At 69.9% G+C, this 54,891-nt stretch carries 56 protein-coding genes, 2 tRNA genes and 4 pseudogenes (2 of these 62 cut by a window edge); 30 read left to right on the top strand and 32 right to left on the bottom strand.

Annotated features, from left to right (window positions below):
- Both AB0A95_RS21730 and AB0A95_RS21725 read right to left on the bottom strand, forming a co-directional pair.
- A protein-coding gene (locus tag AB0A95_RS21730; protein ID WP_357557570.1) for an Rrf2 family transcriptional regulator crosses the window boundary here: on the bottom strand, positions 1–70 show its 5' portion. 386 nt of this gene lie to the left of the window's left edge; 70 of the gene's 456 nt are visible here — the first part of the coding sequence; its start codon is at positions 68–70; its stop codon lies beyond the left edge, outside the window.
- Positions 71–77: 7 nt separating this feature from the next.
- Complete coding sequence (locus tag AB0A95_RS21725) at positions 78–1,064, bottom strand: AraC family transcriptional regulator (protein WP_357557569.1); 987 nt, start codon at positions 1,062–1,064, stop codon at positions 78–80.
- Between the two features lie 184 nt (positions 1,065–1,248).
- Between AB0A95_RS21725 and AB0A95_RS21720 the strand changes: the two genes are divergently transcribed.
- A complete protein-coding gene (locus tag AB0A95_RS21720; RefSeq protein WP_357557568.1) occupies positions 1,249–2,025 on the top strand; it encodes a glucose 1-dehydrogenase in 777 nt (258 codons plus the stop codon).
- A gap of 117 nt (positions 2,026–2,142) precedes the next feature.
- On the opposite strand, the gene AB0A95_RS21715 is transcribed toward AB0A95_RS21720, so the two are convergent.
- Complete coding sequence (locus AB0A95_RS21715) at positions 2,143–2,574, bottom strand: SsgA family sporulation/cell division regulator (protein WP_007457244.1); 432 nt, start codon at positions 2,572–2,574, stop codon at positions 2,143–2,145.
- Between the two features lie 273 nt (positions 2,575–2,847).
- On the opposite strand from AB0A95_RS21715, the gene AB0A95_RS21710 reads away from it, so the two are divergent.
- Both AB0A95_RS21710 and AB0A95_RS21705 read left to right on the top strand, forming a co-directional pair.
- Complete coding sequence (locus AB0A95_RS21710; protein ID WP_357557567.1) at positions 2,848–3,426, top strand: PGPGW domain-containing protein; 579 nt, start codon at positions 2,848–2,850, stop codon at positions 3,424–3,426.
- A gap of 50 nt (positions 3,427–3,476) precedes the next feature.
- A tRNA-Val gene (locus tag AB0A95_RS21705) sits at positions 3,477–3,548 on the top strand.
- An 81-nt stretch (positions 3,549–3,629) separates the two neighbouring features.
- Here AB0A95_RS21705 and AB0A95_RS21700 read toward each other — a convergent pair.
- The gene (locus AB0A95_RS21700) at positions 3,630–4,541 is read right to left on the bottom strand and encodes a site-specific integrase (RefSeq protein WP_357557566.1); all 912 of its coding nucleotides are present in this window, start codon (positions 4,539–4,541) and stop codon (positions 3,630–3,632) included.
- A 126-nt stretch (positions 4,542–4,667) separates the two neighbouring features.
- Positions 4,668–5,207: an RNA 2'-phosphotransferase gene (locus AB0A95_RS21695; protein WP_357557565.1), complete on the bottom strand. Its 540-nt coding sequence runs from the start codon at positions 5,205–5,207 to the stop codon at positions 4,668–4,670.
- Between the two features lie 284 nt (positions 5,208–5,491).
- Here AB0A95_RS21695 and AB0A95_RS21690 point away from each other — a divergent pair, with 284 nt between their 5' ends.
- Positions 5,492–5,737 (top strand): BTAD domain-containing putative transcriptional regulator, encoded by a 246-nt coding sequence (locus tag AB0A95_RS21690; RefSeq protein WP_357557564.1) that lies wholly within the window; start codon positions 5,492–5,494, stop codon positions 5,735–5,737.
- Between the two features lie 8 nt (positions 5,738–5,745).
- Here the strand turns inward: AB0A95_RS21690 and AB0A95_RS21685 are convergent, their stop codons facing one another.
- Positions 5,746–6,387 carry a helix-turn-helix domain-containing protein gene (locus AB0A95_RS21685; RefSeq protein ID WP_357557563.1) on the bottom strand — a complete coding sequence of 214 codons (642 nt, stop codon included), beginning with the start codon at positions 6,385–6,387 and terminating at the stop codon, positions 5,746–5,748.
- A 220-nt stretch (positions 6,388–6,607) separates the two neighbouring features.
- Between AB0A95_RS21685 and AB0A95_RS21680 the strand changes: the two genes are divergently transcribed.
- The 3 genes and pseudogenes from AB0A95_RS21680 to AB0A95_RS21670 all read left to right on the top strand — a co-directional run.
- Positions 6,608–7,549 (top strand): DMT family transporter, encoded by a 942-nt coding sequence (locus AB0A95_RS21680; protein WP_357557562.1) that lies wholly within the window; start codon positions 6,608–6,610, stop codon positions 7,547–7,549.
- Between the two features lie 253 nt (positions 7,550–7,802).
- Positions 7,803–7,904 (top strand): annotated as a pseudogene (locus AB0A95_RS21675) (disulfide bond formation protein DsbA); the annotation flags it as partial.
- A 104-nt stretch (positions 7,905–8,008) separates the two neighbouring features.
- A pseudogene (locus tag AB0A95_RS21670) lies at positions 8,009–8,337 on the top strand (vitamin K epoxide reductase family protein); the annotation flags it as partial.
- 77 nt (positions 8,338–8,414) lie between these two features.
- Here AB0A95_RS21670 and AB0A95_RS21665 read toward each other — a convergent pair.
- The 5 genes from AB0A95_RS21665 to AB0A95_RS21645 form a co-directional block, all read right to left on the bottom strand.
- Positions 8,415–9,131: a cation transporter gene (locus tag AB0A95_RS21665; RefSeq protein WP_357557561.1), complete on the bottom strand. Its 717-nt coding sequence runs from the start codon at positions 9,129–9,131 to the stop codon at positions 8,415–8,417.
- Positions 9,131–9,475 (bottom strand): metalloregulator ArsR/SmtB family transcription factor, encoded by a 345-nt coding sequence (locus tag AB0A95_RS21660; RefSeq protein WP_357557577.1) that lies wholly within the window; start codon positions 9,473–9,475, stop codon positions 9,131–9,133. Before AB0A95_RS21660 ends, AB0A95_RS21665 begins: the two co-directional genes overlap by 1 nt.
- 623 nt (positions 9,476–10,098) lie before the next feature.
- Complete coding sequence (locus AB0A95_RS21655; protein ID WP_357557578.1) at positions 10,099–10,248, bottom strand: hypothetical protein; 150 nt, start codon at positions 10,246–10,248, stop codon at positions 10,099–10,101.
- The gene (locus AB0A95_RS21650; RefSeq protein ID WP_357557560.1) at positions 10,233–10,481 is read right to left on the bottom strand and encodes an FAD-dependent oxidoreductase; all 249 of its coding nucleotides are present in this window, start codon (positions 10,479–10,481) and stop codon (positions 10,233–10,235) included. The genes AB0A95_RS21655 and AB0A95_RS21650 overlap by 16 nt, the downstream gene beginning before the upstream one ends.
- 904 nt (positions 10,482–11,385) lie before the next feature.
- On the bottom strand, positions 11,386–13,086 hold the full coding sequence (locus AB0A95_RS21645; RefSeq protein ID WP_357557559.1) for a hypothetical protein: 1,701 nt from the start codon (positions 13,084–13,086) through the stop codon (positions 11,386–11,388).
- Positions 13,087–13,245: 159 nt separating this feature from the next.
- Here AB0A95_RS21645 and AB0A95_RS21640 point away from each other — a divergent pair, with 159 nt between their 5' ends.
- The 3 genes from AB0A95_RS21640 to AB0A95_RS21630 all read left to right on the top strand — a co-directional run bounded on the left by AB0A95_RS21640 (position 13,246) and on the right by AB0A95_RS21630 (position 15,736).
- Positions 13,246–13,641 (top strand): DUF2690 domain-containing protein, encoded by a 396-nt coding sequence (locus AB0A95_RS21640; RefSeq protein ID WP_357557558.1) that lies wholly within the window; start codon positions 13,246–13,248, stop codon positions 13,639–13,641.
- A 273-nt stretch (positions 13,642–13,914) separates the two neighbouring features.
- On the top strand, positions 13,915–14,250 hold the full coding sequence (locus AB0A95_RS21635) for a hypothetical protein (protein WP_357557557.1): 336 nt from the start codon (positions 13,915–13,917) through the stop codon (positions 14,248–14,250).
- Between the two features lie 961 nt (positions 14,251–15,211).
- The gene (locus AB0A95_RS21630) at positions 15,212–15,736 is read left to right on the top strand and encodes an alpha/beta hydrolase (RefSeq protein WP_357557556.1); all 525 of its coding nucleotides are present in this window, start codon (positions 15,212–15,214) and stop codon (positions 15,734–15,736) included.
- Between the two features lie 120 nt (positions 15,737–15,856).
- Here the strand turns inward: AB0A95_RS21630 and AB0A95_RS21625 are convergent, their stop codons facing one another.
- The 4 genes from AB0A95_RS21625 to AB0A95_RS21610 all read right to left on the bottom strand — a co-directional run bounded on the left by AB0A95_RS21625 (position 15,857) and on the right by AB0A95_RS21610 (position 19,928).
- Positions 15,857–16,789, bottom strand: coding sequence for an AEC family transporter (locus AB0A95_RS21625; protein WP_357557555.1), 933 nt, complete (start codon positions 16,787–16,789; stop codon positions 15,857–15,859).
- Between the two features lie 357 nt (positions 16,790–17,146).
- Positions 17,147–17,698 carry a kinase gene (locus AB0A95_RS21620; protein WP_357557554.1) on the bottom strand — a complete coding sequence of 184 codons (552 nt, stop codon included), beginning with the start codon at positions 17,696–17,698 and terminating at the stop codon, positions 17,147–17,149.
- On the bottom strand, positions 17,695–18,936 hold the full coding sequence (gene fxlM / locus AB0A95_RS21615; protein ID WP_357557553.1) for a methyltransferase, FxLD system: 1,242 nt from the start codon (positions 18,934–18,936) through the stop codon (positions 17,695–17,697). Before fxlM ends, AB0A95_RS21620 begins: the two co-directional genes overlap by 4 nt.
- Positions 18,937–19,358: 422 nt before the next feature.
- Positions 19,359–19,928 carry a helix-turn-helix domain-containing protein gene (locus AB0A95_RS21610; RefSeq protein ID WP_357557552.1) on the bottom strand — a complete coding sequence of 190 codons (570 nt, stop codon included), beginning with the start codon at positions 19,926–19,928 and terminating at the stop codon, positions 19,359–19,361.
- A 78-nt stretch (positions 19,929–20,006) separates the two neighbouring features.
- Between AB0A95_RS21610 and AB0A95_RS21605 the strand changes: the two genes are divergently transcribed.
- Both AB0A95_RS21605 and AB0A95_RS21600 read left to right on the top strand, forming a co-directional pair.
- Complete coding sequence (locus AB0A95_RS21605; protein WP_357557551.1) at positions 20,007–20,936, top strand: alpha/beta fold hydrolase; 930 nt, start codon at positions 20,007–20,009, stop codon at positions 20,934–20,936.
- A 71-nt stretch (positions 20,937–21,007) separates the two neighbouring features.
- Positions 21,008–21,859: a type II CAAX endopeptidase family protein gene (locus AB0A95_RS21600; RefSeq protein ID WP_357557550.1), complete on the top strand. Its 852-nt coding sequence runs from the start codon at positions 21,008–21,010 to the stop codon at positions 21,857–21,859.
- Positions 21,860–22,023: 164 nt separating this feature from the next.
- On the opposite strand, the gene AB0A95_RS21595 is transcribed toward AB0A95_RS21600, so the two are convergent.
- Positions 22,024–22,614, bottom strand: a complete 591-nt coding sequence (locus AB0A95_RS21595; protein ID WP_357557549.1) for a TetR/AcrR family transcriptional regulator — start codon at positions 22,612–22,614, stop codon at positions 22,024–22,026.
- Between the two features lie 71 nt (positions 22,615–22,685).
- Between AB0A95_RS21595 and AB0A95_RS21590 the strand changes: the two genes are divergently transcribed.
- The 4 genes and pseudogenes from AB0A95_RS21590 (at position 22,686) to AB0A95_RS21575 (ending at position 24,208) form a co-directional block, all read left to right on the top strand.
- A complete protein-coding gene (locus tag AB0A95_RS21590) occupies positions 22,686–23,183 on the top strand; it encodes a GNAT family N-acetyltransferase (RefSeq protein WP_357557548.1) in 498 nt (165 codons plus the stop codon).
- Positions 23,184–23,398: 215 nt separating this feature from the next.
- Positions 23,399–23,560, top strand: a pseudogene (locus AB0A95_RS21585) (DUF397 domain-containing protein); the annotation flags it as partial.
- A 55-nt stretch (positions 23,561–23,615) separates the two neighbouring features.
- Positions 23,616–23,933 carry a hypothetical protein gene (locus AB0A95_RS21580; protein ID WP_357557547.1) on the top strand — a complete coding sequence of 106 codons (318 nt, stop codon included), beginning with the start codon at positions 23,616–23,618 and terminating at the stop codon, positions 23,931–23,933.
- 68 nt (positions 23,934–24,001) lie between these two features.
- The gene (locus AB0A95_RS21575) at positions 24,002–24,208 is read left to right on the top strand and encodes a hypothetical protein (protein WP_357557546.1); all 207 of its coding nucleotides are present in this window, start codon (positions 24,002–24,004) and stop codon (positions 24,206–24,208) included.
- 144 nt (positions 24,209–24,352) lie between these two features.
- Here AB0A95_RS21575 and AB0A95_RS21570 read toward each other — a convergent pair whose 3' ends face one another.
- A complete protein-coding gene (locus tag AB0A95_RS21570; protein ID WP_357557545.1) occupies positions 24,353–24,841 on the bottom strand; it encodes a hypothetical protein in 489 nt (162 codons plus the stop codon).
- A gap of 347 nt (positions 24,842–25,188) precedes the next feature.
- Between AB0A95_RS21570 and AB0A95_RS21565 the strand changes: the two genes are divergently transcribed.
- Positions 25,189–26,256 (top strand): hypothetical protein, encoded by a 1,068-nt coding sequence (locus AB0A95_RS21565; protein WP_357557544.1) that lies wholly within the window; start codon positions 25,189–25,191, stop codon positions 26,254–26,256.
- A gap of 151 nt (positions 26,257–26,407) precedes the next feature.
- A complete protein-coding gene (locus tag AB0A95_RS21560) occupies positions 26,408–26,815 on the top strand; it encodes a nitroreductase family deazaflavin-dependent oxidoreductase (RefSeq protein WP_357557543.1) in 408 nt (135 codons plus the stop codon).
- A gap of 148 nt (positions 26,816–26,963) precedes the next feature.
- Here AB0A95_RS21560 and AB0A95_RS21555 read toward each other — a convergent pair whose 3' ends face one another.
- The 3 genes from AB0A95_RS21555 to AB0A95_RS21545 form a co-directional block, all read right to left on the bottom strand.
- Entirely contained in the window at positions 26,964–28,163 is a 1,200-nt protein-coding gene (locus tag AB0A95_RS21555) for a hypothetical protein (protein WP_357557542.1), read from the bottom strand.
- Positions 28,164–28,529: 366 nt separating this feature from the next.
- A complete protein-coding gene (locus tag AB0A95_RS21550) occupies positions 28,530–29,561 on the bottom strand; it encodes an alpha/beta fold hydrolase (RefSeq protein ID WP_357557541.1) in 1,032 nt (343 codons plus the stop codon).
- Positions 29,562–29,620: 59 nt separating this feature from the next.
- The gene (locus AB0A95_RS21545) at positions 29,621–31,519 is read right to left on the bottom strand and encodes a penicillin-binding transpeptidase domain-containing protein (RefSeq protein ID WP_357557540.1); all 1,899 of its coding nucleotides are present in this window, start codon (positions 31,517–31,519) and stop codon (positions 29,621–29,623) included.
- Positions 31,520–31,912: 393 nt separating this feature from the next.
- Between AB0A95_RS21545 and ilvC the strand changes: the two genes are divergently transcribed.
- From ilvC to AB0A95_RS21525, 4 genes are all read left to right on the top strand, one after another.
- A complete protein-coding gene (gene ilvC, locus AB0A95_RS21540) occupies positions 31,913–32,926 on the top strand; it encodes a ketol-acid reductoisomerase (RefSeq protein ID WP_357557539.1) in 1,014 nt (337 codons plus the stop codon).
- A 367-nt stretch (positions 32,927–33,293) separates the two neighbouring features.
- Positions 33,294–34,277 carry a hypothetical protein gene (locus AB0A95_RS21535; RefSeq protein ID WP_357557538.1) on the top strand — a complete coding sequence of 328 codons (984 nt, stop codon included), beginning with the start codon at positions 33,294–33,296 and terminating at the stop codon, positions 34,275–34,277.
- Positions 34,274–34,948 (top strand): hypothetical protein, encoded by a 675-nt coding sequence (locus tag AB0A95_RS21530; RefSeq protein ID WP_357557537.1) that lies wholly within the window; start codon positions 34,274–34,276, stop codon positions 34,946–34,948. The genes AB0A95_RS21535 and AB0A95_RS21530 overlap by 4 nt, the downstream gene beginning before the upstream one ends.
- A 5-nt stretch (positions 34,949–34,953) precedes the next feature.
- Positions 34,954–35,736 (top strand): ATP-binding cassette domain-containing protein, encoded by a 783-nt coding sequence (locus AB0A95_RS21525; protein WP_357557536.1) that lies wholly within the window; start codon positions 34,954–34,956, stop codon positions 35,734–35,736.
- A 111-nt stretch (positions 35,737–35,847) separates the two neighbouring features.
- On the opposite strand, the gene AB0A95_RS21520 is transcribed toward AB0A95_RS21525, so the two are convergent.
- Together AB0A95_RS21520 and AB0A95_RS21515 are read right to left on the bottom strand one after the other, a co-directional pair.
- Positions 35,848–36,408 carry a hypothetical protein gene (locus AB0A95_RS21520; protein WP_357557535.1) on the bottom strand — a complete coding sequence of 187 codons (561 nt, stop codon included), beginning with the start codon at positions 36,406–36,408 and terminating at the stop codon, positions 35,848–35,850.
- A 28-nt stretch (positions 36,409–36,436) separates the two neighbouring features.
- Positions 36,437–37,609: a S1 family peptidase gene (locus AB0A95_RS21515; RefSeq protein WP_357557534.1), complete on the bottom strand. Its 1,173-nt coding sequence runs from the start codon at positions 37,607–37,609 to the stop codon at positions 36,437–36,439.
- 557 nt (positions 37,610–38,166) lie between these two features.
- On the opposite strand from AB0A95_RS21515, the pseudogene AB0A95_RS21510 reads away from it, so the two are divergent.
- Positions 38,167–38,325, top strand: a pseudogene (locus tag AB0A95_RS21510) (hypothetical protein); the annotation flags it as partial.
- A gap of 58 nt (positions 38,326–38,383) precedes the next feature.
- Positions 38,384–38,536: an ATP-grasp domain-containing protein gene (locus AB0A95_RS21505; RefSeq protein ID WP_357557576.1), complete on the top strand. Its 153-nt coding sequence runs from the start codon at positions 38,384–38,386 to the stop codon at positions 38,534–38,536.
- Between the two features lie 213 nt (positions 38,537–38,749).
- On the opposite strand, the gene AB0A95_RS21500 is transcribed toward AB0A95_RS21505, so the two are convergent.
- The 4 genes from AB0A95_RS21500 to AB0A95_RS21485 all read right to left on the bottom strand — a co-directional run bounded on the left by AB0A95_RS21500 (position 38,750) and on the right by AB0A95_RS21485 (position 43,961).
- On the bottom strand, positions 38,750–41,221 hold the full coding sequence (locus tag AB0A95_RS21500; protein WP_357557533.1) for an FtsX-like permease family protein: 2,472 nt from the start codon (positions 41,219–41,221) through the stop codon (positions 38,750–38,752).
- Positions 41,218–41,979: an ABC transporter ATP-binding protein gene (locus tag AB0A95_RS21495; protein ID WP_357557532.1), complete on the bottom strand. Its 762-nt coding sequence runs from the start codon at positions 41,977–41,979 to the stop codon at positions 41,218–41,220. The genes AB0A95_RS21500 and AB0A95_RS21495 overlap by 4 nt, the downstream gene beginning before the upstream one ends.
- A gap of 111 nt (positions 41,980–42,090) precedes the next feature.
- Positions 42,091–42,747 carry a response regulator transcription factor gene (locus AB0A95_RS21490; RefSeq protein ID WP_357557531.1) on the bottom strand — a complete coding sequence of 219 codons (657 nt, stop codon included), beginning with the start codon at positions 42,745–42,747 and terminating at the stop codon, positions 42,091–42,093.
- A complete protein-coding gene (locus AB0A95_RS21485) occupies positions 42,735–43,961 on the bottom strand; it encodes a sensor domain-containing protein (protein WP_357557530.1) in 1,227 nt (408 codons plus the stop codon). The genes AB0A95_RS21490 and AB0A95_RS21485 overlap by 13 nt, the downstream gene beginning before the upstream one ends.
- A 170-nt stretch (positions 43,962–44,131) precedes the next feature.
- Here AB0A95_RS21485 and AB0A95_RS21480 point away from each other — a divergent pair, with 170 nt between their 5' ends.
- Positions 44,132–44,362, top strand: coding sequence for a hypothetical protein (locus AB0A95_RS21480; RefSeq protein ID WP_357557529.1), 231 nt, complete (start codon positions 44,132–44,134; stop codon positions 44,360–44,362).
- 23 nt (positions 44,363–44,385) lie between these two features.
- Here the strand turns inward: AB0A95_RS21480 and AB0A95_RS21475 are convergent, their stop codons facing one another.
- Positions 44,386–45,009 carry a TetR/AcrR family transcriptional regulator gene (locus AB0A95_RS21475; RefSeq protein ID WP_357557528.1) on the bottom strand — a complete coding sequence of 208 codons (624 nt, stop codon included), beginning with the start codon at positions 45,007–45,009 and terminating at the stop codon, positions 44,386–44,388.
- 76 nt (positions 45,010–45,085) lie between these two features.
- On the opposite strand from AB0A95_RS21475, the gene AB0A95_RS21470 reads away from it, so the two are divergent.
- On the top strand, positions 45,086–45,748 hold the full coding sequence (locus AB0A95_RS21470; RefSeq protein ID WP_357557527.1) for a class I SAM-dependent methyltransferase: 663 nt from the start codon (positions 45,086–45,088) through the stop codon (positions 45,746–45,748).
- Positions 45,749–45,863: 115 nt separating this feature from the next.
- Here the strand turns inward: AB0A95_RS21470 and AB0A95_RS21465 are convergent, their stop codons facing one another.
- Positions 45,864–48,140 carry a glycoside hydrolase family 44 protein gene (locus AB0A95_RS21465; RefSeq protein ID WP_357557526.1) on the bottom strand — a complete coding sequence of 759 codons (2,277 nt, stop codon included), beginning with the start codon at positions 48,138–48,140 and terminating at the stop codon, positions 45,864–45,866.
- A gap of 494 nt (positions 48,141–48,634) precedes the next feature.
- Here AB0A95_RS21465 and AB0A95_RS21460 point away from each other — a divergent pair, with 494 nt between their 5' ends.
- The 4 genes from AB0A95_RS21460 to AB0A95_RS21445 all read left to right on the top strand — a co-directional run bounded on the left by AB0A95_RS21460 (position 48,635) and on the right by AB0A95_RS21445 (position 52,263).
- Positions 48,635–50,029 (top strand): endo-1,4-beta-xylanase, encoded by a 1,395-nt coding sequence (locus AB0A95_RS21460; protein ID WP_357557525.1) that lies wholly within the window; start codon positions 48,635–48,637, stop codon positions 50,027–50,029.
- A 267-nt stretch (positions 50,030–50,296) separates the two neighbouring features.
- Positions 50,297–50,369: transfer RNA gene (locus AB0A95_RS21455), tRNA-Trp, on the top strand.
- A gap of 440 nt (positions 50,370–50,809) precedes the next feature.
- Positions 50,810–52,039 (top strand): cytochrome P450, encoded by a 1,230-nt coding sequence (locus AB0A95_RS21450; RefSeq protein WP_357557524.1) that lies wholly within the window; start codon positions 50,810–50,812, stop codon positions 52,037–52,039.
- Positions 52,036–52,263, top strand: coding sequence for a ferredoxin (locus tag AB0A95_RS21445; protein ID WP_357557523.1), 228 nt, complete (start codon positions 52,036–52,038; stop codon positions 52,261–52,263). Before AB0A95_RS21450 ends, AB0A95_RS21445 begins: the two co-directional genes overlap by 4 nt.
- Positions 52,264–52,346: 83 nt before the next feature.
- Here AB0A95_RS21445 and AB0A95_RS21440 read toward each other — a convergent pair whose 3' ends face one another.
- From AB0A95_RS21440 to AB0A95_RS21425, 4 genes are all read right to left on the bottom strand, one after another.
- The gene (locus AB0A95_RS21440; protein WP_357557522.1) at positions 52,347–52,802 is read right to left on the bottom strand and encodes an NUDIX domain-containing protein; all 456 of its coding nucleotides are present in this window, start codon (positions 52,800–52,802) and stop codon (positions 52,347–52,349) included.
- Positions 52,803–52,967: 165 nt separating this feature from the next.
- Complete coding sequence (locus tag AB0A95_RS21435) at positions 52,968–53,807, bottom strand: hypothetical protein (protein ID WP_357557521.1); 840 nt, start codon at positions 53,805–53,807, stop codon at positions 52,968–52,970.
- 419 nt (positions 53,808–54,226) lie between these two features.
- Entirely contained in the window at positions 54,227–54,520 is a 294-nt protein-coding gene (locus tag AB0A95_RS21430) for a hypothetical protein (protein ID WP_357557520.1), read from the bottom strand.
- A 322-nt stretch (positions 54,521–54,842) separates the two neighbouring features.
- On the bottom strand, positions 54,843–54,891 hold the end of the coding sequence (locus tag AB0A95_RS21425) for an MFS transporter (protein ID WP_357557519.1). 1,169 nt of this gene lie beyond the right edge of the window; the window shows 49 of its 1,218 coding nt (coding positions 1,170–1,218); its start codon lies beyond the right edge, outside the window; its stop codon occupies positions 54,843–54,845.

The following is a 54,891-nucleotide window of genomic DNA, read 5'->3' as shown; positions in this document are numbered from 1 at the left end:
GCGAAGGGTACGCGGTGGCCAGGCTCAGCGCCGCCCGTACCGCGTAGTCGCCGCGCGCGGAGATCTGCACCCTGTCATCATGCCCGGCCGGTGCCGCGGGTCGGTCCGGTGGGCGACCCGGACCGTTCGGCGTGGCCGCCGTTGGCCGATTCGGTGAGAGGGCGGAACCGGCCACCGTTGGCGCCGGTCGGCTCGGCCGGCGCTCGCGGGCGGACCACCCGGCTGGCCGCCGGCTGGTCCCGGGCGGCCCGAAACGCGCCGGGGCTCACCCCGACCTCGCGGGTGAAGAAACGGCCGAAGTTCGTCGGCTCGGAGAAGCCGAGCTGCCGGCCGATCTGGGCGATCGGCTGGTCGGTCGCGGCGAGTAGCCGGCTGGCCTGCAACGCGACCCGCTCGTCGATGACCTGCTTGGCGCTGCGGCCGGTGACGGCCAGGCAAGCCCGGGTCAGGGTACGCACCGAGCAGCGCAGCCCGGCGGCGTAGTCCTCCACCCGACGGCTGTGCGGGTAGCCGCGCTCCACCTCCTGACAGAACCTGTGGAACGTCTCGTCCTCGGGCCGGGGCGCCGAGCGGTCGGCGCTGGCCAGGGTCAGCCGCAGCAGCAACACGACCAGTTGGTGACGAAGCAGCGCGCGGGCGGTGCGGTTGTCGGGGTGCCGCTGACAGTCCACCGCCAACTGGCTCACCTCGCTGATCACCGCGTCCTCGTCCTCGCCGGCCAACTGCCGCCACGTCACGGGCGTGCCCAGGTCGACGTCGAAGCCGCGTAACGCCTCGGGATCCCAGGCGACCACAGTGGCGTCGAACTGCGGACCGGCGCAGCGCAGCGCCTGGCCGGCTCGGACCCGCAACAGCGTGCCGGGCCGGCAGGGCAGGAGGTGGAAGTCGAGCTCCGCGTCGCCGTGCCCCCGTGTGGTGAGGATCAGCAGCTCCTGCTCGACGAGCACCGGCCGACGCCAGCCCGGATCGCCGGCGAGGTCGGCCAGCGCGAACGTGGCGATCTCGTCGGGCGCGGGTGGAGCCGAACCGATCGGTGGCGCGGGGGTGGGACCGGTGGAGACCATCGCCTGCGACGGTAGCCCGAACCGCAGGTCACCGCATCCCAATCGACGCGGGTGGCGGAATCGGCGTCACACACCGGGCTTGTCGCGATCCCGGCGGCCGGGCTACGTTACCCGGCGGTAGCGCCGTCCGGGCCACGGTCCGCCCAACCGGACGGCGGCCCCGCCGACTCGCGATGGGATGGGCATGACGCAGCTGTTCTCGGTCGAAGGTAAGACGGTCCTGGTCACCGGCGGGTCGCGGGGGATCGGCCTGATGATCGCCCAGGGCTTCGTACGGGCCGGCGCACACGTGATCATCTCGTCCCGGAAGGCCGACGTCTGTGCGGCGGTCGCCAAGGAGCTCTCCGCCGAGGGGCGCTGCGGGGCCATCCCCGCCGACCTGGGCGACGACGCCGGGGCCGAGGCGCTGGCCGCCGCCGTGCGCGAGCGCTTCGACCGCCTCGACGTGCTTGTCAACAACGCCGGCGCGACCTGGGGCGCCCCGCTGGAAAACTACCCGGAGGCCGCGTTCGACAAGCTCTGGGCCGTCAACGTCAAGGCCGTCTTCCGGCTCACCACCGCGCTGTTGCCGGCGCTGCGCGTCGCCGCCAGCGCCGACGACCCGGCCCGCGTGATCAACATCGGGTCGATCGACGGCATCCGGGTGCCGATGATGGAGGTGTACGCGTACTCGGCCACCAAGGCGGCAGTGCACATGCTCACCCGCGGCCTGGCCCACCAGCTGGCCGGTGAGCAGATCACCGTCAACGCGATCGCACCGGGCCCGTTCGAGAGCAAGATGATGGCGTTCGCGCTGGACGACCCCGCCAGCCGGGCCGCCATCGAACAGCAGGTGCCGCTGGGCCGCATCGGACGCCCGGAGGACATGGCCGGGACTGCCATCTACCTCTCGTCGCGCGCCGGCGCGTACCTCACCGGCGCGGTCATCCCCGTCGACGGCGGCATCACCACGCACGGCTGAGCACCGGCTGACCCGGGGCGGGCTGTCCGCGTACCCCCTCCGGGTGTGCCGGGGCCGCGCGGACTCGGCAGATCCGCGCGGCCCCGGGTTGGCCGGTGTTGCCCGTTCGGGCGGTGGTCAGCGACCGGCGAGCAGCCGGTTCACCGCCGTGTCGACGTCCAGGTGCTCGGCCTCACGACCGCGCGGGACGACGACGTAGGTCCGTCGAAGGAAACGCACCAGAACGCTGCGCGGCACCTCGAAGAGGGCGTTGCCGTCCGGTGACGAGAGGGCCAGCGCGACGAAGTCGCCGCGCGGTGTGGCCCAGGGCCAGACCCGCACATCACCGATGCCGGCTGGCTCGTCCAGGCCGGTGACCAGCAGTTCGCGGGCGAAGGACCAGCTCACCGCCTCGCCACCGGCAGATTCGGCATGGAACAGGACATGGACCGCATACGGGTCAGCAGGGTCGTAACGCAGACTGGCACGCACCGGCAAGGCCGTGGCGTCAGGTGCGACGAGCCTTAGTGACGTCTCGACCTCTACGGTCGTCGGTCGAATGACACTCATGGACGTTCTCCCCCCGGCACCGCTGCGGAACGCGCGTGTCCCGCTTTTCCCATACTCAGGTGCTACTCCTGGCTACGCTCCGCCATACGCTGACTTCACCCAGTGGTGGGAAGGGGGACGGAAAGGTCGCGTGAATGCGAGCATTCATGTAGGATTTCCGGTTCTGCCCAGTGCGTGATCCCGCCCGGCATCGGGTGGTTCAGTCGTCGACTTACTCCGGTAACGTCCAGTCGACCGTTGCAGTGACGGGCGTGAGCGACACTGGGGGGTGAAATGGTGACGAAGAAATCCTCAGTGGATCCGCCTGCGGCGCCCGGCCCGCCGAAGGTTGCGGTCCGAGCAGCCGAAAAGCGGGGGTACGGAGTGCCGATGGAGCAGCCCGAACGCGCCGATCGGCCGACGCCCGACGCCGATCGGCCCGGTGGTGTCCTGGTCGTCGGAGACCCGCCGCGCCGCCCCCGCTGGCGGGAGCGGATCTCGCTGACTCTCGACCTCATCCGGGCCAACCCCACCGGCCGGATCGCCCTCAAGATCTTCATTGCGATCGCGGGCGCGATCGTGGTGACAGTCGGCATCGCACTCATCCCGCTGCCCGGGCCGGGGTGGCTGCTGGTGATCGCCGGGTTGGGCATCTGGGCGGTGGAGTACCACTGGGCGCGCCGGCTGCTCGGCTTCACCCGCCGGCACGTCTACGGCTGGACGCGCTGGGTGACGCGACAGTCACTGCTGGTGCGAGTCGTGCTCGGGTCCGTCGGCCTGGTCTTCGTGGCCACCGTGGTCTGGCTGTCGCTCAAGTTCAGCCTCGGCATCGACCTGGTCGCCACGGCGATGCACTACCTCGCGACGCACTGACCCCGGATTTCCGGTCCGGTTCCACGATCGGGTAGAGTCAGTGGCGCTGAGGGCGATTAGCTCAGTGGGAGAGCGCTTCGTTCACACCGAAGAGGTCGCTGGTTCGATACCAGCATCGCCCACCCTCTATATCAGCAGGAAAGGCACCCTCGATGAGGGTGCCTTTCCTGCTGACCGGCCTGCTGGCCATGGTCATGAGTCAGCTATGAGTCAGCAAACGCGTCGCGGACGCGCTGATCTCGTCCCTCGGACCGGTGGGTGTAGAGGTTGAGCGTGGTCGACGGCCGCTCGTGTCCCATGACGCCCTGCACGTCGGTGACCGGCACGCCACGCGACACCAGCTCGGTCGCGAACGAGTGGCGCAGGTCGTGAAAGCGCAGGCCACCGGACGCCATCTTGGCAACGTGCGCGATGGACTCTCGCTCCGTGGTGAATTCCGCCGTCCACTCAATACCCTCCGAGTCGTTCCAAGCGGCACGCCACTTGAAGTGGCCCATCTTGTCGACTCGTCCGAGCAACCCCGCACGCACCAGCGACGGACGCCATACCCGAGCGCGAAATAGCGTGCGGCGAAGCGGGCCGGCGCTGGAATTGGTGAACACCTCGCCGCGTGGACCGGCAGGAAAAGCCTCGCGGTGCGCGGTGAGCAGCTCCGTCGCGAAGTCGGGGACCGGGACCGTGCGTCGCCCGGCCCTCGACTTTGGGTAGGGCTTCATGGTGACCGTGCCTGCCACCTCCACGGCTACGCGCACGACCGTGACGGCTGCTGCGTTCAGGTCCAGAGAGTCCCACCGGAGTCCGATGCACTCACCCCACCGAAGTCCGGTGCCGCCAGCAAGCGCGACTAGCGCTCGGTACCGATCCGGGACGGCCGGCAAGAGCCGGCTTACGAGGTCTGCTCGCGGCAACACCTGTTCGTCAGCGTCCTTCTTTCGGCGAGCCGGCACCTTCACCCCGTCGCACGGGTTGGCGCCGATCAGCCGATCCCGGCAAGCGGCCCGCATGATGCTCGACAGGAGGCGGAAGCACTCCGCGACGGTGGCCGGAGAGCGCCGGGTGCCAAGGTCGGATACCCAGCTTTGAACCGAGAGAAAGTCGATCCGAGACAGCGGCACGTCGGCCCAGCGGGGAAGAACGTGAGTCCGCAGGATCGATGCGTCTCTCGCCGGATGTCTGGTGCCGCATCCCGTTCGAGGCCGCCCGCATCCCGCCGGAAACAGCGGTGCGGGCCGGGGCGGGGTTCAGTCGAGCAGATAGCTGGCAGGGACGGCGTTGGTGAGCCAGACGCCGTTGGCGCTGCGGTGGAACACGTGCCCGTCGGCGGCCATCGCCGCCGCGTCGATGGTGAGGATCACGACCCGACCGGCTCGTCGGGTGCCGACCCGGTGGGCGGTCTCGGTGTCGGCGGAGAGATGGACGTGGTGCCGGCCACCGCGGTGCAGGCCGGTGGCCCGGATCGACTCCAGCGCACCGGCGCTGGTGCCGTGATAGAGCCGGTCCGGTGGGGCCACCGGGGGAAGCCCGAGGTCCACCGGGACCGAGTGACCCTGGTTGGCCCGGATCCGCAGCACCCCGTCGGTGCCGCGCTCGACAGCGAACCGCTGCTTGTCGTTGCCGACGACGACCGCGTCCAGCTCGGCCCGCTCGATCCGTAGGGCCGCGAGCAGAGCGTCGACGGGAGTCCAACCGGCCGGGTCGAGCACCAGGCCGACCCGGTCGGGATCGTGTCGGAGTGCCTTCGACATCCGTTTGCTCAACTTCACCAGGTGCTCGCGTTCCACAGTGGCATTGTGGTCGATCCCCGTCGCTCGAATCGAAGGGTTTTCTTGCGACGCCGAAGACGGATCTTCCGCCGGTCGGCTTGTCGGGTACGGCCCGCCGGCTCGAACCATCTATTGAAAGGCGGGCCACCCGGAGATCATCGCGTCCCGGACCCTCATGGAGGCCGACTTCGCTGCCCGGGTGATCGGCGGGAACCTGGCCGACGAGGTCGCGCTCAGGCCGAAGGTAGTGCGTCCACCGTCAGCGGTGGTACTGGACCAGGCAGTATTGCTGCGGGCCATCCGTGGAGCAGAGCCGGCTGAGCGTGCTGCGCCATCGGATCGAGTGCGACTTGCGGTGTGGCCGGCACCAGCAGGCCGCCGACGAGCTGACCGACCTGGTCGGCCGGCACCCCGGGTGCGAGACGTTCCGCCGCCAGCTCACGATGGCCCGCAACGGACCGGTGCGGAGCACCCACCCGGACGACCCGTCGTGGTCCGCGAGTCGGCTCGGGCGGGACCCCCGTGGGCTGAGCCGGGTCGGTCGGTGACCCCGACCTCAGCCGGGCGAGGTGGGCCGGTGGGTGCCGTCGGAGTGGTGGCGGCCGTTGGTGTGGTGGCCGCCGTCCGGGGTGACCCGGGCGAGCGCCGCACGGGCCAGCCCGTCGAGCGAGCGGGTGATCCGCTCCGGGGTGAGGCCGCGTTCCCGTCGTTGGTGCTGGTAGAGCTCGGGTGCCAGTGGTGCCAGCAGGGCGTCCGCCAGGGTTTCCGGGTCGGGTGCTCCGGCCGCGACCAGCAGGACGCGGACGTGCAGGTGCCAGAAGTTGTAGGCACCGGTGCGGAACCGGGCGGCGCCGGCCTCGCCGCCCAGGGCCAGCGGAAGGTGCTCCTCCAGCAGCTCGACCATGGCGGCGTAGAAGGCGCAGAGCCGCTGCTCCGGCGGGGCGCCGGGCCCGAGTGGCGGCTCGCCCCGGATGAGTCGTTCCTGGAGTCGACGCTCGTGCTCGTCGAGTAGGGCCACGGCGACCGCTGCCGGGTCACGGTAGCGCCGGTAGAGGGTCGCCCTACCCACCCCGGCGGCACGGGCCAGGTCCTCCATGGTCACGGTGCGCGGATCGCGCTCCCGGAACAGGCGTCGGGCCGACTGCAGGACGCGCTCCCGGTTGCGGACGGCGTCGGCGCGCTCCCTGGTGCGGGGCATGGGCGCACCCGAGGCATCCAGGTCTGCCAACAGCCGGTGGGGTCTGGGGGAAGCTGGCTGGTCGATCTGACGACCCGACACACCGGGACCGTCCGTCGCTGAACCCGCCATGGCGTCACCCTACCTGGTCACGAACGATACGGACGAGAGTCCCAATTTCAATAAAGCTTCGTCTATGCTAACCGGGCATGTTGTCCGTTTAGCTGCCCAAGGTGGTTTCATGCATTACCTACTTCTCGCGTCAGCCCTGCTGGTGGGCTGCCTGCTGGCCGTGCAGGCCTCGGTCAACCTGCAGCTCAACAAGGCGGTCGGCACGCCGTACGGCGCGTCGACCGTGCAGCTCAGTGTGGCCGCGGTCCTGTTGCTGATCATCGGCACCGTGTTCGGCGCGCTCGGCGCGCTCGGCAAGCTTCCCGACGCCACCTGGTGGCATCTCCTCGGCGGTCTGGCCAGCCCGCTCTACATCACCAGCGGCATCCTGCTCTTTCCTCGGCTCGGTGCGCTGCTGGCGGTCGGCCTCTTCGTGACCGGGCAGATGTTCGCCTCGCTGGGGCTCGACCTCTTCGGCCTGCTCGGGGTGCCGAAGAAGCCGCTGTCGGTGGTGATCGTGCTGGGCGCGCTCGCGGTGCTCGCCGGCATCACCGCCATCGTGCGGGGCCAGAAGGCAGCGGCGCCGCAGGCCGGATCGGGCGCCCCGCCGGCCCTGGCCCGGACGGGATGGCTGCTGCTCGGTCTCGTCGCCGGTGCGGTCCTGCCGATCCAGGGGGCGGTCAACGCCAAGCTCCGGGCCGACCTCCACGAGCCGCTCGCCGTGGGCGCGGTCAGTTTCACCGTCGCCACCCTGACCATCCTGATCGTGCTGCTGGTGCTGCTGGCCGCCCACCGGACGCCCCGCCCCGACCTGGGCAACCTGCGGACGGTGCCCTGGTGGGGCTGGCTCGGTGGCGCCTGCGCCGCCGCCTACGTGGTGGCCACGTTCATGTTGATCCCCGAGATCGGCGCGGCCACCACTGTCGCCCTCACCGTCACCGGCCAGCAGCTCGCCTCCGCCCTGATCGACCAGTACGGCGTCTTCCGGCTGCCCCGCCGGCCGCTCACCGCGGTCCGGTTGACCGGTCTGGCCCTGCTGGTGCTGGGGTGCCTCCTGGTCCAGCTCGGATAGCCCCGCCGGCCGCAGCCGGGCCGTCCCCGCCCGATCCGCGGCCGGTCCGGACCGCCCTGCCCAACTCGCAGAAGATTGGACCCCTCACGATGCGCCCGTCCTACCGGGTCGGCCGTCAACCGTCCCGACCCAGCCGTCTGCTGCGACCACTGAGGCTGGCGCGATGGAATCGACGGTGCTTCAAGCAAGTCCTGGCGACGTATCAGGGCCGCATCACCTTTGTGGTCAGGTATAGCCGATGGTGCAGCCGCCGGTGCAGGGCACTCCGACGTTCTTCCTCAACGGCCGGAAACTGACCGACCTGCGCGGCCAGGACGACCTTGTCGCCGCGATCGGCGCCGCGCTGGCCGAGTGAGCGCCGCCACCGTCGATCCGGCCGCCGACTCGACCTCACCCGAACAGGAAACCCCTGTCCCGGACCACCGCCCGGATCTGCGCCGTCGGTCGGCGTCGTCCTACTTGGCGGGTGTGCGACTGCCCTGCTGGTTCTGGCTGGGACTGTAGACCGGTGTGACGTTCGGCGTAATCTTCGTGCGCTGGTTGATCTATCAGAGCCTCTACGTCATCGGCGCGCTGTGCCCGTACTGCATGCTGGTTTTGGCTGTCGCCATTCCGATCTTTGTGTACTTCACGCTGCGCGATCACGGTGCCGCGCTTCCCGGGTCTGTGCAGCGGGTCGCCGACACTGCTGCCAGCTACCACAGCCTCATCCTCACCGCCTGGTATGCGATCATCCTGATCGCGATCCTGAGCCGCTTCTGGGGGAGTACTGGGTCACGCTGATCTAGCTCGTCCGCTGCGTCTGGGCTCGCCGCATGGCGGCTGCGGCGGTGGTCGAAGGAGCCTCCTGCGTCAGCAGGCTCGCTCAGCGGTTGTCGGTGGTGCAGCAGCCGTCCGTGCATTCGCTGGTGTCGCTGCCTACGGCGGGGGAGCGCAGCGCCGCAGCCGGGGCGCAGCAGGTGTCGCCGCGCCAGGCTTCGCGGCCTTCCTTGACCGCGACCGCGGCGATGACCAACGCGGCGGCGGGGTCGGCCCACCACCAGCCGAACAGCGAGTTGACCGCGAGCCCGACCAGCAGCACCGCCGAGAGGTACGTGCACAGCAGGGTCTGTTTGGAGTCCGCGACGGCCGACGCCGAGCCGAGCCCGCGTCCCGCGTGGCGTTGTGCGGCAGACAGGACCGGCATCACCGCCAGGGACACCGCGGCCAGGACCAGGCCGATCGTGGAGTGCTCCGCGCGGCCCGCGCCGACGAGCGCGCGCACCGATTCGACGGACACGTACGCGGCGAGGGCGAAGAACGACAACGCGATGACGCGCAGCGCGGCGCGCTCGCGGCGTTCGTGGTCGGGTCCGGAGAACTGCCAGGCGACGGCGGCGGCGGAGGCCACCTCGATGACGGAGTCGAGCCCGAACCCGATCAGCGCGGTCGAGGAGGCCATCCTCCCGGCGCTGATGGCGATGACCGCCTCGATGACGTTGTAGGTGATCGTCGCGGCGACGAACAGGCGCACCCGCCGGATCAGGACCGAGCGGCGGGCCGGCGATGGGCCGACCGACACCAGCGGAAGTGGCGCGTTCATCAGCAGCACCCCTCGGACTCGGCGGCCGGGCAGGCGGCCGGATCGACGGCCAGGACCAGGCCGAGGAGGTCTCCGAGGGCGTGCGCGAGTCGGGCGTCGGCCAGTTCGTAGCGGCTACGCCGGCCCTCTGGCACGGCGACGACGAGGCCACAGCCCCGCAGGCACGCCAGGTGGTTGGACAGGTTCTGCCGGCTGGTGCCCAGCAGGTCGGCGAGGTCCGCCGGGTAGCCGGGCCCCTCGCGCAGAGCGAGCAGGAGCCGGGCGCGGACCGGGTCGGACAGGGCGTGACCGAAGCGGGCCAGGACCTGTCCGTGCGTCAGAGTCTCCACCAGCCGACAGTACATCATGTGGTGAATAAACAAGATGCTGAACTATTTGGTCGTGAGTCTTGACGCGGCGCGGATCGATCATCTTGGTATGCGTATGTGAGCATGATTTTCGATCTGATCGGCCAGGGCGACGGTGCCGGCACGGCGAGCACGGTGAAGGAGACCCACTGATGGGCCACGACCACGGCCACCAGGTGACGGCGACCGGGCAGCAAGGGCCGTGAGCACATCACCGACGTCGATCACGTTCGTGGCGTGCACGACCTGCACGTACACACAGTGACCTCGGGACTGCCCGTCCTCACCGCGCCTCGTCCGGCGCGCCGCCAGGCGTAGGACAGCAGGAATAGCTCAACGGTGGCATGGCCTCGGCGAGTACGGGTTCGATGCCTGAATGGTCCCCAGCAGCGTCGCCGTGCCCACCAGTAGCCGGACCGATCTGGCGGCCCAGCTAGAGGGTCCGGGGTGTTGACCGCAACGGGATGAGGCGCGGGGAACGCCGTTCGCGTTCGTTGGAATCCAGGCTGGCGAACGTCCTGCTGACTGCGGCCAATCAAACGTCGATCGCCATCAGCGGACTCACATGCCGACGGCGCAGGAGGCCTCGGGCGCATCCCGAGGCCTGCTGCTTGTCCGGGCTAGTTGAGGGCGGTGGGCTCTCTGTCTACGTCCCTGGGCGCGGCTGGCTCGGCGGCGGTGCTCGGCGCGGTCCGTCCTGGCATGAAGATGAGCGTCAGGGCGGCTCCGACCACGGTGATGGCGGCGCACACGATCAGGATGAGTTGCATGCCCTCGATGTAGGCGCTCTGGGCGCTGCTGGCCGTCCGGGAAACGGCATGCCCGGCAGCCCGCTGTAAGCGGCCGGTGTGAAGAGCCGCAGCGAATCCCAACGGGACCGCCACGCAGCGCCCGAACGGTCGGCCTCCTCGAGGACCACCACGTTCACACCCGCACCTCGCAGAGCGTGCGCCATGGCCAGGCCAGCCTGCCCCCCACCAACCACCGCGACATCAGCGTCCATCAGCGGTCCCCGATCACCCGAGAGCCAGCGCAACCATCCCACTCGCCATTCACCAACACAGTACGGTCTTCGCTGAATTAATACGGAATAGTCGTGGGTACGCGGGAGATCCCGTGGCCGCTGAACAACCCACCGCCGTGAACCGCCACGCTGGCACCGGTTCCGGCGATCACTGCGGCGCCGTCTTCCTGCCGCGACGTGCGCTACCTACCTCGACAGGTTCCCGGCTCCGGCAGGACCGCCCTCGACGTGCGGCCGGGGAGCGGTGTCGCCTGCTCGAGCCCAAGCGGCTGCGGCAAGCCCGTCCCCTCCAGCTCCTCGACGCCCAAGCATCGAGGCGGCGATCCGCCACTTTGCATCCGGGCTGGAAATCGTCGGACGCGGGCTGAGGGTTCGTCGCCAAGCCCACGAAGGGCTTCATGCGGGTCTTGATGGAGTAGCCACGATCCGAAGGTGGTCCGTCGCGGACCCCAGGACCGAGGGAGCGGGCTGGACGGCTGTCCCGTCTGCCGTGTATCCCCCGTTGACGTCGACGCGCATCTCATTCACGTAGCTCTTGAAGCGGTGCGTCTGCACCCTGGTGCCGTCGACAGTGGCGGAGCCGTCCGCCCACTGTTCCCACACGTCGTAACCCTGACCACACGGGGCCAGCTTCAGTCGCACACCGAAATTGCCGTTTGGCTGGACCAAACACGGTGAGGCGTTGTAGTCGTACCGGAGTCGATAACGCGATACGTCCCCGTCATATCCGACGCACTCCGTGCGGAACTTCTGCCGGCTGTCATTGTTGTCCGCCCGACAGCTACTTGCGCGTGTCCTCCCCAGTAGCCCGAGCTTCGCCGTACACCGCTTGTTGTGTCCGTCGGCGCTCTGAGGACGTGCGGTTCAGGCGGCGGGCGTGGGTTCACCGGTTGGCACCCTCATACACCACTGTCGGCAGGTTGAGCCACCAGGTGGCAGCGGCGCGCACCCGCTCGGGCATCCGGTCGTCGGTCCGCAGTCGGTGCAGCACGGCCCGATTGCGGGTCATGCCCACGCCGTAGGTCAGGCCGCTCAGCGCCGCCGCGTGTGCCGGCCGGTGAGTACGCTGCCACAGCCCTGCGTGATAGGTGATCGCCTGACTCCAGAAGCGGTCCTCGCTGCGCCCGCCGACGTGCCCGATGGCCTGTGCCGCGGCGACGGTGACCCGAGCGGGCACGCCACTGGCGGTGATGAGTTGCTCGATCACCGCGCGCTGCTCTGCCCCGCCGAGCACCCGCAGCGCCTCGATCATGGCGGGCGCCACCGGTGCTCCCAGCACCGTCGCCCCGGACAACTCCGCGGCGAGCCCGGCGGCGAGCGGCCGGCGGTACGGGGTGCCGCCGACAGTGATGGCCGCGAGCAGCCGGATGTCGAACACCGGGTTGAACAACATTTCGTCCAGCAGGACCGGCAGCACTTCGTCGCGGAAGCGCGGGACGTCGCGTGGCATCAGCGCCACCACCATGCCGGCGAGCCGGGCGACCAGCCGCTGGCTCGCCTCCTGATCGGCCAGCCTGCCTGCGCGCAACACCTGCTTGAGGGTCGGATCGGCAGCCAACGTCCCCAGCCTGGTGCGGCTCGCTGCCGAGATCGTGTCCGGCAGGCGGCGCAGCAGCTCGGCCGCCAGGGGCTGGATGTCGTCCCGCCGGGTCGAGTCGAACGTCAGCTCTTGGACGATCGCCGCCAGACCGGGCATCTCGGCGTCGGTGAAGTGGCCGAAACGCAGCTTGCGAACGCTGGCGAGCAGGGCTCCGTACTGAGCCCGCTCGTTGGTGGGATGGACGAGCTGTTCGAGGACGTACCGGTTCGCGTCGGGGTGGTCACTGGCGTCTAGCACGCCCACCGTCTCGACGAACACCTGGTTCGTAGGGTCCGCTGCGAGGCTCGTGCACGCGCTGACCGCCGCCTGCTGGCCGACGGGATGCGCCAGGAGCCGACTCAGCGCCTCGTACCGCTGCATCCAGGCGATCCCGTCCGCGACGATTGTCTCACCGAGCAGCCGCTCGGCGATTGTCCCCCAGGCTCGGTGAGGGGTGATCACCACGGTCGGCGTGGCAGCCAACCGTCGTGTCAGCTCGTCCCATTCGACGCCGGTCAGCAGAGCCGTCGACGATGCCGCCCGGTCCACGAGCTCATCGAGACGGTCCGACGCGGCGAGCCGGTCCGGCGCCCGCACCAGTTCCGGCATGACGCTGTGGGTGGATGCGGCGTACCGATGGATCGTGTCCACGAGGGCGACGAGATGGTGCGACGGTAGGCCGAGCAACTCCTCGTACCGGCGGACGGCCAGATACGGGGCGCACACCGCCGCCGTCTCCCAACGGGATATCTGGTAGATGCTGGTGAGCTCAGCCCAGCAGCCGCCCTGGAACGCGCCGGCGAAGGCTGCCGACCTCAGCCACCGATCGCTCGGCCCGTACAGCCGGTTGACCCGCAGCAGCCAGCCCACTCGGTACTGGTGTGCGGGCAGGCTCGGTCGCTTGGCCGGTCCGACAACCGTCCGGTAGGGGCGGCCGCGGCGGCCCGTCGCGCTTCCTCCGGCTCCCATGCGGCCATTTATTGCACTGAGGATCACTGTGCGCAACGCGTCCGCTGCTACCGGACAGGATCGCGGATCCTGTCGGCAGCCCCGATCCGAGGGGCGGACCGTCATCGATTCGCAGGGCTGGAGCACACGATGAACCTCTCGCAAGTAACCCGCAGAGTCGCGTCGGCACTGGCGGCGCTGGTGCTGGGAACGGTCGTGACCATCACGACGCAGCAGCCGGCCTACGCCGCCGGCTGCCAACCGGGCCAGTGCAACGACAAGGATCCGCAGGTCACCGGCTGTGCCGACGATGCCCGCAACCTGGAGTCCTTCCGATACCAGGGATCGAGTCCCTGGCTGCAGAACACGCTCCTCGAACTGCGGTACTCGCCGACATGTGACACCGCGTGGGTGCGTACGACCGGCGGCGACTGCTTCGACGTCTGGCGGCCCTGCGTGGCGGTGCTCCAGGTCTCCGGCGGCCCGGAGTTGCAGGGCGGTCCAACGGGCGGGCAGAAATGGACCAACATGTGGTCGTTCCGTTACACACTGCGTGGCTGCTTCCGTAGCGGCAACGACCTGCATCTGGACGGGTGCACCCGCTGGCGCTGACCCGTTCCGGGCGCCGCCGCGGTCTCTCCCGGCGGCGCCCGGCGTTGCCGGCCGACCACCCGCCCTGCGCATTGAGCGAGAAGGAGCAGCGATGTCCGCGACCAGCCACAGGCGTGCAACCTGGGCACCGTACGTCGCCGAGGAACACCGGGGGCACGCCGCCGCGAACCCGCAGCGCAGCGCCAACCCCAACTGGAACCCCATCGGCGGGGTCTTCATCCACCACCGTGGCGGATCCAACCCCCTGGGCAACGACTACGAGACAGAAGTCGCGTGCCGGCAGGACATCGCCGACATCTACGAGAGTCACCGGGAAACGACAAGGATTTCGACGGCGACATCGGCTACAACTTCCTCGTCTGCCGGCACGGCAACATCTACGAAGGCCGCGGCTACGAACGCGGCGAGGCGAACGTCGCCGGCTATCTCGACGACGACCCTGACCTGGGCCGGAACGCCGGTCCCGACGACAGGACCCTGGCCCGCGTCGCTGCCCGTCTGGACGCCCACAGCCAGCGGCGGTCCCGCTTCCAGACCGCCGGGGCCGTCGCCGACCCGGCAGCGCCCGCACGGCGGGCGCTGGCACGCAACCTCTCACGCCCAGGCTAGGAACTCCTGACGAAAGGATGTCGGGCATCCAGTGGACGTGCGGCTCGCGTCCCTGGCCAGGGCCGAAGTCTCCTGGATCGATCGGGCAGCCCGGCGAAGGCTTCCAGCGGCGAACTCACGTCGGCGAGTGTGGCACCACCCGCGCGACGGCAAGACCCTGCGCGGCTCCCGCAACACCGAGACCGCCGCCCGGCACAGTCAGCCCAGGATCGCTCGGATGACCGCGGTGTCCCCGTCCAGTTCCAGCAGGTGTACGACCCACCCTCCCGGTTCGGGCCCGGCTGCGGGTTGGTCGCATCCGACTCGCCCGCCGCCGTCGGCGTGTATCGCCACAGTGCACCCGGGACGCGCCATGAAGCCGCCACCGCCGCCCCTGCCATTGGCGTCGGTCAGTCGCACCCTGACACCGCCATTCTCCACGGAGGACGACGCCGTCCAGCTGCCGAGTGGGAATTTGACCGAACCGGAGAAGGACACTTTGCAGTCGCCATCGGCACACGCCGTGTACTTGGCGCCGCCCCCGCTCGGCGCCTCCGTCCTCTGTGCCGCTTTGGACTCCCGTACCGCCTCGGTCTCCCGTGATTCGGCCGCGGTGGGGGAGGAAGATGCGGAAGGTTCGGCGTCACGGGAACTTGGGGGCGAAGCAGCGCGGGAGGCGCTCGCGGTGGCGGCGGTGTCAGGGCTCGACCACGTGGCGTCGGAGGACGATTCCGCCCTGGAGTTGCAGCCGGCCACGGCCAAGACCAGCAGTGACGCCCCGATCGCTGTGCGCTTGGCGGAGGAAAGTCGGCAATGCTGCATGCGCGGAGTCTAGTGGCCCGACTTCGCCGGGCGCCCTGCTGCGACACTGCCCGCGGGTCTGCGACCCCACCTGCACGGGTACGCGAACTTCTGCCTGCCGCGCGGTCGGAGTCCGGTGCACCGGGGCCATGCCCATCGCTGGACCCGTACTGTCGGTGGGGTGACGCGACACCTGCTGGTGCCGGGGCGGGGAATCGCCCGCGCAGAGCATTGGCTGCGGCGATGGGCCGAGACTCATCCGGAGTACCGCTGGGCGCCGGAGCCGCCCGGTCCGCCGCTGATCCTGAGAGATCGCGTGGCAGCGCTGCACACCGCGGTCGGCGAGTCCGACGAGCCGGCTGTCCTCATTGCACACAGCGCCGGGTGCATCACCGTGGCCCTCTGGGCGGCTACGCACAGCGGTCCGGTGCGTGCCGCGATGCTCGTCACGCCCCCGCGCATCACTGGAGCCGAGCCGGACGACCCTTCGGACATCCCCTGGGTGGTGCCCCGGGCCAGGTTGCCGTTCCGCACCATCGTGGTCGCCAGCCGCTCTGACCCGTATACCACCTTCGCGCAATTCGAACAGTTTGCCGAGGACTGGGGCGCCGAGCTGGTTGATGCGGGTGACGTCGGTCATCTCGACACGGCCAGTGGCTTCGGCCCTTGGCCGGAGGGTGAGCGGCTGGTCAGCGAACTCGGGTGAGTCCGCGCTACCTCGTAGCAGGCGGTCGAATACGAGGAGCAGATCGACACCGCGGCCCGCGAGGCCCACAAGGCGAAGATCGAGTGCGCAGCCTTCCGCGTGCTGCCGCAGCTGACGGACCTACCCGAGCAGCGCCACCGCCGCGGCCAGGGTGGCCAGCGACAGTGTCGTGGTCACCACCACCGCCCGGTTGGCCACCGCCTCGCCGACGCCGTACTCCTGGCCGAAGATGAACGTGTTCTGCGCTGTCGGCAGGCCCGCGCACACCACCACGGCGAGCAACTGCGGCGCGGACAGGTGCAGGGCCAGGCCGGCCGCGTACGCGATGACCGGCTGTGCGACGAGCTTCAGCGTGGTGATCACGGCCAGCTCGGCCAGGTTGGCCAGACCGGCCGGCTCGGCCCGTGACGGTGCCGTGCCGTGCAGCGACGCGCCGAGCGCGACCAGGGCGGCCGGAACCGCCGCGCCCGACAGCAGGGTGAGCGACGCGCCGGCCGTCGACGGCAGATGCAGGCCGGCGGCCGAGCACGCGACACCGAGCAGCGAGGCCAGGATCACCGGGTTGCGTACCGGCAGGGAGGCGATGCGGCGGACCCGTACCCGCCCGGCCGGGTCGCTGTGCCGGTCCAGGGCGACCAGGATTACGGGTGTCACCACCAACACCTGTAGCAGCACCACCTTCGCCAGGAACGACACGTCGCCGAGAACCTGCGTTGCGACCGGGATGCCGAGGTTCGCCGAATTCACGTACCCGGCGGCCATGCCCCAGATCGGCCGTTCGCCGGGTACGCGATTGAACAGCCAGCTCGCGGCGACCCACCCGAACCCGACGACAGCGGCGGTGCTCACCCCGAAGGCGAGCAGCGAGCGGTCGGCGAACCCGGACAGCGGCATTCGGGACAGGGCCAGGAACAGGGCGGACGGCATCGCGAGGTGGAACACGAATCGGCCGAGCACCGACGCCGCCGCCTCGCCCAGCAGGCCCCAACGACAGGCCGCGTAGCCCACCGCGGTGAGGATCCAGATCGGTGCGAACGCCGACACCAAGCTCATACGGGCGGCACCGGCGGGCGGGCATCGCACCGGCTCAGGGCCGGCGCGTACGAGTCGAGAAACGCGGCGACAATCTCCACCTGCGCAGGGTGAGCCCGGTTCCCTAACACTCCACCGCGCTTTCGCCGGTCTTCAAGTCACGCGTTCTGGGTCGCGTCCCGTCCGGACCGGACAATATCCCGTTCATCCCCAACAGCCTCACGATCACCGGGTGGCCGTCGCTCTGGACGTTGGCGACGACGGCCCTGTAGGTGCGGTGCACGACCCGGCCGGTGCCCACCCGGCGATCAGCGCCGCGAATACGTCATCCGTCCCGTCCACCACGCGACCGGTCCGGGATTGCGCGGGGTGGTGGGGTCATGGGATGGCCGGGAGCAGGTCGTCGTCGCGGCCGGTCAACGGCAGGCCGGCGGTGGTGGCGATGCGCTCGATCGCCTGCTCCAGGGTGGTGGTCTCCGGCAGGACGAGTTCGTCGGGCCAGCCGAGGACGTCGCGCGGGGTGTACACGGCGAGCATCGTGTCGGCGGTGAACTCCTGCGCCTCGGGCCGGGTCTGGTGTCGGCGCAGCGTCTCCGGCCACGACACGTCGAGGTACACGAACAGAGTTCGGCCTCGGTGCGTGTCGCGCAGTTCGGTGAGCATGCTCCGGTACCGGGCGGTGTGCATGATTCCTTCGAGGATCACGTGGTAGCCGTGGTCGAGGCAGAAGCGGACGTTCTGCGCGATGAGCGTGGGTGCGAGGCCACCTGGCTTGTCACGTTCCCGCAGCAGGATCCGCCTCATATGATCTTGGCCGACGAGGGCGCAGCCGCGGCCGTGCCGATACCGCAGCTCACGGGCGATGGTGCTCTTGCCGGAGCCGGAGTTCCCCCGCAGGCAGATCAGGATCGGCGACTCGGTGTTGCTCATCGGTCTGTCTCCGGCCAGGTGAGCGCGGTCAGCGTGTGGCGGCGGGGCACGAGCAGCCGCAATCGTTCGGTGTCGGGCAGTCGCGTGCCGGCCGGGTGCACTGTGATGTCCGGGCCGGCGCCGGCCCGGAACCGCTGATCCCAGGCGACTGTCAGGTCCATCAGATCGCTTGTCAGTCTGGTGGCGTGTGGACCGAAGCCGTGCCCGCCGAGCTGCCACGTCGTCGTGTCGTGGCGGCGCATTGTCAGGTAGGCGAGGCTGTCGTTGGTCAGCAGGGTGGGGCAGAAGAAGCGGTCCTGTGGGTCCAGCAGGCCGGCGGTGCGGTCCCGATCGACCCTCAGTGCGCCATACGGGCGAGGTTGACTGGCCAGCCACAGGTGCAGGCTCTCGAAGTAGGTGCCCATGCTCATGTCCACGGTCACCGGGAAGCACACCTCGACCCGTGGCCCGTCAAGGGCAGCGCGGAGAGCCTCGGCGTTGGTGCTGGTGGTGTGGTCGTCCAGGGTGAGAACGGCGTCGTCGCCGCGCAGCGGCACCCGGCGGGCCGGGTCCCGGCCGTGGCCCTGCATCGCGACGAAGCCGCACTGCACGGACGCTGTCGCGGCCAGGTGATCACCGTCAGGCTGCAGGGTGAGGCAGCGGGTGTTGCCGCGCATCCGCAGAGGCACCACCAGCCTGCCGGCGGGGGAGAGCTGGTCGGTCCACGCGGGTGGGAGGTCACTGGCCTCGACAGTGACGAGCACCGCGTCCCACAACCCGTCGGCGGGATGGCCGTGGACGCCATCGGCGTGGACCACCTCGACCTGCGGGTAGCCGGCCCGCGCCAGCGCCGCTTGCGCGTGGGTGACGACCCGCACGTCGATGTCGACGCTGACGACCGTGCCGGCCGGGCCGACGACCTCGGCGAGCAGCGCCGCGTTGTACCCTCCTGAGCCGATTTCCAGGACCCGGGCGCCGGGCCTCAGCGCGGCGGTCTCCAGCATGTACGCCTGCAACCAGGGCGCGGAGATCGAACTGGTCGCCTTTCCGTCCGAGCCGCGTCGGGTGACGACAACATCATTCGCGTACGCGCTCTCGATGCTGGTGCCGGCCGGCGCGAACAGGTGCCGCGGCACCGCGGTGAACGCCGCCGCCACCTCCGGTCGGGTGATCCAACCCTGACCGCGCAACTGGTCGACCAGCCGCAGGCGAGCGTCCCGCGCCGTCAACGTCTCGGTCGTCCTGCTCTCAGGTGCCACGAGGACATCTCCTCCCTCGAACGGATATCAGGTGAGCGGCCCGCCGACCGCGACGAGCATCGGCCCGTTGCTGGCGTGCGGCAGGTCGAGATCAGGAGACGGGTACGCCGTCTTCGAGGTAGCGGGTCGACACGCGCCTGGAGGCATTCGCTGACGCGGCGGGCCAGCGGTGACTTCCTGGGGGTCGGAGGGCATGCGGGCACCGTAGAACTTCAGGCAGCCGACACGCCCGCAGCGCCACGCACCCACGATGTCGGCACATCCCGACACCGGCTGTCGGCCCGACAGGGGACCGCCCCATCGTCTTGCGGCTGTTGCTTGTCGTTGCCGTAGCCCCGTACACCAAGATCTGCGACCGGCGGGGCCTGAGTTGGTACCGCAGCCGTTGGCCGGGTGATCCGGCCTGGTCGAGCGATGTCGCGTTACTCCGTCGGGGACCGGGTGGCTGTGGCCGGTCCAGGTGGCGTCGATGGCGTGTCCGGTACGACGACGAGGCTGACGACGCGGCGGGTCCGGCCGTCGGGGGTGTTGCCGGTCCGACTGACGACGGCGTGTTCGATCTCGGCGACCATCGTGGCGAACTCTTCGTCGGTGAGCCAGACGGCGGCCTGTCGGTAGACCACGCCGTCGCGGTGGGGGTCGGCGTGTTCGTGGGCGAGGTAGCGGTCGAAGTCGCCAAGCAGTGACGCCGTAAACGTGGTGTAGGCGCGTCGGTGGTCGTCGCGGGTCATCGCGGCCCGGGCGGCGGGACTGATCGTGCCCTGGTCTTGGCGTACCCGGTAGCTGCGCTCCACAGTGCCGCGTACTCGCCGCTCGTCGACCACCTCCAGCACGCCCGCCTCGGCCAACACGGCGATGTGCCGGTACATCGTCGCTGGAGGGATGTCGGGTAGGCGGTCGCGGAGCTGTGTGGTGGTCAGCGGGTCGGTGTCGAACAGCGTTTGCAGGATGCGCATCCGGACGGGGTGCAGGAGAAGGTCTGCGGTTGCCATGAACCCATCTTCCCACATACGATAATGATCCCAGATCTGATAATGTTCGCGGTCCCTGAGAATAATCGGAGGTGGCGCATGCGCGAGGTCGACATGACGGCTGTCGCAGACGACGGACTTCCCCTGGTCGGCACGCTGACCCTGCCCGTCGGCCCCGGACCGCACCCGGCCGTCCTGCTACTGCACGGCTCCGGGCGACTGGATCGCGACTCCAACACCGCGCGCCTCCGGATGGAACTCGGACCACCACTGGCCAAACGTCTGGCAGACGCCGGGATCGCCACGATGCGTTACGACCGGCGCGGTGTCGGTGCGACGGGCGGCGATTGGCTTGCGACCGGATTCGCCGCCGGTCGGCACGACGCCGCCGCCGTGCTCCGCGCTCTCGCTGTGCGACCCGATATCCGGGCGGACGCCGTTGCCGTGCTCGGGCACAGCGAGGGTGCCGTTCACGCCATGTCCCTCGGGGCGCGCCCCGAGGTGGCGGCGGTGGTGCTGCTGGCCGGGTTCGCCCGCCCAGGGGAGGACGCCCTGCGCTGGCAGGCCGCAATGATCGCCCGCGACCTCCCCGCTCCCGTACGACCGCTGCTACCGATCCTGCGAGCCCTGGCCAACCGGCAACTCGCCCGAATCAAGACCACCAGCACGGACGTGGTGCGCATCCTCGGCAGGCCGACCAACGCCCGGTGGCTGCGGGAGCTGCTCGACCACGACCCGCGCTCCGACCTGGCGAACATCAAGGCTCCCGTCCTGGCCATCACTGGCGACAAGGACATCCAGGTCGACCCGGCGGACCTGGACGAGATCCGCCGGCTGGTGCCCGGCGACACCACGGTCCACCGGATTCCCGACCTCACCCATGTGCTGCGTCGCGACCTCGGCCGTCCGTCGGTGCGCTCCTACCGGCGGCTGCTCCGCCAGCCGGTCGACCCCGACCTGCTCGCGCAGGTGGCCGGCTGGCTCGCCCGCCGACTACACGGGACGCCCGAAACGGTCCGTGCCGGGTAACCGATGGCTCACCCCCACACACAGAGCCAACCCCGACAACCCCTGCTCCTCACCCCGCGAAGGGAAATGGCGTGACCACCGCAACCCCTGCTCGCCAGCATGACGGCCTCACCACCTTCTGGATCGTCACGTTCGCATGGACCTTCGCCTTCTGGCTCTTCGGGAGCACACTCGATGGACCGGCGATGACGTCTCCCACCCTCGTTCCGTACCTTCTCGGTGGGTTCGGCCCGGCGATCGGCGCGATCGCCGTCCGGATACGGCGCCAACGCCGTCGTCAACCGATCCCCGCCCACACGGTGCGACTTCGGCTGCGGCCACGGCTGTTCTGGGCGCTGCCGCTGCTGGCCCTGGCATCGGGGACCGTGCTGGCAGCCGCGCTGCTCGCGGAGTTCCTGGGCGGCCCCGCGACGAGCCTGACCGAAGGGCGCGAGTTGATCGCGACGGCGGGCGGAACCGTACCGTTCCTGATCAGCATGCTCATCGGCGGTCCGTTGGCCGAGGAGCCCGGTTGGCGTGGCACGGCCTACCCACGCCTGCGCGCGTCGATGAGCCGCCTGCGCGCCGGTCTGCTGCTGGGCGCCGCCTGGGCGGTGTGGCACCTGCCGCTGTTCTTCATCGACGGGACGCTTCAGTCCGAATTCGGCCTGGTCAGCTGGAGTGGCCTGTTGTTCACGCTCAGCGTCTTTCCGATGGCACTGCTCACCGGCTACGCCTACGAACTCGCCGGGGTCGCGGCATCGGTCGCGGTCCACTTCGGCGTGAACACCACCATCGCGCTGCTCACCATCAAGGCACCCGCCGCCCAGGCGCTCGTCCTGGTGGTACAGATCATCGTGGCGGCCGCGCTGCTCGCCTCACCACGCAACCGTGGGCAGGACCGACCGGCGCTGAACCATCGCGAAATGGCTGATCTGCGGTGAACGGGTTGCTGATCGCGGGTGACGCCCAGCGGAAGGACGGGCCGTGGGCGGTGCGGTGCTGGTGCAACGACCTGGGGGCGCTGTTGCCCCTGGTCCTCGCGGCCGGAACCGTCACCACCAGGTTCAGTACCTCAACCTCCAACTTCAGCTCTGATCACGAAGGGTCAGCAGTCCAGGCCGTAGGCCACTAGGGCGGCGTCGAGCATGCGTTCCTGCTGATCCGCCGGGTAGACAGCGGGATCCGCGGCGGCGAGAGCCGCGACACCCTCGGTCATCGCGATCAGCCCCAGGGCGACCGCGCCGACCCGGTCGACCGACCAGTCTGGGGCAGCCGCGGCGACCAGCCGCTCGACCCGTTGCCGCCAGGCTCGGTTGTTGCGGCGGTGCATGTCGATCAGTTCGGCGTCCGCCACCGCCGCGGCCAGGAAGCCCAACCAGACGATGCTCCAGTTGGTCGTCTCCGGATCGGTCGCCATGCCCTGGCGGAGGACCGCGCGCAGCGCTGCCCGCGGCGAGGTGGCCGCGGCCTCGAGTGCCTCAACCCGCTGCCGGGTGGTGTCGTGCAGCAGTTGCCGGGCGTGCAGCAGCAGCGCGCGACGGTTCGGGAAGCGGTGCATGACCAGGCCCGTCGTGCAGCCGGCCGCCGCGGCGACCGCGCGCACTGTCAGCTTTTCCAGGCCCTGCTGCGCGAGCACGTCCCAGACCGCACGCGACAGCGCCTCGCCCTGGGCCGCTCGGTCTGCAGGCAGTGACACGATTCTCACCTCTTCATCGTCGTAACGAATGTTACCGTAACGTTTGTTACCGAGCTTTGGTGAGGAGCGGCATGACCTGGATCATCACGCGGCGGCCGTGGACCGACCCGGAGGGCGAGGCGTTACGTGTGGCGCAGAGAGCCGAACTCGACCTCCGCTACGGTACCGACGACCATGAGCCCGGCACGCCGCCGACGGCCGAGAACATCGACCTGTTCCTGGTCGCGGTCGACGAAGCCACCGGCCAACCGCTCGGCTGCGCCGCGCTGCGCCGCCTCGACCCGGTCACCGTCGAGGTGAAGCGGATGTACGTGGTACCGAAGAGCCGCGGCTCGGGGGTGGCGACCGACTTGCTCCGAGCGCTGGAGGAGGCCGCGCAGGAGCGCGGTTGGACGACCATCCGGCTGGAGACCGGCCGGGGCCAGCCGGACGCCATGCGCTTCTACGAGCGCGAGGGCTACCGCGAGATCCCCCTGTTCGGCGCGTATGTGGGCTCCGACGACTCGGTCTGCTACGAACGCGTCCTACCTGACCGAGCGCCCGGGCCGCAGCCCACAGCGCGGCTCTGATCATGCGGTGGCCGCCCCTGCATCCACCGGCCCTGACTTGGATTCCAAGCGGCGGCTACCGTACTAGTCCGATCACCGCCAGCCAGAGGGCCTTGCCCGCACGAGACTCGGTGCTGGGCCCCAGCACAGTCCAGAGGCACAGATGCCGCTGTTGGACCCAAACCAGCGCCTGCACTCCGTGAACCGCAGGGCCCGCCAGCACCTTCGTTCGCCCGAACCGGTGCGACAACTCCGGCCCGAACTGCGTCGAGGTCGCCATCGACGCCAACCTCAACCGGATCGTCCGCAGCTCCAAGCGCCCAAGCGAGCAGATCATCGTCAACAGGGACGAGTGGGAACCGTTCGTGGCGAGCATCCGCGCCGGCCAGAACTTCTGACCGCTGAGTGAGGGGCTGGCCGCCAACTCGGCGTCTGCCCCTGGAGGAGCGCCGCATGGACATCATCCAGTCCACGGAAACCGTCGACATCGTCTGGTACTACCGCATCACCGGCGTGCCCACGTTGACGGACATCCGCGGGACGACCTGGCAGCCGGCAGCTGTGCGCGTCAGGCTGTTCAACGGACGGCCGCTGAGTTTGCAGGTGTCGGGACCAACGCTCGACGAGGCGGGCAGGTGGGGTCGCTGGGTCAACCATGTCTGGTCCGGACCTGCCGCTGCCGGCGTCCTGAGCGGTCGCGGCCAGCCCATGCCGCAGTGGGCTGTCCCGTTCGCTGCTGGTGAGCGGCGCGCGGGGGCTCCGGACCGATGATGGACGGACCGATCGACACCTCGGGCGGTCGGCCCATCACCACCGGCCGGTCGAGGTGCCTGGGCTGCATGCCCCGGATCCACCCCGACTCCAAGCACAGCTGCGTCGGCGACAAGATCCACGACGCGGGCGCGTTGTGGTGGTGCTACTGCCGCGAGCCGGAGTGCCGCCGCCGGCAGGCCGGCATCTGGCCCGCCGAACTGTCCGCGGTCGATCGTTTCCGCCGCTACGGCAAGGGTCGCCCGAACAAGGCCGTGAACCCGCCCCCGTCCTGACGGCTTTCCCGACGAAGCGCCCCCCACGCACCTGATGGTCAGGTTGGTGGGGGCCGCTGACCCGGGTGCCGCAGGCCGCCCGGACACGCGAATCGGCGGTGACCCCTCGGGTGCGGGTCGCCGCCGACTGCGTGGTCGAACCGGTCAGGCGGCCGAGCAGGCGGTGTCCAGTTCCTTGATGGCGGCTTCCAGGGCCTTCTTGCTGGGCTTGGCGTCGGCGGACTTGTTGTACGCGTCGCTCAGGCTCATCATCTCGTTCTGGATTTTCTCGGAGGCGGCGGTGACTGCCTCGTTGGCGCCAATCGAGTGGGCCAGGATCGCGACCGAGCCGGCGGCCCACTGTGCACTGACCGCGAAGTGCCCGGCCGGCGGCCCGATCTTCTCGGCCTTGGTGATCTTGGCCGCGTTGTCCTTGATGTCCTTCTTGACGTCGGCGCAGGCCTTCACTGTGGCCGCGTCGTTGGCCGCGGTGCTGGGCGCGGTGGTGGCCGCACCAACGGTCGGGGCGGCGCTCGATGCCGACGGGGACGGCGAGGTTGTGGTGCCCTCGGTCTTGGGCTGCGGATCGCAGCCGGACATCGCGATCGCCGCCGCAACGGCCAAACCGGTCAGGACCAGTCGAGTTCGGTTCATCGGTGTTTCCCCCATGATCTTCATATTCGGCGCACGCTACCAGCCCCGATCGATCGTGTGGGATCAGTTGATGGGTCGACCGGAGCTGCGCGCATCGCCTCCTGCAGGTGACCGATTTCACTCCGAGGCCAGGCAGCCTGTCGTTCGTCCACCCTCGACTTACCGGCGGACGGACACCTCACGGAGGGCGCTGGGTGACGATGCGGAAACGAGTGCGAGGAATATGGGCGGCGACGCTCAGTGCGACGCTGGCCGTCGCGGGTGTGGGGCAGGCAGGGGCCGCCGAGCCTACCGGTACGGCGGTCCCCGGGAGCACCAGAGTCGACGCGGCGGATCCGCTGCGTACCGTGACGTTGGTTTCGGGCGACCGGGTGCGGGCTCGGTCCGGCACCTACGAGGTGCAGCCCGGTCCCGGTCGCGAGCGGATGGTTTTCGCACAGCACCGGATCGATGGCCACGACTACGTCATTCCGGCAGATGCGCTGTCCAAGATCGGCGCGCGTCGGGTTGACCGCCGGCTGTTCGACATCACCGAGTTGCTGGCATCGAGGTACGACGACGCCGCGCAGGCCGAGCGGCCGGCGCTGGTTACGCCACGCTACGCGCGTACGCGGTTGACCAGAGCGGCAACACGGTGCGCCAGACCATCGTCCGCGCGTACCGAATCAAGGGCTGACCTCGGCGCATGCCCGCACCCGCGCGATGACCGAGGCCCTGCTGGCCCCGACTCCACGTCGGGGCCAGCAGGGGCGCGCGGCGACGCCGCCAGCCCGAAGCGCGGACACGTGACCGCTCGCCTCGGCCTACTACCCTCGGGCCTTGTGATATCTGATCTGGCGGATGTCGTCGCGGCGGGTGGCTCGGCGATCGCGGTTGTCGTGACCGTCGTGTTCGCGCTACGCCAGCTGCGCTCGGCGCAGACCGCCAACCAGACCCTCGTCGCTATCGAACTGCTGACCCGAGACCGATCCAGCGACGACTTTCTACACGCTGAGGACTTCGTCCTCAATGAGCTGACCCTCCGCCACCCGCCGCCGGGTGTCAGCGTCAGTGACCTGCCGGCCGAAGCCCGCCACCAGGTGGTCCGGCTGTCGCTGTACTACAACGGTCTGGGCCAGATGCTCGCTTTCGCCGCGGTCGATCCGCGGCTCCTTGTGGGTACGGTCAGCTACCGCTCCCGGCAAGCCTGGCGCGTCCTGGAGCCCTACATCCTCGCCGAGCGTGCCCAGCGTGGCGAGACGTACCTGTCCCATTTCGAGCACCTGGTCCACACGGCCACGCACAACCCGTGGGCTGCGGCGGTACGCAAGTTCAACCTGAGGAGCTTCGGCAGCTATCCCGCCGAGCTCGGCCTGGACGACAGGCCGGCGAAAGCGTTGTCGCGCCAGCACGAGACCGAGCCTGCGGAGGGGTAGCCCATCCCAGCCTTCGACGTGCGCACCTGCCGCGAACCGAGCGCTACGCACCGTAGGCGCGGGGTTCGCCGGTGTTTGCTGGCATTGTCGCGTCCCGGTGGAGCCTGTCAGAATTGTGTCGACGGAGCCGGTGCGGAGGCAAGGAGAAGGTGTGAGCGACTGGAACGACAAGATCATCGCTGAGTTTCGCGCTAACGGTGGGCAGGTCGGCGGACAGTTCGCTGGCGCGCCGCTGCTGCTGTTGCACACTGTTGGCGCCAAGAGCGGCCAGCCCCGCGTGCACCCGATGATGTACCAGAGGTTGGACGATGGCTACGCCGTGTTCGCGTCCAAGGGCGGTGCGCCCACCAATCCTGACTGGTACCACAACGTTCTCGCGCACCCGCAGGTCCAGGCGGAGATCGGTACGGACACTGTCGAGCTGGTCGCCAGGGTTGCCACCGGAAACGAGCGGGAACGGATCTGGAGCGCGCAGAAGGCCGCGTATCCAGGTTTCGCCGACTACGAGGGGAAGACCACCCGCCAGATCCCCGTCGTCGTACTGGAACCTGCGCCGTAGGCATGGGCGTCCGGAATCCCGGTCGCGACTTACGCCATCGGCGACCACACCGTCAGCAAGATGGACGATGGCACCGTTAGGGTCGTCTTCGAAGGAGACTGGAAACTGATCAACAGTTGACCGAGACGTCCCTTCAGCCGAGCCAGCCCTACACCGGCCGAGCCCACGACTCACGAACACCGCAATCGGCCGAAGAGACGTGGGCCCCGCCGGCTGGCCATCCCGTTTCGGCGAGGATGGCGTCCGCGACGTCATCCACGGAGCGCCGGGTCGTGTCGACACACCGGTCACCGACAGTGGCCTGTTGCAAGGCTGCGGCGTCGGCGGCGGCCCGTTCGGCGGCGGCGGTGAGGACCTCGTCAGGCTGGCCTTTCAGAGGATCGCCCGGCTGTGACCAACTGCCGCCCGCGCCTCGCAGCCTGATCCGGTAGGCGAGTTCCTCCGGTGTGGCGTGGAGTCGGCACACCGTGAACGTCGCCGCCGGCAAAGCCCGGACGTATGTCGAGATCGCTGTGGCGTCCTCAGCCGGACCCACGAGGGTGAGGCACTCGGCACCGGCCGCACGGAAGGTTCGCCACATGTCTGCCAAGATTTGGGCTCGCATCCGGTGATCCACCCCCCTGCTGGCCCGTGACCGGTAGAAGCCGATCTGGTCGAGATCGACGAAGGCTCCGGAAATCTTCGCTCCCAGCACGTGCCTCAGGAAGAAGTTGAAGCCCACGCTGGACTTGCCGACGCCCGTCGGGCCACACAGCCATAGGATTGGTCCGCCGGCCGCATCGCCCACCGCTGGTGGCCCGGCCACGCCGGCGGGGGTGGTGAGCGCGGCCGGGTCCATCCAGCCCGCAGTGCGTTCCCTGGTCAGCGCGACAACGCGGCCCACCGGCAGCCCGGTGGTATCGATGCACGAGTCCTTGAGGTCACTGGCATCCAACGCGTCGGCCTCAGCCAAGGCCCGGGTGATGTAGGCGGGGTCAGACTGGCGCGCCGTGAGCCGTCGACGCAGGTCGTCGGCGTCGGCGCGGAGCCGACACGTCGTCACCACCACGTTCGGCATCCTGTCGAGGTGCACACCGCGGGTCGGATCGACGACTCCGGACACGATGACGCCGCGGGCACCGGCCGCCCGGTATCCAGCCACTACCGAACCGAGGTTCTGCGCCGCGGTTCGATAACGCCCCGGATCCGACTCGGGCTCCGGGAAGCACATGCCCAGCTGGTCGATATCGACGTAGCCGACCTCCACGCCGGAATCCACGAGGTCGGCGTAGAGCTCCCACGCGACGGTTGTCTTGCCGACCCCAGCGGGACCGGTCACCCAGAGTGCCGGCGTCAATTCATCGCTCATCGTCCAGCCGTCGTGTTGGAACTGCTCAAGGGCGCGCCTTGAGGAAAGGTCGTGAGCATCACGGCCGGGATTGTCGCGGCGCCAGCCGAAGCTTGTCGACCCAATTTCGGCGCTCGTCGCGGCACTCCACGTCCCCGTAAAGCTACCAACCTCGACGGCAATGAACAGCCGAGAAGCGTGTCAGGGACCAACCCGCCAGCCCGTCGAGCGAACCAGCCTCGCTCGACGGTACCGCCCACCACAACCCGGACCTGGCGGGGCCGGCGCCACGAGCGCCGGTCCCGCTGTGGTCGCCTTGCTCGAAGCGGAAGCAGGAGCACTGGAGGCGGTGTCGGTGATCCGGACGGTGCGCGGCGCGAGGTAGGTTCAGCTTCCCTCGTAGAGATCGAGATAATACTGATTGATCTCGTCGGCCCTGCCCCGTAATCCGTCGGGGTCGACGATGTCGTGCCCGATGCCGAGTTCGCGCGGCAACTCGTGCGCCGAGAACGCGGTGTCGTTTCGATCGGCGATGACCTTCGGAATGTCGACGGCCGCCTGTCGGTCGATGACCTCGTCGTCCTGCGAGGTGACGATCGCCAGCTCACGCAGGTGCGGGCTCCTCGGGTCGGTCGTGAAGTTGCGGACGATGCGCAGGTACTGCGACAGCGCCGCGGACGAGAAGCCGTCGGCGTCGACCCGGTCCGGGACCAGGTGCGACCCGAAGAGGACGACGAGTGGCTTGACGGCCAGGTCGGGAACCTCAGCGGGACCGGGTTTGTAGAGGGGCGACAGCAGGAGAGCGCGGCGCACCGCATCGGGACGGTGACCGACAAGCCAGGTGGCCAACACCGCACCGCCGCAGACGCCCACCACACCGACCGAGTCGCCCAGGCCGGCTGCGACGTTCAACGCGTCGTTCGCATAGTCGACAAGCTCGTCGGCGTCGAGCGTCGCGTGCGCGGACCGGTCGGTGACACCGTGTCGTGGCGCTCGTGGCACCCAGACGTTGTAGCCCCGGTCGAAGAACAGCTTCGCCAGGCCACGGTACTGCCTGGGACAGTCGGTGTAGCCGTGCAGCAGAAGAACAGCCTTCGCGCTCGTACGTCCGTGGGAGAGGAACTGGCTCCGGCACTCTGGGAGCACCTCAGGATCGGTGGACTCCGCCGAGGCGGTCCGCGTGGCCCGCTCGCTCGCCGCGGCGAAGCTCAGGGTTTCCGGCGTCGCGCGCTGAAGCTCGTCGGTACGCAGCGGCCACACGTACACGGTCAGGACGGCCGCCACGACCAGCGTGAGGACGACCGTCAGCCCACGTGTGAACCGGTCGAGGCGACTGCGACGGGCACGGGCGGGGCTGTCCCGGGGGTCTCGGTTGGCGGCCTCCTCGGCGAGGGTGCCAGCCGGCGTCGCGTTGTCCACAGTGGTCCTCCCAGGTTGACCCCGCCCCGCTGTCCGAACCGCTCCGGTGCGCCGTCCGGTCAGCGGGGGAGGGCGCGAAGGAACCGTTCCGCGATCGGCACGGCGGACTCGGTGCTGGAGCCGCCACCCTCCACGAAGACGGCGAACGCCACGTCGCCCTGCCAGCCGACGAACCAGGAGTGGGTGTGGGCCGGGTTGTTGTCGTACTCGGCGGTGCCGGTCTTGCCGTGAACCGGCTGGCCCGGCACGTCCTTGAGCGCGGTGGCGGTGCCGACGGTGACCGCCTCGCGCATCATGGCCCGGACCGCCTCGACCGAACCCGGCTTGAGGTCGGCGGCGGCGGCCGGTGCGGCCGGGGCCGGGTCCAGCAGCAGCTTCGGCTGCTCGAACCGCCCCCGAGCGACGGCGGCCGTGGCGGCGGCCATGGCCAGCGGGCTGACCACGGTCTTGCCCTGCCCGAAGATGGCAGCAGCCTGCTCGTCCGGGGACCCGTTCGCCGAAATCTTGCCGGTGAACACGTCGACGCCGACGTCCCACTGCCCCTCCAACCCCAGCGAGCGGCCGGCGAGAGCGAGCCCGTCGCCCCCCAGCTTCGGGGCCAGGGACGCGAAGGCCGTGTTGCAGGACTTGGCGAAGTCGGTGCGGAACGGCACCCGGCCAAGCGCGAAGTCGTTGGAGTTCTTGAACGAGCGGCCCTGCACCTTCAGGGTCTTCGGGCAGTCGACAACGGCGTCCGGTGTCACCGCACCGCTGTCGAGCAGCCCGACCGCGCTGACCATCTTGAACGTCGAACCCGGTGGGACCTGGGCGGTGAAGGCCAGGTTCGCCCCGGCCGCGCCCGGTCCGTTGGCGGCGGCGAGCACCGCGCTGTCGCGCAGCCGCACCGCCACCACCGCGGCTCGCTGCGGCTCGGCAACCAGCGCCGCGTCCGCCGCGTTCTGGGTCCCGACGTCGAGAGTGGTCTGCACCGGCTGTCCCGGCTCCGGATCCCGGTGGAACAGCTCGGTGCCGGTCGGCGCCAGCTTGCCGTCCTGACCCGGCCGCTCGACTGTCACAGTGAGCCCGGAGCTGCCGCGCAGCCGGTCGTCGAAACGCTCCTGGAGACCGCCCTGACCGATCAGGTCACCGACGACGTACGTGTCGGGGTGGGCAGCCAGGTCGTCGGCCTGCACCGCGTCCACCGAGCCGAGCAGTGCGCGGGCGAACTCCCGGGTGGGGGCGAGGTCCAGCTTCTCGGTCTGGAATCTGGTGCCTGGCAGGGCCTGGAGCCGGGTCCTGATCTGCCGGTACGCCTCGTCGCGCAGCGTCGCTACCTCAAGGAACGCGTCCGGGGCGGCCTTCGGGAGCCGACCTGGCAGGTCGGCGACGTCGACGGCGGGCACCAGCGCCGGACGGATCGCCCGGAACGCGGCGTCCAACCCGCCGACCAGCCTCGCCACGTCGGTCACCTGGTTCGGCTGTACGCCGATCCGCACCACGGGCCGGGGCTCCACGATCGGCTTGCCGGCCGCGTCCAGGACCTCGCCGCGGCGAGCGGCGTCCCGTCGCAGGGCCAGTTTGTCGCCGTTGACGAGCTTCTCCTGCACCAGCTGCGGCTCCCAGATCACCTGCCACGTGTCGTCTTTGCGGGTCAGCCGCACCTGCCGGTCGTACGTCCAGTGGGTGTTACCGGGCAGCGTCCAGTCCACAGTGATGGTGCCGGTCGCCGCGTCGTCGTCGACCTTCGGGTCGCCCCGCCGGGCGACCGCGGGCGGGGTCGCTGCCAGTTCGCCGGACAACTCCCTGAGCTGCCGGGTCACCTCGGCCGCCGGCAGCCCGGCGCCCGTGGTGTCGACGAAGTCGACCGCCTGTAGGTCACCCTTGCGCCAACCGGCCACGAAGGCGTCGATGCTGCCCTCCGGACCGTCATCGGCCGAGCAGGCGGTCAGCGCCCCGCCGGCGAGCACCGTCACGGTCATCGCGGCGAGCACTCCCCGCATCCGGAGGCGGCCAGTGTCTGACGGGTGGAACCGGTGCAACACGCGGAATCTCCTCAATCGTGAACTACTCTGCCCGGTGGTCGCTGCGGTCGGTGCTGCTCGCCGTCGAACGCCGTACGCCGATCGAGGTGCCTGCCCCCCGCTCGTGCCAGGGCGAAGAAAGGCCGAGGAGCGCAGGGCTCATCTGTCCCCGGAGCAGGCTAGGTCGGCCTACTGGAGATCGAGTGGACGCGCACTGAACGCGGGAGGTGGCCGCACCACGCAGACCTGCGGGGCGTGCACCCAGTCCTGGTCAAGTCTTCCTCCATTCGGCCGTCCTAACGTCGTCAGTCGACGAGGCCGCCTCGTGGGCGGCGGCTTGGAGGGGCAGTAATGACAGTTGACATGTACTACGACGCGGACGCCGATCTGTCGATCATTCAGGGGCGCAAGGTCGCCGTCATCGGGTACGGCAGCCAGGGGCACGCGCACGCGCTGTCGCTGCGCGACTCCGGGGTGGAGGTCGTGGTCGGCCTGCCGGCGGGTTCTGGCAGTCGCGCCAAGGCCGAGGAACAGGGCCTTCCGGTGCTCACCCCGGACGAGGCCGCCCAGTGGGCCGACACCATCATGATCCTGGCACCCGACACGGTTCAGCGGACGCTGTTCGCGGACCAGATCGCTCCTCATCTGCGGGCCGGCGACGCGATTCTGTTCGCCCACGGCTTCAATATCCGGTACGGATTCATCACTGTCGCACCGGACGTGGACGTCGCGATGATCGCGCCGAAGGGGCCGGGTCACCTCGTACGCCGGCAGTTCGTCGACGGCAAGGGGGTGCCGGTCCTCGTCGCGGTGGAGCAGGATGCCACCGGAGGGGCTCTCGCGCTCGCCCTGTCCTACGCCGCCGCTATCGGCGGGACCCGGGCCGGTGCCATCCACACGACGTTCGCCGACGAGACCGAGACCGACCTGTTCGGTGAGCAGGCGGTTCTCGCCGGCGGGGTGACGGCGCTGGTGACCACCGGATTCGAGGTGCTCACGGAGGCCGGCTACCAGCCGGAGATCGCCTACTTCGAGTGCCTGCACGAGTTGAAGCTCATCGTCGACCTGATGTACGAGGGCGGCATCGCGCGGATGCGGTACAGCATTTCCGACACCGCCGAGTACGGGGACTACAGCCGCGGCCCGCGCGTCATCGACGCTCGGGTGAAGGAGGAGATGATCCGCATCCTCGCCGAGATCCGGTCGGGCGAGTTCGCTCGGGAATGGATCGCCGAGGACGACGCCGGCCGGCCCAACTTCACCAGGTATCGGGAGCAGGCAGCCGCCCACCCGATCGAGGAGACCGGTCGCGCCCTGCGGGCGATGATGAGCTGGGTCGATCGACCGATCACCGAGACGGCCTGACCACGTCGCGGGAACCCGCACCCTCGGTGGAACCGAGGGTGCGGGTCAGGCTCGCGGTTGGGCGTTCAGGCGGATCGCCGGTGGCGGCCGAGTGACAGGAGCAGGCCGGCGGCGGCGATGTATGCGGGGAGTTTGACGGGGACGCCGAGCGGGACGGTGACGCCCCGCCACGATCGAGGCCAGCCTCGACGGCCGCCTCGTTCCCGGCCGGGCGGCACCAGGGCGGAAACCAGAATGTCCTCCTCCGAGCTGAACCCCGGGCCCTGCCCGCCCGTTTGGGTGGTCGTCACATCAGAGTCTTGCGCTGGTGGTGCCGGGAACGGCGCCGCCGACCGCTGTGGCTGCGGGGACGAACGAGGAGACACGAATGCCGGACATCGCGGAAGCTGACTGCATCGAGTTCGCCAGCACCTGGGTCCCGTCCGGTCAGTGGCTCAGCCTCGACGGTGGCCCGGTGCCGGACGTGGTGTACGACACGAGGGCGCTTCCCGGCTTCCACCAGGTGCACATCGACCCGGCCGCGATCGACGCCGGCCACATCGCCGGGACCCTGCGCAACCAGCCGCTGGACGTGATCGCGTCGATGGTGCACGTCCCGATGGCGCTCGACGCCGGTCTGGACGCCGTCTCCGCCCGCGCCGACCACCTCGGCCTGCCGGTCCTCGTGCGGTCCCCGGCGTCGCTGGAGCTGACCGGGCCACGGGTGATGCCGTTCGAGCTGTACGAGGATTCCGGTGCCGTTCTCGTGCTGCCGACCGAGCACCTGGCGGACGTGCTCCCCAGCGTCAGTGGGACGGCTGCCGATCTCGGTGCGCTGCTGCCGCAGGTCGATCCGTGGCACGGTGTCGGTGGGGACTTCACCACGAACTGCGTGCTGAGCGCCATCGGCGTCGACATCTCCCTGAGCGAGGGGGAGGCGTTCCAGGTGCCGCCGTCGGAGGAGATGCCCGTCGAGCATCTGGTGAACTACGCGGGCAGGCCGATGGCGACGGTGCCCGACCTGGCCTTCGTCACGAATCTGATGACGTCCGCGCCGCAGGGCAGTCGCGGAATCCTCCTCGTGGGCGAGGCGGCGGAGGTGTCCCACGCCATCAACGTGACCCGCGACGAGAAGGGTCTCGTGTACCTCGACGGCGTACGCGGCGTCGAGGTGGACCCGGCCGAGTTCGAGGGTGCCCACCTGCGCTTCGTCGCCACGACCGACGGGGTGCTCGACGGTCCGCTGGACCCGGCCCTCGACCAGGGGCATGAGGGCCTGGCGGGGATGTACGGCGGGCGAGTACCGCGCCTACGCGATGGGAGATCTCGATGCCATCCGCGACGTCATGAGGAGCGCACCGGGAGCAGATGACGGCGGGCCTGGAGCAGGTCAACCAGATGAAGGCTCGGGTGCCGAACCAGCCGGCGTTGAGCGTCTTCGCCCCGGTCCTGGAATTCGGCGCGGCCCGCCAGGCCGGCATCGTCTTCGACTACGCGACCGCCCAGCCGGATCTGCGTCCCAAGGTGTTGCTCGACGCGGTCGGTCAACTCGACGCCGCCGGCAAGCTCGACCAGCCCGTCGCCGTCGAGGGCGGCCTCACCACCGGCCGACTGGCGGCGATGGCCGACGACGTCGGCGTCACCGACATCTCCAGGTCGGTGCTCACCGTGCTGGGCGACATCAAGGCCGGCAGGTTCGCCAACGCGGACAGCTTCATCGCCGCCAAAAGGGCGGGCTCACCCCGGAGCAGAAGGGGCAGTGGGTGGACGCCATCGCCGGCCTGTACGTCACCATGCCGGGCAACGTCGACCAGCTCCGCCAGCTCTCCGAGGGCGTCCTCCAGTGCTGATCATTCCCGGGTCGTCGCAAGGCCAGGCCCACCGCCGGAGAGCAGCCGACGCTTCGTACGGCGGCGGTGGTCCTGGTCACTGACCTGCGCGCCGGTCTGTGGCAGCGTGCAGGACGACCGTCGCCGTACCGAGAGAAGGCCATGCTCCCCAGGACCACCGCGACTCACCCGCCGTCTCCCGTCGTCGAACTGAACGACGTGACGTTCCGGCGGGACGGCAAGCAGATCCTGCACGGCATCGACCTCACCGTGCGCGAGGGTGAGCACTGGGCGCTCCTCGGCCCGAACGGCGCGGGCAAGAGCACCCTGCTGGGATTCTGCGGCGCGCTGACCCACCCGACCTCGGGAACGGTGCGGATCCTCGGTCAGCAACTCGGCCGCGTCGAGCTGCAACAGTTGCGCAGGGCGATCGGTCACGTGAACCCCCGCCATCCGCTGCGGTCGCCCCTGACCATCCGCGAGGTCGTGCTGACCGGGCTCGTCGGGTCGGTCGACCTGCCGCCGCGCTGGCAGCCGACCCGGGACGACAGGGACCGGGCCGACTCCCTGCTGGACATGTTCGGGCTGGCCGACAGGGCCGACGAACGCTGGCCCACCCTCTCGCAGGGCGAGCGGGGTCGCGCCCTCATCGTCCGGGCGCTCATCAGTCAGCCGCGACTGCTGCTGCTGGACGAGCCCTCGACCGGTCTCGACGTCGCGGCCCGGGAACAGCTGCTCGAGACCATCGACCTCCTCCGCGAGACCCATCCCCGCCTCGCCTCGATCATGGTCACCCACCACCTCGAGGAACTTCCGGCGACGACCACCCACGCGATGCTGATCAGTGCAGGCAGCGTGGTCGCCGCCGGTCCGGCCGACAGGACGGTCACGACCGCCCAGGTGTCGGCGGCCTTCGCACACCCCATCGAGGTACGCCACGAGGACGGGCGCTGGGCGGCCCGTGCCGGGTCCGTCCGCCGGTTCGCGGTCCCCACCGGCTGACACCCTTCCGGTACGCCTCGGACAGACCGCTGCCCGACGCCCCCGCTGGGAGGGTGCCGGGCAGCGGTGGTGCTCAGAGGCCGATCATCGGGCCCGCTGTGTTCGATCCGCTCAGGAGCGGTAGAAGGAGCACTGGAAGGCCATGTCGTCCACCCGCACGGCACCGCTGCCACCGAGCAGGGAAATCCGGAAGAACACCTGGGTCGGACCGTTCGCGTAGCTGGCCACGTCATGCCGCCGCCAGGCGGTGTCGGTGATCCGGACGGTGCGCAACGCGAGGTAGGTCCAGCTCGCCGGGTCGATCACCTCGACGTTGAGCACCGCCGACCCGCTGACCGCCCGGACGAAGAACCCGCCGCCGCAGGTGGTGTCGTGTCCGGCGGTACGCGGCCCCACTGTGAGCAGCTTGCCCACCCCGGACCAGCCGCCGGCCGAGGTCGTGAGAATGGCGTTGTTCCAACCGGAATGCGCCGTTCCGGTGCCCAGCTCGTAGGCTCCGCTCCCGGCGCCGGAGCGGTGGAACTCCCACACCGCCGCCGGATTCCCCTCGAACCCGTCGGTGTGCGTCCAGAGGTCGGCCTGGGCGGGGCCGACGGCCACGGTCAGGGCCACCGTCGTCGCCATGACGGCCGCGGCGGTGAGGCGTACGGCTCTGCTGAATGCGGTTCTCATCCCTGTCTCCTTCGCTCGTCGCCGTTCGTCACGGCGCGCCGTAGATGACGACCTGGTATCCGGTGATCGCCTCTCCCACTGGCTGATGCCAGGTTTTCGGCGTGGAGTTGCACTGGCTGCCGACCCGGTTGGCGTGCGAGTTCAGCCCGTACGCGGTGTTGCTGGCAAACAGCGGCCCACCACTGTCGCCGCCGAGGGTGCAGATGTTGGTCTCGACCATCTGGCGTACGGTGCCGCCCGCGCCGTTGACCGTCACGTTGGTCCTGAGCACGGAGCCGCACCTGAATCCGGTGGTCTTGCCCGAGTTGCAGACCGACAGCCCGCTCACGGCCGTCGCCCAGCCGTGGATGCTGCGGCTGGTGTTGTTCCACAGGTTGATGGTGCCGGTCGCCCAGACCGACGGGCCGTTCATCCAGATGAGGCCGTAGTCGTCCTCCGGATAGTTGCTTTCCAGCGACGGCCCGACGTCCTGGCCGTTGGGCAGTGTCCAGTGCGGGTAGCCCTGGGTGCAGTGTCCGGCCGTGATGATGTAGTTGAAGGTGTAGTCGGTGGCGGTGAAGCCGACCGAGCAACCGCCCAACGCGTCCGCGCTGGAGATGCCGACGTTCGGCTGGATCTGGCCGGCGGTGGTCTCGAACCGCACCGCTGTGCCGTACTTGCGCGCCGCCGAGCTCTGCGCGGCGTTCTTCGCCCCGGATGCCGGCAGGCTCACCACCACCTGGTTGGTCTCCGGGTCCACCCCCCAGGTCGTGTTCGGTTCACTCGGCGTGGCCTCCAGCGCCCGCTGGATCTTCTGGAGTTGCTGTTCGCCACGGGCGACGAGGCGGGCCTTCGCGCCAGCGGCGGTCACCTTCGCCGCAGCCGCGGCGTCGGTGACAGTGACGACGAGGTCCCCGTTGGACAGGTACGCGCCGCCCGAACTGGCACCCAGCTCGGTGGTCAACTTGTTGGCGAGTCGCACATTGGTGTTCTCGGCGCTGAGCAGCTTCTCGGCGGCATCGCGGCTGATGCCCCGCTGCTCGGCGATCGCCTCGGCCATGTCCGCCGACCCGCCGGCCCGCTTCCGGTCGACGACGCCGCCGTCCGAAGCCAGGGTTGCCCGGCCCTCGGTGCGGGCCGGATCCGCCGCGCCCCCGGACCGGGCAGGTCGGTCGACCGGCCCGGCCGCCGCGGCCGTCGGCACGAAAGCCACCGACGCCACGACTGCGAGTGTCGTCGCGAGCAGGGACCTGCGGCTTGGTCTTGGCGTACGCGGGTGGCTGACAACACGTTCTGACATGCACCGCTCCCATCACGAGGGGACCTGTCGGCCGGGTCAGGAGCTGGGCGGCCCGGGCCGGACGGCAATCCTCGCAATGCGGCGGGGGCCGCGAGTGGGATGTTGGACGCGACTGGACACGACTGGACACCGGGCTCCGGAGGCGCTGGGCGCCTCAGGTGCTGTAGAGCCCGTCCCACGGGTCGGTGAACCCGAGGCGGTCCGGGTACAACTCGACCCGGTCAGCCGGATGGCGATGTCGCCGTACCGTCGTTCGGGTAGCTGATCGATGTGGTGCCCCGGCTCGCACGCTATCGGCACCAGATCAGGCAGCGACATGCCGGCGACGATACCCCCCGACCACCACGCTCATCTGGCCCTGCCGGCGGCTCCACGTTGCGGCCTGGGGCAGGATTGAGGCGTGATCTTGTTGGTTCCCGCGAATCCGCTTCGGCCGCGCCACCCGGACGAGCACTTCGCCGCAGAGGCTCGGGCCGCACGTGCTGCCGGGCTGGAGGTGGCTGTGGTCGACCACGACGCGCTTCGAGCGGTTCGCCTCGACCGAGGTACGCACGTGGTGGATCGACGGCGTCTGCGTTCTGATCGGAGCCCATCCCGACAGCCCGAACGGTTCGGTGCCGGTCGAGGTCGACCTGGCTTCTGTCGCACCATTGATCGGCGGGGTCGGCCTGCCTTTCGTCACAGTGGACCTCGCCCCTGCGCACGGATGGCGTATGGCGGGTCGTCGAACTCGGCGACGGGCAGGTCAGCGACCGACCAACCACCGTCGAACCTCAAACGATGATCGACGTCCTGCTTGCCCAGACCCGCCGCGAGAAGGGCCGTTCAGTTCGAGCAGATCCAGTGTGAGGCGAACGCCGACCAACGGGAGTGTGGCCGTTATCTGCTGCCGAGGTTCATGAACTGACGCAGCGCACCGAGTGCCGCCGGGGCGAGCACGTCCGGATGCGCGGGGTCGGTCAGATCGCGGGCCACGCTTCGTCGGTGGAACGCCAGAGTGACAGTGCCGCCGCCGCGATGTTCGCGGAGGCGGCACTGTCGCCGAAGTGCGAGCCGCGACGCCTACTCCTTCACCCCGATGTTGTCGATCGGGGGAGCGCTGAGCAGCCGTCGGACGGGCCACACGGTGGTTGCCAGCGCCAGCAGCGTCGTGCCGCCGAGCACCGCCACCCAGCCGAGCGGCGGGACGTACGGGATCGGGCTGCCGGTCAGTCCGTTGACGATCGCGCTCAGGGTCAGCGCCGCGATCGTCGCGCCGACCAGCACCGCCGTGCCGAGCAGCCCGGCCTGTTCGGCCTGGACCATCGCCCGAATCTGACGGCGGGTGACCCCGACCAGTTGCAGCAACGCCAACTCGCGGCGGCGGGCCAGCGCGGCCATCACCATCGTGGTGGCCGCCGCCAGCGCCGCGTACCCCACCATCACGCCGATCAGCAGCCGGTTCAGCCAGGCGCCGAGCGCCAGATCGGTGCTGAGCAGGCGCGTACGCGTGGCGGCGTCGAGAACCTCGGTGCCCGGATGCCCCGCCGACCAGGTGGCCAACGTGGTGTCGGCCTCCGGGCCGGCGCTGACCAGGACCTCGTCATCGGTGTTCCCGGCCGTGTGCCCGGTGACCGTCTCGGCGGCCAGCGTGACGTCGCCGAAGCCGAGGCCACGGCCGTAGATCGCGATGACGTCCAACGTGACAGGGGTGCCGTCGCCCAGCCAGAGTTCCGCCTGATCGCCGACGTCCCAGCCGGACGAGGACGCCTGCATCGCCGACAGCGCGACAGTGCCCGCGCGCAGGTCGGCCAGGTTGCCCTCGCGCACGGCGAGGTCCATCGTCGACGTGATGCCCGCCGGGTCGACCGACTGCGCGCTGACCGGTTCGATTCCGCCGAGCGCCCGCACCACCACCTGCGTACGGCGTACACCGGTGGCCGCCCGCACCCCTTCCAGCTCGCGGATCTCCCGCGTCGCGTCCGCGGGCAGCCCACCCGGAGCGACGAGCACCCGCTCGGCGAGGGTTCCCGCGCTGCTCTGCGTGGTGGTCTGTCGTTCCAGGTTGGTCTGTAGGAACCAGACCGAGCCGCCGAATCCGACGGACAGCACGAGGGCGGTCAGGACCGTCGCCATGCCCTGCGCGTTGGCCCGCAGATTTGCCGCGGCCAGGTAGCCGCCGACCCGCCACACCCGCGGCAACAACGGTGTGAGCAGGCGTGCCGCGTACGCGTTGATCCTCGGTGCGAGCAGCGCCACCGCGATGACGAACAGGTACAGCATGCCGACCGCGCCGGCCAGTGCCCCGGTCGACCCGGCGGCACCGAGTGTGAACGCCCCGGAGGTGCCGGCCGCCGCCAGCGTCAGCACGCCGGCGACCAGCCGCACCCGGCCGCTACGCCGAGGCTCGACAGCGATCTCACCGAGCGCCTCGACCGGCTTGATCCCGGTGACCCGGCGTGCGGCGACCAACGCGGCGAGCACCGCCACGAGGACGGCCGCACCGATCGCGGCCGGTACCGCGAACAGGCCGCCAGCCATCGGGAAGCTGGCCGGCACGAACCCCCGCCCGACCAGCTCGCCGTGCACCCAGTGGGCCGCCAGCAGGCCGGCCGGGCCGCCGATCGCGGAGCCGATCAGGGCGAGCAGCGCGGCCTCGGCGACAAGCATGCGGCGCACCTGCCCCGGCGTGGCCGCCACCGCGCGTAGCAGTGCCAGGTCACGTCGGCGGTGCCGGACGGACAGCCCGATGGTGCCGGCCACCACGAAGACGATCAGCAGGACGACGTACCCCCCGAAGGCCGATCCGGCCTCGATCAGCAACGTCCGGGCGGCCTGGTTCTCCGACTGCTCGACGTCTCCACGCTCTTTCCCGCTGTACGTCGTGGCGCCGGCCGCCGACGCGATCTCGCGTACCGGGCCCAGGTCGGCGCCGGGCGCCATCCGCACGCCTATCGCATCCACCCGGCCCGGGTGGGCGGACAACCGGGCGGCCTGCGCGTCGGTGAAGAACACCGCCGGCGAACCGGTCTCGGCGGTCCCGCTCACCCGGTACGACCGCCGGACCCCGCCGACGACCAGGTCGACGCGGTCACCGGCCGCCACGCCGAGACGGGTGTCGACGAGCACCTCGTCGTCGGCCCGGGGCGCGGCACCCGCGGCGATGGGACGACCGGTGAAGGAGTACGTGTTCCAGCCGTGCCCGACGGCGGCGGGTGAACCGATCAGCACCCGTTCGTCGCCGGTGACGGCCGCGACGCCCGGCACCTGGCGGATCCGGTCCACCAGGGCCGCGTCCACAGTGCCGCCCTCGGGCAGCGTGACGGTGCTCGTGGTGGTGTCGCCGCCGAACTCTTTGAACGTGTGGCTGACCGTGCGGTTGGCGACGACCACGTCGGCCGTGGCCCAGAGTCGTGGCTCCGCGCGGAAACGCAGCCCGGACTCCACGAGGGTGCCCATCGCCACCAGGATCAGCACGCCGGCGACCAGGGCCAGCAGTGTCGCGACGGCGGGGCCGGCGCGGTGCCGCAGCAGGCGGGCGGCGAGCCCGGTCATCGCAGGACCCGCCGATCCAGCGAGGCCAGGTGCTCGGCGATACCGGTGGATCCGAGCTGCGGAAGGTCGGCGACGATCGCGCCGTCGGCCAACACGAGCACGCGGTCCGCGTACGACGCGGCGATCGGATCGTGGGTCACCATCACCACGGTCAGCCCGTGTTCGTCCACGACCGCGCGAAGCAGCGTCAGCACCTCCGCCGCGGTCCGCGAGTCGAGGGCGCCGGTGGGCTCGTCCGAGAAGATCACCTCGGGGCGGGTGGCCAGCGCCCGGGCGATCGCCACCCGCTGCTGCTGGCCGCCGGACAGGGCGGCCGGGCGGTGGTGCAGTCGGTCGGCGAGGCCGACCCGCTCGACGACCCGGGTCAGCCAGGCCCGGTCCGGGCGGACGCCGGCCAGGCGCAGGGGCAGCACGATGTTCTCCTCGACGGTGAGCGCGCCGATCAGGTTGAACGCCTGGAAGACGAACCCGATCCGGGTACGACGCAGCTCCGTCAGGCGGGTCTCGGACAGCCCGGACAGGTCGGTGCCTGCGATGACCACCCGACCGGACGTGGGCCGGTCGAGCCCGGCCGCGGTCTGTAGCAGCGTGCTCTTGCCGGAGCCCGAGGGCCCCATCACCGCGGTGAAGGTGCCCCGGTCGAAGTCGACATCGATGCCCGCGAGCGCGGTGACCTGGTTACGGCCGGCGCCGTACACGCGGGTGAGGTGTTCGACGCGTACCGCCGGTTCTCTGGTCTGTCCCGGATAATCCGGCATTCTGGTGGCCTCTCTCCGTGTCATCGGCAAGAACTGCGCGCACCAGAAACGCTATTGACGTGCGAGAACGGCGACCATCCCGTGGGCTGCCAGGTCCGGGTACAGCAGGCGCTACCGCTGATCGCCGTCCAGGTAGCGCAGCACCGCGGTGACCCGGCGGTCGGCGTGGTCGTCCGGTGGAAGTTGAAGCTTCGAGAAGATGCTGCGGATGTGCTTGTGCACAGCGCCGTCGGTGACGAACAGCCGCTCGGCGATGGCGCTGTTGCCAAGCCCCTCGGCCATCAGCCCCAGCACCTCACGCTCACGCGGCGACAGCTCGCTCAGCGCCGTGTCCGTCCGGCGGTTGCGGGCGAGTAGCTGCGCCACCACCTCCGGGTCGATCACGCTGCCGCCGTCCGCGACACGGTGCAGCGCGGTGAGGAACTCCTCGACCCGGCCCACCCGCTCCTTCAACAGATAACCGAGCCCGACGGCGCCGACCGAGAACAGGTCGGTGGCGAACGCCTGCTCCACGTACGCCGACAGGACCAGCACCGCGAGGCCGGGGCGACGCCGCCGGGCCTCCACCGCGGCCACGATGCCCTCGTCGGTGTGGGTCGGCGGCATCCGTACGTCCACGATCGCGACGTCCGGCGCGTGCTCGTCGACGGCGACCAGGAACTCACCCGGAGTGCCGGCCGTGGCGACCACGTCCAGATCCTCCGCCCGCAGCAGCAGAGCCAACCCCTCACGCAGCAGCGGGTCGTCCTCGGCGATCACGATCCGCATGGCAGCTCCACGTCCATTCTCGTCGGCCCTCCTGGTGGGCTCGTCAGTGTCATCCGGCCGTCGTACGCCTCGACCCGCCGGCGGATGCCGGTGAGCCCGGAGCCACGCGTCTCGTCCGCGTCGCCGTGCCCGTCGTCCTCGACGCACACCAGCAGCCGGCCGCGCTCGCGGCGCACGGCCACGTCCACCTGGCTCGCACCGCTGTGCCGGACGACGTTGGTCAGCGCCTCGGCCACCACGAAGTACGCGGTGGCCTCGACCGAGGCCGCGCACCGCACCGCCACGTCCACCTTGAGTCGGCAGGGCACCACGCAACTGCCGGCCAGGCCCGCCAGCGCGCCGGCGAGACCCCTGTCGTCCAGCACTGGCGGCAGGATCCCGCGCACCACCGTACGCAGCTCGCCGAGTGCCTGTTCCGCGGCGTCCTGGGCCTGCCCGAGGATCTCGTCGGCGCGGTCCGGATTGCGGCGTACGGCCCGCCGCGCGGCACCCAGCAACACGTTGACAGCGACCAACCGGTTCTGGGTGCCGTCGTGCAGCGACCGTTCGATCCGGCGCAGCTCGACAGCGTGGGCGTCCAGCGCCGCGGCGCGGGTGGCGGTCAGCTCGGCCACCCGCAGCGACAGGTCGACACCCGGCGGCGGAGGCAGCAGCAACCGGCCCGGCCACGCCTGGAGACGGGCCAGGACCGGGCTGAACCAGATCGCGGCGGCCAGCCAGCCCACCCCGAGCAACCCGACAGCGAGTGCCTCGGACAGTCCGTCGACGCGCCACCACACGATCCCCGGGGAACCGGCGTCGGCAGGGATCAGTCGGTAATACAGCGGGAACGTGACGTACTGCACGGCAGAGAGTGGCAGCACGAGGCCCACAAGCCCGGTCACCAGGCCGATGAGCGAGGACAACCCGACCCAACCCAGCTCTCGGCGTACGAAGGGATCACGCGCAGCCGTCCGCAACCCGGCCGGCACCGGCCCCGGCGTGGGGATCGGCTCGCCCCAGCGGGACAGCCGGGCGCGCTCGCGGTCGGCCACCGAGCGCACCGCCCGCACCGCACCGGGCGCCGCCAGCAGCCCCACCCCGCCCAGGCAGGCCACCGCCACGATCGCCGTCCAGAGCAGCGCGCACAGCGCCAGGGCGGCGGTGCCCAGCCCTCCGACGAGGTGCTCCAGGGCGTCGACCGAGGCACGAACCCGGCCCCGCACGTACGCCATCGACCCACCTCCTTTCCGCCAACATAAGCCACCGCGGGCCCCGCCCGGCAACGCCCGGCACGGAAGGTACAGCCTGCTGTACCACTGTCGTCGAGCTGGCGGGATCGTCCCCACCGTGCCGCCCGCCTAGCGTTGACGGCGTCGAGGAACGTTCGCCGAAGGAGGCAGTCATGACCGATCCGTACCGCATCACCGAGACCCCGGCCGCCGCACCGAAGAAGCCGGGTGGCCTGCTACGTCCGCTGCTGTGGCTGGCGCTCTTCGTCAGCGCGGCGGCCAACGTGGTGCTGTCGACAGCGGCCGACAACCAGTGGGTCAGCTCGGCGTTCGGCCTGGTGGCGGTGCTCTGCGCGGTCGCGCTGATCGTCCACCACCGCCGTAACCGCGCCCGGGAGTCGTAGGGCCGGCGGGCGATGTCGCCGGGTCAGGTGGGCGGCAGCAAGGGTTGGCGGCTGAAGAATCCGTCGACCAGGTGGTCGGTGAAATCCGCGTCGACGGATTCCCCGGTAACCAGGATCCGGTAGTAGATCGGTCCTACCAGTTGGTCGAGTTCGGCCGCGAGGTCGAGGTCGGCGGAGAGGTGGCCCCGTTGCACCGCCCGATCCAGCAGGAGACGGTCGCGCTGACGCTGCTCGTCGAGGAACCGGGTGCGGAACGCTGCCGCGAAGGTGTGGTCGTGCTGGGCGTGGCCGATCAGTGCCTTGAAGACGGCACCGGGATCGGAGTGGCTGAGAAGGTCGGCCAGTTGGCGCAGGTGCACGCGTAGGTCGCGGTTCAGGTCACCGGTGTCGGTCGGGGTGAGGTGCTGGGCCGCGTCCTGGAGGAAGGCGTCCATGAGGACGTCCGTCTTCGACGACCACCAGCGGTAGATGGTCTGCTTGGCGACACCGGCGCTGGACGCGATCAATTCCATTGTGACGCCCGCGAAACCCTTCGCGGCGACCAGGTCGTCGGCAGCCTCCAGCACCGCCTGCCGGGCACGTTCGCTGCGTCCGTGCCGGTTGCCATGGTGGCGGCTTGCTGCCGGCCTGGCGTGTTCGTGCCCCATCGTCGCCCTCCTCGGTATCGCCCACGATAGACCACCGCTCTAGACGCGACGCAACGTCGCGTCTAGCCTAGAAGTCATGACGTTCACGAACACGCTGCACGACACCCGCGTGGCCGCCGCCCTGTCCGAGATGTTCCGCCGAGCCGACCATGACGACGCCATGACCAGGCGTTACCAGGCGCAGCGCGCCCCCGGGGCGGTGCCGATGACACCCCAGGAGCACGCCGACGCCGCCGAGCAGGTCTACATGCCGATCTCCGCGCGCGGTGGGCAACTGCTCTACAACCTCGTCCGGGCTGTCCGGCCGGCCACCGTCGTCGAGTTCGGCACCTCCTTCGGGATCTCCACCCTGTATCTGGCCGCCGCCGTGCGCGACAACGGCACCGGCCGGGTGATCAGCACCGAACTGAGTGCCACGAAGGTCGCCGCAGCGCGGCGCACCTTCACCGAGGTCGGCCTGGATGAGCTGATCACAGTGCTCGAAGGCGACGCCCTACAGACCCTCGCCACCCTTGCCGGCCCGGCGGAGTTCGTCCTGCTCGACGGCTGGAAGGATCTCTGTCTGCCGGTGTTACGGCTGCTCGAACCCCGCATCGCACCCGGCACCCTCGTCGTCGCTGACGACGTGAACCTGCGTTCCCTGCAGACCTATCTCGACTACGTCCGAGAGCCCGCGAACGGCTACCACAGCGTGACTTTTCCCGTCGAGGACGGCATGGAGATCAGTTGCCGCCTCTGATGCCGGGCTGCTGGCGCCCGGATCGCCGTTCGAGAACGAGGGGTCCGGGACGCCGCAGCGCCCCGGACCCCTCGCGCCTGCTCCGCCGATGTGGCGGGGAGCAGGGTCTCTCAGGTCACCCGCAGCGTTGACCGTTGAGGGTGAAGGCGGTTGGTGCCGGATTGGTGCCGCTCCACGTGCCGTTGAAGCCAATGCTCGTGGACGCGCCGGGAGCGAGTCTGCCGTTCCAACTCATGCTGTCCGCGGTGACGCTCGTTCCGTTCTGTTTCCAGGTGGCCGACCAGCCCTGGTCGACCTTCTGACCGGTGGTGGGAAAGTCGAAGGCGAGCTTCCAGCCGTCGATCGCTGTGGTGCCGGTGTTCTTGATCGTCACGGCCGCGGTGAAGCCGCCCGGCCAACCGTTCGCCGTGTAGCCGACAGCGCAACTGGCGGTCGGTTCGGTGGGCGCGGTCCGCACGGCCAGGCCGGGCGAGGCCGCCGAGACGTTGCCCGCCGCGTCCCGGGCGGTCACCACGAAGGTGTACGGGGTGTCTGGCGTCAACCCGGTCACGGTGTACGTGGTGCCGGTGGCGCTGCCCACCTTCACCGGGCCGGCGGTGTCGACCCGGTGCACGTCGTAGCCGGTGACGTCGGTGTCGTCGGTGGACGGCGTCCAGGCCAGCGCGACACTGTCGCCGGTGATCGTGCCGGCGGTCGGCTTGCCCGGGGCGGTCGGCGCCTGGGTGTCGCCGGGCGTGGTGCCGCGCGGCAGCACCAGGTGGGTGATCGAGTTGGCCGGGAAGGTGGCAGTGAGGCCGCTGGCGGTCACCGGCAGGTCGGCCTCCCGGACGACGCCGGCGAGGTTCGCCCCGCTGTAGCGGTAGACCTGAGCGGTGCTGGCGGAGGCGCCGGCGAGGGCGACCGGGCTGGTCAGGTCGTCGCCGGTCTTGTTGACGACGACCACTGTGAGCGCCTTGTCGGCGCTGCGCTCGGCGGCGTACACAGCCAGCTTGCCCTGGTCGGCGCTTGTCGCCTGGACGGAGGTTTCGCCGAACGCGCCGCCCTTGCCGTCGTAGTTGCGGTAGACGCGGAACGCGTTGGCCACCGGCTGGTCGGCCGTGGGCGCGGTCCAGAGGGTGGCCAGGTCGAGCCCTTCGCGGCCGAAGATGCCGAGCACGTCAGCCTGGGTGAGCGCGCCGTTGAGCGACCCATATGCGCCCCAGTTGTACTCGGTCATCGCGATCTTCGTGCCCGGGTAGTGCTTGTCGACCAGCTCGCGCAGGCGCGGAATATACCGAACCGGACTGTTGATCCAGCTCTCGTCCACGTAGGTCGGGTCCCAGAGTTGGCGGGTCGAGCGCAGCCGCAGCGCCTGGGTGTCGGCATCGCCGGCCGCATCGCCCAGCACGCCGGCCTGCTGCGGGTAGAGGTGGACGTCAAAGTAGTCGAGGATGCGTGTGCCGTGCTGCTGCTCGTACTCGCGCATCCGGTCCAGGTACCACGGGCCGAGGTCCTGGCCGCCGTGCGCGGCCTTGTCCGGTGGGTTCGACCAGCAGCCGGTACGCGAGCAGGTGTCCTGGTCGAGGCCCGAGTAGAGGATCGAGTTCAGGCCCCAGCCGACGGGACCGAGTGTCTTCGCGCCGGGGTCGGCAGCCTTGATCGCGGCGGCGTACTCGTAGGTGCGGTCGCGTAGCTCGTCGTAGCCCATCCCGGTCGGTCGGACGTCGCGGTGGGTGGATTGCCACAGGTCCGGCTCGTTGTCCAGGTTGTAGAACTGGACCCCGCCGTCGGCGGCGGCGCCGAACTGTCCCTTGAGGTGGTTGACGAAGTCGGTGACGTACTCCGGACCGACGGCGACGCTGGTGTCCTCCGGATCATTGCCGGTGACCGGTGACCCGTCCGGCTTGATGCCGTTGCCGCAGTCCGGTGCCCACTGATCGGTGGACTGCTGCGGGCCGTACTTGGCGACGCTGAAGCCACACGCCCGCGACCGGTCCTTGGCGATCCAGCCGAGCATCGGCACTGTCATGATCGTGGCGGCGCCGGTGGCCTTGTTCTGCTGCACGAACCGGTCGGTCTCCGAGCCCTCCGGGAGGTCGTCCGGACTCGGGTTGTCGTTGGGGATGTTCTCGAAATACCAGTCCGCAGCGCGGTTGGTGGTGTCGACACGGAAGTTGTAGCGGGTGGTGGCGTTGCCGCCGTAGCGGTGCACCGGCAGCCGCAGGTCCTCAGCGAGGGCCTGGTCGGCGAAGTTCATGCCGTAGATGTACTGGCTGATCTGATGGCGGGCGGCGGTGGTGTCGACGGTGAGCGCCGGCCCGGCCGCGGCCAGGGCGGGCTCCGGCAGGGCCAGACCGCCGAGGGCCGTGGCGAGCACGACAGGGAGTAGCGCGGTGGTGGGACGCACGAGCATTCCTTTCGCATAGGAGCTCGACGATGGGAGCGCTTCCACAGGGTTGCGCCTTCCTGCCTCCGAGTCAACGCCGGAACAACCGCAGTGGATCATGTCGAATTCGTCAACGTCACCGACCACCGGCCGAGCGGATCGAATTGATTCGATATATCATCGCGGCAGGCAGTGTCACTCCGCACGGGCGTACGGCGCGGAGTGCTCGCCATCCACCGGGCGGACCGGGCAGCCCGCGGTGGCCACCGATTCGGGCGCGGCTGGGTTGGCGCCGGCTCGGCGTTACCTGCGGCGTGCTGGCCGAGCGGCGAGCGCGGTGCTTCGTTCGTCGGCCGTGCGGCGATCGTCGGTGTCGTGCCTCGCATCGGCAATGGACCAGACAGCACACCGAGGAGAAGGCACAGATGAACGACCTACCCGCTCAACCGAAACGCCGAACCAGGGGTGCCACCAGGCTGCTTCTGGGCGGAGCCTGCGCCCTGGCCATCACCGTGTCCTCGATGGCCCTGGCGACCTTCGCACGCGCCGACCTCAGCGGACCGCCCGGGACCACCCTGAAAGCCGCCGCTGAGCGCAGCGGCAGGTACTTCGGCACCGCCATGGGGTCGGACCGTCTCACCGACTCGGGCTTCCTGACCATCGCGAACCGCGAGTTCGACATGATGACGGCCGTCAACGAGATGAAGCCCGACGCGACCGAGCCCAACCCCGGTCAGTTCGACTTCCGTCGCGGTGACGCGATCTACAACTGGGCCACCCAGCGCGGCATGCGGTTCCGTGGTCACACCCTGGCCTGGCACGGCCAGCAGCCCAGGTTCTGGGGAAGTCTCAGCGGCAGCGCCCTGCGGGCCGCGATGATCAGCCACATCAACGGCGTGATGGCCCACTACAAGGGCAAATTCGCCTACTGGGACGTGGTGAACGAGGCCTACGCCGAGAACGGCAGCCGGCGGTCGTCGAACCTCCAGTCCACCGGCAACGACTGGATCGAGGTGGCGTTCCGGACCGCCCGCGCCGCCGACCCGAGCGTGAAGCTGTGCTACAACGACTACAACATCGAGAACTGGACGTACGCCAAGACGCAGGGCGTCTACAACCTGATCAGAGACTTCAAGGCCCGGGGCGTCCCGGTCGACTGCGTGGGCCTACAGACCCACTTCACCGGTGGCAGCTCACTGCCGAGCAACTTCCAGCAGACGCTGTCCAGCTTCGCCGCCCTCGGGGTCGACGTGGCGTTGACCGAGGCGGACGTCACCAACGCCTCGACCAGCCAGTACCAGGGCCTGACCCAGGCCTGCATGAACGTCCCCCGCTGCGTCGGCATCACGACGTGGGGCATTCGGGACAGCGACTCCTGGCGCGGCAACGAGAACCCGCTGCTCTTCGACCGCAACAGCAACCCCAAGGCGGCGTACACCGCAGTCCTCAACGCTCTCAACGCCGCCTCGACCACAGTGCCCGGCACGCCGCCGACGAGTGCTCCGCCGACGAGCGCTCCGCCGACGAGCGCTCCGCCGACGAGCGCTCCGCCGACGAGTGCTCCGCCGACCAGCGCTCCGCCGACCAGTGCTCCGCCGACCACGCCGCCGCCGGGTGGCTGTGGCGCGACGTACCGCATGGTCAACAACTGGAACGGTGGCTTCCAGGGTGAGGTCACAGTGGCCAACAACGGCTCCACCACCCTCAGCGGCTGGACCGTACGACTGACGCTGGCCAGTGGGCAGACCATCGCCAATGTCTGGAACGGCATCAACACCGGTACCAGTGGGGCGGTCAGCGTCCGCAACACCGAATACAACGGGTCTCTCGGTGCGGACGCCTCGACCACCTTCGGCTTCCTGGTCAACGGCAGCAGCAGCGCGGCGCCCGGCAACCTCTCCTGCACCAGCCCCTGACCCGCGACCCGTACCGTCCCTGCGACTCGGGACGCTGACCGGGCCCGGAGCCACCCGCTCCGGGCCCGGGTGCCGTTCTGGTCGGCGTGTTCCCCACCGTGAGCCGTGCCGGCCACAAGGGCGAGGGCATCGGGCGAGCCCACGATCTGTGCGCGAGTGAGCAGAACTGGCTGCCGGGGTGGCGGCGCGGATGGCGCCAGCGCAAGCTGCGAAGCCGCCCACCCCGACCGGGGCACTGCGGCTTTCTCGTTACTGGAACACCTCCACAGGGTCGTAGCTCAACTGGTGGAGCACCGGTCTCCAAAACCGAAGGTTGCAGGTTCGAGTCCTGCCGCCCCTGCTTTTCGTCTCGGCTGCGGCCGACGACGTCGTAGCTTCTCAGCTCCACAGTGGATGGCATAGCAAGACCCCGCCCGACGCCTGCACGGGCTAACCCTGCGAGGAGCAGCGCAACCAGCCATCGGGTTCGCGGCACCCGCGACATCAAGAACCACGTCAGCGGAATCGGTCCTGTCACGACCGTCACCACCCGCACCAATTGATCATGCCAGCCCGATGCGACCCGCGATCACCCTGTCAGGCGTGTCTGTCCGCGTCTGTCGCCGACGAGCCAGGACCAACCTCCATGGCGATCATCGACGCCTGCCGCTACGATCCGATATCGACGAATCACCGAGCGTTGATGTGTGTCGTTCGTACGTCCTTGCCGCTGGCGATCCGGCACCGCGACGCACGTGGTGCCGGCCCGAGGAGCACGCCGTCTCGACGAAGGAAAACCGGATGACGGAGAGCGCACAGACCACCGAGAGCCGAACCGTCGCGCCCGCACGGTCGTACCCGTTCAGTGTGCCCGACCGCCTCGTCGTCGATCCGACCTACGGCGAGCTGCGTGAGACCGAGCCGATGACCCGGGTAAAGCTCCCCTACGGCGAGGAGGCGTGGCTCGCCACCCGCTACGAGGACGTCCGTACGGTCCTCGGCGACGTGCGGTTCGGCCGCGCCCCGGCCGTCCAGCGCGACGAGCCCAGGCTCACCCAACGCCAGCAGGACAGCGGCATGCTGACCATGGATCCACCCGAGCACACTCGGCTGCGCCGGCTGGTGGCGAAGGCGTTCACGGCACGTCGGGTGGAGGCGCTGCGACCCCGAACCCAGGAGATCGCCAACGCCCTTGTCGACGACATGGTCCGGCTCGGCCCTCCGGCCGACCTGGTGGAGCACGTCGCCACGCCGTTGCCGATCCAGGTGATCTGCGAGTTGCTCGGTGTCCCGTACGCCGACCGCGACCGCTTCCACACCTGGTCCGAGGCGATCGTCTCGACCACCAGCCTGCCCCCGGAGACGATCCAGGAGTACCTGAACAGTCTCTGGGGCTACATGGGTGACCTGATCGCCGAGCGCCGCCGTGAGCCGGGGATCGACGACCTGCTCGGCGCGTTGGTGCGGGCCCGCGACGAGAATCAGGATCGGCTCAGCGAGACCGAGCTGGTGGAGCTGGCCGGCGGGCTGCTCGCGGCCGGCCACGAGACCACCGTGACCCAGATCCCCAACTTCGTCTACGTCCTGCTGCACAATCCGAGCCAGCTCGCTCGGCTGCGGGCCGACCCGTCGCTGGTGCCGGCCGCGGTCGAGGAACTGTTGCGGTACGTGCCGCTCGGCGTCGGCTCGTCCTTCGCCCGGTACGCCAAGGAGGACGTCGAGGTCGGTGGGGTGCTGGTCCGGGCAGGTGAGCCGGTTCTCGGCTCACTGTCGTCGGCGAATCGGGACGGTACGGTCTTCGCCGACCCGGACCGGCTGGATCTCGCCCGCGAGCAGAACCCGCACCTGGGCTTCGGGCACGGCGTACACCACTGCGTGGGGGCGCAACTGGCCCGCATGGAGTTGCAGGTCGCCGTCGCCACCATCGTGACTCGCCTACCCGGGTTACGGCTCGCCGTTGCGGAAGCCGAGCTGGAGTGGAAGCGGGGCATGCTGGTGCGGGGCCTGCTCAGCATGCCGGTGGCCTGGTGAGCACCGAGTGGCGGGTCGGCGTGGACGCGCGCCGCTGCGTGGGCACGGGCATCTGCGCCGGGACCGCGCCCGAGCACTTCCACCTGGTCGACGGCCTGTCCGCGCCGCTTGCCGACGTCGTCGCCCCGGCCGAGGTCATCGTCGACGCCGCCAACTCGTGCCCGGTGGAGGCGATCATGGTCCGCGACGCCACCGACGACCGGCTGATCGCCCCGGAGGAGTGACCCGAATTCGAGCCCGCCCGATCGCGCCGCCGAGTCACGACCCTCGTACCCCCTTCACCCGGCCTCGGCCCGCGACCGATGATCTACCGGCCGCTCGGCGATGCCGTCGTTCGTGCTTCGTCGAGACGAGGCAGCCGGTCCGGCTCTGACCGGGAACCAAGCAACGCCGGCAGGGTGCCGAAAACGAGGGGATGGCCGCCCAGCTCGCTGATTCCGACCCAAGCGATGTCGTCATGCTCCTCAGGGGCACGATTGGTGGGGGAGCCAACCCAGTCTCTGATGTGCCAGACGGCCACGTGGACGGCGCCCTCGCCACTGCCGGCGTGCAGGTCGCCCAGCCGTGACGAGGCTTCCGCCACAATGTGGATCCCCAACTCCTCGTGCATCTCACGCGCGAGGGCTTGCAGTTCCGACTCGCCCGCTTCGATGTGCCCGCCGGGCAGGTCCCAGAGATCCGGGTACGCCCGGCGGGTCGGGCTGCGGTGTACCAGCAGGACCGCGTGGTTCTCCACGAGTGCGCCGCAGACCACGACATGCATGACGGGATTGGAACACGGGGATGGGACAAGCTCGGCAGCCAAAGGGCACGCCGGCCGAATGGCCGATGCTGGTAGCCCGGCTTCAGCGATCCTCAAGATCATTCGACTGACCTTACCCACGTCTCGCGCCGGGCGTACGCGGAGGCGTGAGTTGAGGGACCGCCGTCAGGAGGTGCCTGTGGTACGCGGTGGGGCCAGCAGGTCGTCGATCGCGTGGTGAAATTCGTCGAAGGTGCGGATCTGGTTGACCTGGGTCGCGTAGCGGCGGAACGCTCGACTGTAATGTTCGGCCAGGTGGTCGACGTCGTCGATGGCCTCTGGCGCTTTGATGGTCAGGTAGCTGGCGGCGCCGGCGCCGAGGTCGTGGACTACGGCCAGGTCAACGAAGATGTCGCCCGGTTGCAGGATTTCGGTCAGGCCGGGACGGTCGCGCTGGTTCAGTGCCCTGGTCAGAAGGCGTGCCCGCTCCGCCTCAGCGAGGGCGAACAGCGTGATCTCCGAGGTGGCATCGCCAGCGACGGCCAGGGCGAGGTCGGTGAGATCCCGCTGGCTGGTGAGTTCGAACAGGCCGGCGAATCCGGCGTGGTCTCGTTGCCACGAGTCCGTCGCCGGCGGCAGCGCGACGCAGGAACGGGCCGGGACGAACCCGATGTCCGCGTCGGGCCATTCGGACCGTTCGACGTCGACTTCGTACTCCCACCGCACCAGCGGTATGTCCTCCCGGTCGATACGAAGCACCTGTGCTGCCTCGTCCCGGTAGTAGGCGGGAGTGGCGAACCGACTCCGGCCCTCGGTCAGCTCCCAGATCAGCGTCCGCCACACCGCCAGGGCCTCACCGTCGTTGTTGTTGATCGCGTGGCGAATCCACGGGTTCAGGTCCGGGCTCTCTGAGTAGTCCTGCTCCCACAACCCCGGCCACATGGGGCCGGGCAGGTCCGCCTCGTCGGCACGCATCACGTAGCAGTGGAGTCCCTGGCGGCGATCGCGGTCGAACCTCAGGATCATCTCCGAATTGTCCACGTGATCGGGATGTCGAACGGACAGATGTCAGTGAGGCACTGAAACGACCACGCTTGACGGAGGCCGGTCTTCACATCGAAGCAGCCGGCGAGTCGGTCAGCCGCCACGATTACCCGGTGCCAGTCGTGCATACTGCGGACATCCATCGGGATCGCGCTCCGACCGGTCCGGCGGCGGATCTCCGCCGGGCGAGTGCCGAGTCTGGCGTAGTTGCCCGGCACTGGCGTCGCCCATCACCACCCCGGTTCGGCGGGTGTCTCAGATGTGGGTCGGCCGGCCGGTGACGACACCTGGCGTCCCGGCGACGGCGTCCGGCGATGTCCGGGCCGGGCCCCACTTTCCGGCGCCTGGTTCCGGGGCGCTCGCTGGTGGCTCAGTGCTGGTCATCGGGTCCACGTGGCGGCTCATCCGTGCGCGAGAGTCTGCAACCAGACGACCAGCAGGCCGGCGACACCGAGGGTCAGGAGGAACAGCGTTCGCTGCCACCACGGCACCCTGATGCCGCGTATCGCGACGGCGGCGAGCGTTGCGAGGAGGACGGCTGCGGAAACCCGCAACGCGGGGGTGACGGGCCAGGCGCCGAGAGCAGAGGCACCGAGCAGCACAAGCGGGGCGACGACAGTCACCAACGAGCCCAGCGAGGCGCGCAGCGCGTGGCGCAGCTGCGGACCGTTCAGCCGTTCGACCCTGGAGGACACGTTCCTGGCGGAGGCGGGGACCGATACCCCGCCACGGCTTCGGTCGTGCACCTCCTGCCCCGTCCACTGGACGAGGAATTCGAGTTCGGGCTCGATCTGATTCTCCAGGCCCTGAACAACGGACTCCCGGCTTCCGCACCTCCGCTGAGCTGATCTGGGCGATCTGACACTGACGGCTCGACCTCGACGGGTGGCACCAGGAGTTCAGCGGATGGCCGCGCAGATCCCGGAGGCCCGTACCGACCGCGTACGCCAGCCGGGGATCGTGGTCATGCTTCGAGGCGTGGGCGAGCAGCGCCAGGGCGGTCGTCCCGGCGGTGCGTTAGCGGGCGAGTTCGTCCTCGACGAACGCCGGCCTCGCAAGCGTGATC

The sequence above is a fragment of the Micromonospora sp. NPDC049230 genome (assembly GCF_040647875.1).
GTDB lineage: Bacteria > Actinomycetota > Actinomycetes > Mycobacteriales > Micromonosporaceae > Micromonospora.
This window is presented reverse-complemented; position numbering and strand designations above follow the sequence as displayed.

Bases quoted from the DNA above. Each gene is read 5' to 3' on its own strand.
- AB0A95_RS21725 (WP_357557569.1), bottom strand. From the start codon at position 1,064: ATGGTCTCCACCGGTCCCACCCCCGCGCCACCGATCGGTTCGGCTCCA.
- AB0A95_RS21720 (WP_357557568.1), top strand. From the start codon at position 1,249: ATGACGCAGCTGTTCTCGGTCGAAGGTAAGACGGTCCTGGTCACCGGC.
- AB0A95_RS21715 (WP_007457244.1), bottom strand. From the start codon at position 2,574: ATGAGTGTCATTCGACCGACGACCGTAGAGGTCGAGACGTCACTAAGG.
- AB0A95_RS21710 (WP_357557567.1), top strand. From the start codon at position 2,848: ATGGTGACGAAGAAATCCTCAGTGGATCCGCCTGCGGCGCCCGGCCCG.
- AB0A95_RS21685 (WP_357557563.1), bottom strand. From the start codon at position 6,387: ATGCCCCGCACCAGGGAGCGCGCCGACGCCGTCCGCAACCGGGAGCGC.
- AB0A95_RS21680 (WP_357557562.1), top strand. From the start codon at position 6,608: ATGCATTACCTACTTCTCGCGTCAGCCCTGCTGGTGGGCTGCCTGCTG.
- AB0A95_RS21665 (WP_357557561.1), bottom strand. From the start codon at position 9,131: ATGAACGCGCCACTTCCGCTGGTGTCGGTCGGCCCATCGCCGGCCCGC.
- AB0A95_RS21660 (WP_357557577.1), bottom strand. From the start codon at position 9,475: ATGTACTGTCGGCTGGTGGAGACTCTGACGCACGGACAGGTCCTGGCC.
- AB0A95_RS21655 (WP_357557578.1), bottom strand. From the start codon at position 10,248: ATGCAACTCATCCTGATCGTGTGCGCCGCCATCACCGTGGTCGGAGCC.
- AB0A95_RS21650 (WP_357557560.1), bottom strand. From the start codon at position 10,481: ATGGACGCTGATGTCGCGGTGGTTGGTGGGGGGCAGGCTGGCCTGGCC.
- AB0A95_RS21625 (WP_357557555.1), bottom strand. From the start codon at position 16,789: ATGAGCTTGGTGTCGGCGTTCGCACCGATCTGGATCCTCACCGCGGTG.
- AB0A95_RS21620 (WP_357557554.1), bottom strand. From the start codon at position 17,698: ATGAGCAACACCGAGTCGCCGATCCTGATCTGCCTGCGGGGGAACTCC.
- AB0A95_RS21610 (WP_357557552.1), bottom strand. From the start codon at position 19,928: ATGGCAACCGCAGACCTTCTCCTGCACCCCGTCCGGATGCGCATCCTG.
- AB0A95_RS21605 (WP_357557551.1), top strand. From the start codon at position 20,007: ATGCGCGAGGTCGACATGACGGCTGTCGCAGACGACGGACTTCCCCTG.
- AB0A95_RS21590 (WP_357557548.1), top strand. From the start codon at position 22,686: ATGACCTGGATCATCACGCGGCGGCCGTGGACCGACCCGGAGGGCGAG.
- AB0A95_RS21580 (WP_357557547.1), top strand. From the start codon at position 23,616: ATGGACATCATCCAGTCCACGGAAACCGTCGACATCGTCTGGTACTAC.
- AB0A95_RS21575 (WP_357557546.1), top strand. From the start codon at position 24,002: ATGCCCCGGATCCACCCCGACTCCAAGCACAGCTGCGTCGGCGACAAG.
- AB0A95_RS21570 (WP_357557545.1), bottom strand. From the start codon at position 24,841: ATGAACCGAACTCGACTGGTCCTGACCGGTTTGGCCGTTGCGGCGGCG.
- AB0A95_RS21555 (WP_357557542.1), bottom strand. From the start codon at position 28,163: ATGAGCGATGAATTGACGCCGGCACTCTGGGTGACCGGTCCCGCTGGG.
- AB0A95_RS21545 (WP_357557540.1), bottom strand. From the start codon at position 31,519: ATGACCGTGACGGTGCTCGCCGGCGGGGCGCTGACCGCCTGCTCGGCC.
- ilvC (WP_357557539.1), top strand. From the start codon at position 31,913: ATGACAGTTGACATGTACTACGACGCGGACGCCGATCTGTCGATCATT.
- AB0A95_RS21535 (WP_357557538.1), top strand. From the start codon at position 33,294: ATGCCGGACATCGCGGAAGCTGACTGCATCGAGTTCGCCAGCACCTGG.
- AB0A95_RS21530 (WP_357557537.1), top strand. From the start codon at position 34,274: ATGACGGCGGGCCTGGAGCAGGTCAACCAGATGAAGGCTCGGGTGCCG.
- AB0A95_RS21520 (WP_357557535.1), bottom strand. From the start codon at position 36,408: ATGAGAACCGCATTCAGCAGAGCCGTACGCCTCACCGCCGCGGCCGTC.
- AB0A95_RS21500 (WP_357557533.1), bottom strand. From the start codon at position 41,221: ATGACCGGGCTCGCCGCCCGCCTGCTGCGGCACCGCGCCGGCCCCGCC.
- AB0A95_RS21495 (WP_357557532.1), bottom strand. From the start codon at position 41,979: ATGCCGGATTATCCGGGACAGACCAGAGAACCGGCGGTACGCGTCGAA.
- AB0A95_RS21490 (WP_357557531.1), bottom strand. From the start codon at position 42,747: ATGCGGATCGTGATCGCCGAGGACGACCCGCTGCTGCGTGAGGGGTTG.
- AB0A95_RS21485 (WP_357557530.1), bottom strand. From the start codon at position 43,961: ATGGCGTACGTGCGGGGCCGGGTTCGTGCCTCGGTCGACGCCCTGGAG.
- AB0A95_RS21480 (WP_357557529.1), top strand. From the start codon at position 44,132: ATGACCGATCCGTACCGCATCACCGAGACCCCGGCCGCCGCACCGAAG.
- AB0A95_RS21475 (WP_357557528.1), bottom strand. From the start codon at position 45,009: ATGGGGCACGAACACGCCAGGCCGGCAGCAAGCCGCCACCATGGCAAC.
- AB0A95_RS21470 (WP_357557527.1), top strand. From the start codon at position 45,086: ATGACGTTCACGAACACGCTGCACGACACCCGCGTGGCCGCCGCCCTG.
- AB0A95_RS21465 (WP_357557526.1), bottom strand. From the start codon at position 48,140: ATGCTCGTGCGTCCCACCACCGCGCTACTCCCTGTCGTGCTCGCCACG.
- AB0A95_RS21460 (WP_357557525.1), top strand. From the start codon at position 48,635: ATGGCCCTGGCGACCTTCGCACGCGCCGACCTCAGCGGACCGCCCGGG.
- AB0A95_RS21450 (WP_357557524.1), top strand. From the start codon at position 50,810: ATGACGGAGAGCGCACAGACCACCGAGAGCCGAACCGTCGCGCCCGCA.
- AB0A95_RS21440 (WP_357557522.1), bottom strand. From the start codon at position 52,802: ATGCATGTCGTGGTCTGCGGCGCACTCGTGGAGAACCACGCGGTCCTG.
- AB0A95_RS21435 (WP_357557521.1), bottom strand. From the start codon at position 53,807: ATGATCCTGAGGTTCGACCGCGATCGCCGCCAGGGACTCCACTGCTAC.